Consider the following 51,530-nt stretch of genomic DNA (forward strand, 5'->3'; position numbering starts at 1 on the left):
AATCGATGCAAGTTGCCACGATCACCTCCACTCCGGACTGAAGGGAATGTCGTCGTCAAGATCGCTGCTCGCCCTTCGGCCAGCGCCACCGCCGCCCTGCCCGCCGCCGAAGTCGTTGCGGCCGAAGTCGCTCGATCGCCCGCCGCTACTGCCGCCGCTCGGCCGGCCGCCGCGATCGTCATCACGGCCGCGATCGCCATCCCCCTGCCCGCGCGCGTCAAGCATCTGGAGCTCGCCGCGGAACTTCTGCAGGACGATCTCCGTCGTGTAGCGGTCGTTGCCGGATTGGTCCTGCCACTTCCTCGTCTGCAGCTGGCCCTCGACGTAAACCTTGGCGCCCTTCTTCAGGTATTGTTCCGCGACCTTGGCGAGGTTGTCGTTGAAGATCACGACCTGGTGCCACTCGGTTTTTTCCTTCCGTTCACCGGAATTCTTATCGCGCCAGGATTCAGATGTGGCGATGCGTAGATTGACGACCGGGTCACCGGAATTCAGCCGGCGAATCTCGGGATCGGCGCCCAAATTGCCAATAAGCAGCACGCGATTAAGTGAACCGGCCATTTACGCACCTATCTCTTTGAGGGCTTGGGTTTTTGCTGTGTTGAGCTCAGTCATCGCGGCCTCACATGACGATCGTGATGCGCTCGGCGGCGCGGGTGATGGCGGTGTAGAGGTGGCGGGCCCGATTGTCGGGAAAGGCCGAGCTCTCATCGAACAGGCAGACGGTTTCCCACTGCGAGCCCTGTGCCTTGTGCACGGTCAGCGCGTAACCGTAATCGAACTGCTGGGTGCCGTTCAGTTCTTTCCACGGGATCTCGTTGCCGGCACCCTCGAAGAATTCCTTCCGGACCTTGATCTCAACAGGTTCCGTCGAATCAAAATCGAGGGACGAAACATGCATTCGGATGCAGTGGTCGTTGAGGTGGCCCTTGCGGCGCTTCAGCAGCTCGACGACGCGCCAGAGGCCGCCGTTGAATATCCCCTTGTTACGATCGTTCTTGAGGCAGACCAGTTGGTCCGTGACCTCGGGCATGGCGCCGGCGCGGCCATGCAGCTGGCGCATCCGGGAATTGTAGCTCGATCGCGTCTTGTTCAGGCCGACGAGGACCTGGCCGGCCTTCATGACGTGGTCTTGTGTCAGGTAGGAACGCTTGATGACCTCACTGGCGCCATAGACGCCGTACTCGAGCCGGCCGCCTTCGCGGATCGTGGTGGCCATCCGGATGATCGGGTTCTCGGAGGCCTGCCGGTGGATCTCGGTCAGCATGATGTCGGGATCCGCGTTGGTGAAGAAGCCGCCGCCCTTCACTGGCGGCAGCTGCGCCGGATCGCCCAGGACCAGCACCGGAACACCGAACGACAGCAGATCCTTGCCGATCTCTTCGTCGACCATCGAACACTCGTCGACGACGAAAAGTGCGATATCGGCGAGCTCGTCGACATCCTTGACCACGAACTTCTTGACCCCGGTCTCGTGGTTGAAATCGACGTCGTAGATCGTGGCGTGGATCGTCATCGCGCCGCGGCAGCCATTCTTGCGCATCACCATCGCGGCTTTGCCCGTATAGGCCATGTAGCGGACCTCGCCCCTCAGAGCGTCGGCAAAGTGCCTGGCGAGCGTGGTCTTGCCGGTGCCGGCATAGCCGAAAACGCGGAAGACCTGGCGGCGCGCGAGACCACTGCCGTACCAGGCCGCGACAGCCGTCAGTGCGCCGTCCTGCTGTGGTGACCAGATCGGGGCGTCAGCCATTGGAGCGACCTTCTGGACGCCGGCGCAGCATATAGCCCATGCCGGATTCCGACAGGATCGGTTGTCCAGCAGCGCGCAGAAGCCTGATGTAGCGATATATCGTGCGCTCGCAGACGCCGACGCGGCTAGCCAGCTTGTCGGCGGTCGTGACCTCGTGGTCGCCGAGCGCGGCGAGGACCGCTTCCATATTGGTTTCGCGGTGGTAGGCCATCATCAGAACCTCGGCTCGTCGTCGACGTCATCCAGTATCGAGACGTCTTCGGCGGCATCGCCGTCGTACCGGTCAGGAGGCGCGATATAGCGAGAAGCCGAGACGTAAGGCCGGTTGATGCGCATCACGGTGGCCTCGTCGGTCAGCGTGTAGCTGAAGAGCGAAGCGCCGCCATACCAATGCGTCGTCCAGGACTCGATGCCGCCGACCTCAGCCGGCTTCCCTTCGGCCTGGTTGACCGCGATCGTCGGCACGTCGATGCGCAGCATCTTGGCGCCGAAGCGTTCCTCCTCGCGGGAGCGGCCGGCGTGCTTGCGGTGGCCGAAGATCTCGACGATTGCCCATTCGAAGCCCTCGTCGAGAGGTGTCACAGTTTCAGCTGCGGCTTCCATCAGAACCTCATGTCTTTGCGCCAGGCGTCGGGGTCGACGACTTCCGTCGCCGGCCGGGAGGCCTGTTGCGGTTGCGGATCAGTGGTGCGCTTGACCCATTCCAGGCGCGCGGTGTGGACGACATCCTCCCGCTTCGGATCGCTCGGCATGGTCGATTTATGGAGGATCCAGTCGAGATAGCTGGTGGGGACCTCAGAGAAGCGCTTGCCGGCGTGCTCGCCAAAATCGATCTTCAAAAGGCGCAGCGGATTCGCCGAAATCTCGATCATTGTCTCGACGGGCAACACCCGGAGCAGATCGAGCAGAATATGGGCGGTCGTCCAGCTATCGGGTCCCGCGCGATGGACAGGCTCCATCTGTTTGGCGCCGCCGCCAAGCCCGAGCGCATACCAGATCGCACCGTTCTTGTGGCTCTCGAGATTCGGATAGGTGTCCTTTGCACATTTGAACGTGCAGATACCGGGCATAGCCGGTTTCAGGACAGCACGATCGAATGCGAGGTTGTGGCAGCAGATGAAGTCGGCGCCGGTGTTGATCAGCGCACGGGCATCGTCAGGTGCCATACCGTCGACGACATCGGCGTCCTGCAGGTGGTGAGCCGACATCGCGCCGGGCGATATCGGCATGCCGGGATTGACGATGCGGGCATGCGGGCCGCTCTCGATCGCCCAACCCCTCGGGAACAGCCGGACGTCGGTCCAGCCGATCTCGACCAGCTCCTTCGGATCCTCGAGCGCTGTGGTCTCGCTGTCGGCCACGCGAATGAGGGTGAGCGGCTCAGCCATGAGGCTTGCTCCCGAACTTAGCGCCGTCGGCATGACAGATGCGGTGCGCGTCGAGGGTGCGCTCCAGCCCTTCAATCAGATCGTCTGACAGATCATCGATGTAGCTGTCAGAGAGCCGCGCCAAGAGTCGGTGCAGCCGCTCGCCCGGCGCGACGATAAAGGCGGTCCGCAGATATTCCGGATCGATCGGATTCAGATCTCTGTCAGTCACCGTCATAATCCCTGCCGTCGTCCCAGTAAGTTCCGGCCTCTTTTTCGAGGTCGTCATTTTCCCGCTTGATGCAGTCGTCGCAGACGTCATAAACGCGGCCGGCCATGCCCTCTTCGTAGTCGCGTCTCGGCCGGAGATGGGGCTTATGGAGGCTGCACCAGTCGCAGACGCCGGAGTGATCAGCGTTCTTCATCTCCTCGCGATAGGCGTTGAGGCATTCTTGGCACATGTCGTTCATCTCGGACCCGAAGCTATCGGTTTCGCCCTGAATCCGAGCGACGGCCGGCCGGTCTGGATGTTCGTCGCACGACGTGCCATCGGGGAAATCGTGGCCAGAGCCGGGGAGCGAGGAGATGGGGCCGGTGACGTCAGCCACGCTCGCCTCCGGTCGTCTGGTTGGCGAGGTCGGCGCGCGCCACAACATCCATCAGCACGCCAAGTAGGGCCAACTGCTCGCGACGCGCGGTCTGATCCTTCAGGCTCTGCGCCAGTGCGCCGTTGATCAAGGCGAGTTTCTTCAACGCCAAGACCTCGATCGCGCTAATTTCGATGGCGGCCATCAGCGCCGCCCACCGACGCGCTGCTCGATGTACTTGATGGCGTCGCCGACGGTCAGCCATGTCTCGGCATCGAGGTCCGATATCTCGGTGCCGAACTCCTCCTCGAAGTGCATGACGAGCTCGACGAGGTCGAGGCTGTCGGCGCCGAGGTCTTCGATGAAGCTGGCCTGATCAACGACCTTGGCTTTAAACGTCTCGACCTCGTCGAGTGTGACGAGATGCTCGGCAATGATCTTCTTTACGCGGTCTGCGATGGTAGCCATCAAAACACCACCTCATCTTCGCCCACTGGCATCGGGCCGGCGTCAAAGTGCGCGGCGTCGGCGAGATCTGGAGCTGCGCCTGTCGGGAATCCGGCTTCGTCCGCGGGCAGTACCGGCGAGCTATAGATTTCGTCGACAATGGCTGTGGGTGTCGGAATCTCGACGGGCGCGAAGGCCTCCGGATCGAGCCGGCGAACCATGCTCGCGTCGTAAGTGGCGTAGTCGCCGCTCGCGTGCTTCACCCACACCATCTTGTCACTGACGGCTTTGACGTGGCCGAAGGCCCCTTCCCCCTTACCGTAAGAGGCCGCGACGAAATCACCGGCATCAAAGTGAGGTGCAATCATCGTGATCAAAGAGGCGTCGACCGTTGCTCCCGAGCCGATGTCGAGAAAGACCCAGTCGTCCTCGCGCTGGTCGTGCCGCACCGTCGTCTCGATCGACACGCGGTCACCTTTTCTGAAACGTTCCATCAGGCACTCTCCTCTTTGGCTGGTTGCGCTGCGGCATCATTCGCCGGCTCCGGCGCCACCACCTGTGCGGCAACACCGATTACGGCGGTCGCCAGCGCGCGCAGCGACTCGCTGTCCGTGGTCAGGCGCAAGTCGCCTTCGATGACGCGGCGAGCGATCTCGGTGGCGCCGGCAAAGCTCAGCGGCGTCACGATCGCGCGGCCGCCGGCGTCCACAAGCATGACGTCGCCAACGTTGAACGGCTGGTCGATGGTGGCTGGCCCTGTCTTGCTCGCCACCTTCATGGTGCCGGGCTTCGTCACCGAGACGACTTTCCGGCCGTTCGCGAACTTGGCGACGTCTGTGGCGTGAACCTCGACCGTCATACCCGGATGTCCTTGTGGACGTGGACGATGACGGGCTCCGTCTTCGACTTCAGAAGTCTGCCGTCCTGGTCGACGGCGACCTCGGCCTCAGCCTGCGCCCGAATTGAGCCGCGACCGCGTGGCACCAGACGGCCGACCTTGTCCGGATCAGAAGCAATCGCCGCCGATTGCTTGCCACCATCAAGGATGGCGCCGGCGGCGTCGAACGCCGTGATGGCGACGCGGGTTTGCCGCAGTCGTTCTGTGAGGTCGGCGATTTCCCGTTCCAGCGCGACTTCGTCTCCCCGGAACCGGTCCAGCATGTTGGTGACCGAATTCGCGCTTCGATCCAGAAGCGACCCGGGCAACGCGTCCGGTTCCAGATCCGCTTCCACCAACTCGACGTGCGACGTGGCTTTCCGGAACTTGAACATGGCCCTAGTCCTCCTCGACCGAACCGGGCTCCGGCGCCTCGGCGTCCTCTTCGGCGGCAAAGCCGTCCAGCCAGGCCTGCCTTTCGGCCTCCCTGCCCTCGGCCTTGAAATCCGGTGGCACTGCCTTCCTGCTCATGTTGCGGCGATAGGCGGCGCGCCCCAGTCGGGTCGCCTTCGCGATAGGATCGCCGTCGTCCGGGTCTTGGGAGGAGGTTTGGCCGGACGACGGCTGTTGCCCGGTAGCAGTCGCCTTCGGCGTGGTGGCCTGCTTTCCGTGCGCATCGGAGCCGGCGGGGGACGAACCGGCTTCCGATTTTGGGGCCGCTTTGTCAGCGGCGGGTTTCTTGTTCCCGGCGGTCGTGTCGGCACTGTCGGCGAGCTGATCGAGCTTGCCTTTCAGTCCGGCTGGCTGGTCACCGTTCTTCTTGATGGCTGGGAAGACCTCGTCGACATCGGTTTCCTTGCTTTTTACGCCCTGGTACATCGCAAAGAGATCGGCTAGTTCCTCGATGCCGATCTCCTCGGCGCCGGCGACGCCAATGGCGGCGAACACCCGCTCCGGCGTAACCCCGATGCCGGCGAGCGCCTTCATGGCTTCTTCGCGTCGTTCCACCAAGGTCGTGACGTCGCCGCGGATCACATTTTCCGCGTGTTCGAAGGCCTGCCGCCAGACCGCCTTCGGAACCCCCTTCAGGATCGCTTCCCTCATGCCGATCGAGGCCGCGGCGTTGCCGGCGGTCATGATCATGTCCTGCGAATAAAGTCCGCCGTCGCGCTTGGAGATGTTCTTGCGCGTTCGCGCGGTGCGCTTGAGACCGGTTTCGAGGTCATGGAAGACGCCCTCGGATTCCACGTACTTCTCGATCTTGTCGACATGCACCACCCGGGAGGCGCAGTGGCAGTTCCCCCATTGGCTGGCGATGATCTCGGCCAGACGTATGCTCGGTCCACGGATCGTCTTGCCATCACGCGGTACCGCGTAGACGCATTCCTTGGCGGTCTGCTCGTCGAGCATGACGAGCTCGGTGATGTTGCGCATCACGGTCGCTACTGAGCGCGGGAACGCCTTGGCCGTGGTGACATCCTGGTTGAGCTCCGCCATCGCCAGTTGGACGGCGAGGCTCTGGTTGCCGGCAGCGTAACCCGCTGGGAGCGTGGTGAGCTCGCCGGTGCTTCTGTCTACCGTCTCGACGGACTTGCCTGCTTGGGTGTTCATGCTGTGGTTCTCCTTTGGCGCCGGCATCCTGCAGGCGGTTGGTCCGCCGACGATCAGCGGCGGAATGAAGTCTTCTGGTCCTGGAAGATTTCGACGCCGGGCAGCGGCGCCGTGTTCTTGTTGGCACGGACGTAGGCCCGCACAAATTTGTCGATGTCGTCGATCGACATGTACGGCCGCAGCTTCTCCAGCGGGATCTTCGACGGTTCGGTGATGCGATGCGTCCATTTGGCAGTGGCGGAAACAGTGCCAGCCTCGGTGCGCGTCGGGCCTGATCCGGCGGTCACGGCCTCGTTGACGAGCACCGCCGCCCTGTGTTCGGCGTCCGCGGCTTCCTGCATCAGCACATCGCCGAGCACGCTGTGAGTTGAGGCCGCGGCTTCCTCGAGCTTGCGCTTCGCCTCTTCCTGGGCGAGCCGCGCGACTTCGGCGGCGGCAATCCTCGCCTCCTCGCGCTTCTTCGCGTCATAGCGGCCGACAATGGTTTCGAATGCGGACTGGATGTTCTCCGGCCGGGTAATGACGGTGTCGAAGAACCGGTTCGTCTCCGTGACCTCTTCGCGCAGCGGCTTCGTAGTCGCCAGCTTGGTTTCGCCGAGTCGTTTCGCCAGCTTTCTCGCCTCGATGCCGAGGGCGATGAAGGGATCGCGCTCGTTGTCGTTGGCGATCGCACCATCGGTCAGCGCGTTTTTCGCGGCCGTGGCGCGCTTTGCGAGGTCCTCGACCTCGTCGAGCAGCGGCTTGAACCGGTCGCGCAGGATATCGGCGGTCGTCGCCAGATTGTGCCCGGGTCCCGCTATGGATGGGGCGTCAGAAACTTGCATTGATATCTCTCCTTGGTTTGACGCGCAGCACGCGGGTTTGGGATGACGGCACGAAGTGGCCGGAGCGGTGCGAGGTCCGAGCTGACACTTCCCAGTTGGCGGTCTCGCCGATCTCCGCATTGCCGAGGGCGCGGAGGATCTGAGGGCGCAGCTGCTCGACAACCGCTTTTGCAGAAGCAGCTTCGACGCGGGCGCGGTCGTATTGATGGACGAGCATGTCGAGCTCGCGGTCGCCGGTGAGATCACGCCTGGCCGGCATGCTGTCGCGGTATACGTCGAGCACGACGCGAGCATCGCGCAGCCAGTCCGGCTCCGGCTCCTCGCCGCTGGCGACCATCGTCCAGAACTCGTCGACCTTGGCTACCAGGCGGTTCCAGAGCTTGAGATGGATAGGGACGTCGATGAGATGCAACTGCAGGGTGCCGCGCCAAGTGATCACGATCAGGGCGACGCAGGTCCATGGACAGCCGGTCAATTGAGCCTCTGTTATGGCCTGGACGGCGATCCACGTGGGCGGCACAACCTCCCCGGTGTCCGGATCGAGCCAGAACTCCTTGAAGGCGTCTTCCGAGGCCGTCTTGATTTGGCAGTTCCCGGTACCGAAGCGATCTGGTCGTTCCAGGAAGGCATCAGGTGTCGCGCCGATCCGGCGATCTGGATCACGGTAATAGGCGCGGTCGTTTTCGTAGGTGACGGTCCACTCCGGAAACCGCTTTCGGATCATGGCGACGACAACCGGCTCCATGAGGTTGCCGCGCTCCATCGCCTCCGTTTCTTCGGTGTCCGGTGAGAGCCGGCCGGTTTTCTCAGCCCAAAGCGAATATGGGGTCGTATATGGATGTGCGCCGAGAACCGCGGCGGCCACCGAGGCGGTGACGTCCTGGCCGCGGGCGGCAAGCCAAGCCTGGCGATCGGCTGGTCGGATGATCTCGATCGACATCAGAGCACCGCCTGCGCGCACGTAAGAGCCTGACGCATCCGGTGGCGGAGGCTATCGCAGGGCATGTCCAGATATTCTGCGACCGTCCCGGCGAGATCAGTTAGCGCCGCTATCTTCTTGTCCTGCTCGATCGCCACATCGATCTGGCGCATCTGGCTGCTCGACCACCATCCTTTGCCCGCCTCCCGGGCTTCCTGGAGCATGTCGAAGAACAGGGCCGCCTTCTCGGCTTGGGCGGGTGTCGGAACGTCCGTCACGGCGCGTCCTCCCAGTCCGGGTAATAAGGTTCGTATTCGTGGTGCTCGATGAGCCAGGTCTCCATGCGCTCGCGCTCGGCGTCGGTGAGGCGAGCGGCGCGGCCGGCGAACCAGATCCGAAGGTTCAACCAAGCGAGCGCGCAGGATTGCCAGATTGAGCGGCGAGCGAGGACCCACTTGATGTCATACTGGCGCTGACAAAGCGCTTCGAACTCCGGCGTGCTCGGCCAGGCATCGACGATCTCTACCTCGCAGGCGTCACCACCATCGGCGCCGTACATCGGCGAATAGGTAGGTTCGCTGCCTGGCGCGAACGAATACTCGACGGTCACGGGCAGGCCGTTGTCGCGGGTGAAGTCCTGGAAGTAGGTGGCCGTCATGATCACGCCCACCCTTCAAGGAATTTGACCAGCGCGCCGTAGATTTGCGTGCGCTCCTCGCGTGTTTCGGGTTCATAGCCGCTACCTGTCGGCCAACCCTCGACCTCCATCGCCATCTTGGCGGCATCGAGCAGCTGCTCGACCACTTCGGTGGTGAACGGCCCCGTCATCACGCCATCACCTTCGCGGGCGAACCGCAGAAGTTCGGCGCAGGCCTCGGCCGCCTGAGATGCCGCGGCGATCGCCAGATCGCGGTTCTTCGTTTCGGCTTCGTTTTCCGGAGGGATGTCGATCATGACTTCCGCCTTTCGGCGAGCATGGCGTCGGCGTAGGCATAAGCCCGCTCAGCGCTACCGATGATCGATGGGCGGCAATTGGGCGTCGCTGCGAGGTCACCCGCCAGCGCCTGCCCGGCGAACCAGTCGCGAAGCGTCATGCCAGTTTCTGGATATGGATACCCCTGGGCAGACTGGCCTGAGGCGTCGCATGGAGGCATCAACGGGAAGGCAAAGCCGCCGGTTTCGCGTGTCATGGCTTGACCTTCCACTTGACGTGACAGCTGCCGAGCTTGCGCCAGAAGGCGATGTAGTCATCGGCGTCGACCGGCCGCTCGAACTCGCGGCGGAACATCGCGTATGGCGGCATGCTCAAGGCGTAGATCGTGACGACCGTCATGGCTGCGACCCCGATTTGAGCCAGAACTGGAAAACGACGGTCACCTCATCGCGGCCGAAGCTTCCAACCGTTTTGCTCAGGACGTGGCCGGTCTCCTTTTCGCCATGGTCGTGGACCGGCACTCCGATCTTGTCGAAAGCCTCACGATCGGTCATGCCGACGTAGACAAGGCTCTTGTCGCTGACGCCGATGAAATCGGGGGGGGTCATTGTTCGACCTCCGTCGCCGGCGGTATCGGCTGCCGGTAGCCGAGCCGGACCTCGAAGGTGCGGATCAGCTCCTCGACCTGGCGGTCCTTGTTAAAACGCTGCCGCTTCGCCCAGTTCAAAACCGTGAATGCGTCGTCGGCGAGCTCGATGAGCTGGGCGTCTGTGAGGCGCTCCATCACGCGGCCTCGCTCTCTGGCGGCTTTGCAGCCAGCAATTCGGCATAGCGGTCGTGGATGCTGGCGCGGTCGAGGAACCCCGACCGAAGGCCCAGCAAGTCGGAGATCTCGCGACGGACACCGGCAAGGATGTCGGCTTCGTCGTCGGTCAGCATGCGCAGCGGCCAGCCCTTGACGTAGAGCATGGGTTTCGTGACGCGCTTCTCGGCCGCCATGCGCGCAAGTGCGGCACGCTTGGCGTCAGCAAGGGCAGTCCGCCCCGGCGCATCGAGAAGGTCCGGCGCGATGTCGCCCAGCCAGCGCGCTCCCTGGAAGGCAAACGAGCTCGAGCATTCCAGCCGAACCATCTGGCGATAGAGGTCGTGAGCCTCCGATTGCGCCGATGCCGCGGTCAGGTCGGCGACGTTCGACATAATGCAGAACCGGCACGAGACGCGGGACATGCCGAACACGCGGTAAGCCGGATGAGGCGGCAAGCCGCTGATTTCGATGTAGCGGAAGACTGCATTTTCGGACCAGTCGATGATCGGTCGCCACGTCCAAATCCGCCTGTCGGCGTCTGGGCTTGCAATCGTTGCCTTGGCGCGCGCGGCGCTTTCCTGCCGGCGAACGCCCGTGACGTTGATAATCTTCTGTGCAGGGAACCGGCGCTTTAGCTCGGCGGTGATGACGTGGGTCTTGAGTTCCGAGGTGCAGAACCGCATCGCCGGCGTCGACCAGCACGGCACAAGCGTCACCGTCGAAAGCGTCTCGTAGCGAACCTTGCTGCTTTCCCAGCGCGATTCCCAGCGCTCCATGAGGCCACCAGCCTTGCGACGCACCACGACAAGGTCAATGCCGGTATGGTTGGCCAGCTTGTCGCACATAGGCAGGGGATCATTCCATTCGACGATGCCGAGGTCGGCGTGGATGAGCAGGCGAGGACCGGCATGGCCAATTCTGTTCAGGTAGGCGACTATGGCAACCGCCGCAGCGTGGCTATCCTTGCCGCCGGACACCCCGATTGCCACCGGAGCATTGGCCGCAAGCAGTGCGGCGATTTCTGGTGTCGTAGCGATAAGCCGGACTGTCATGGCAGCAAGCCTTTGATCGCGATAACGATGCCGGCGTGGGCGAGCGCGGTGTACAGCGCCGCGACCAGGAGGATGCGCTGGCGCGTCATGAACGTTTCGATCTGGTGCACCATCAGTTCCGGCCCTCCGCGTCGTCGAAAATGGCGATCTGCGTCTTGATGGCGTCGATACGCCGGCGGGCCGCAGCCATCTCGATGTCGCGGCGCTGGTGATTGTCGATCATGTCGGCGCAGACGATGTCTCGTTCTGCGCGACCGAGATCGCTGAGGAGATCGTCGAGGCTTGGGACAATGGAGGGTGCGCTCATGGTGCAGCCCCCTCACGATGGTCCTTCAGCGCGGCAGCGGCGGCATCGAGCGCTGCGTTGGCGCAAGCTGGACAGAGATCAGCGAAGTCAAGACGATCCTTGCCGCCATAGGCGTCTGCGCTGCGACCGCCGATAGCCTTCATACCGCCCCATGTGCCGGGCCTGCTGAAGTTACGCGATGGCCCGCTTCCAAGTACGATTTTCTCGACCGTCAGGCCGCAGTTGTCGCAGCGGATTTTCGGAATGATGTCGACCTCGGCCATGGTCAGCCCTCCGCCTTAGCGGCCGCGATCCGCGCCAGCTCATAGATTTGGCCCAGCAAGGCGCGCATACGCTCCGGCGAAACTTCGACGTCATTGACAGCGATGTTGAAAAGTTCTTGCCCGGCGATTTGATCGAGTGCCGCGAGCATCTCGGGCGCCGCCGCCGCGAGGCGCGCATCTTCTGGTGTCTTGAAAACGGCGACTGTCTTATTGCGGAAGTCATCGCCCTCGTAGACCGTGCGGCGAACCTCCTCAAAGCTTTCGAGCCTACCGACGAACCAACGACGGGGCGGCGTTTGCTTTGGCGCGCCCATCTCAGCGCACCCACAGATGTAGCACGTACGCCGCGACGGTTAGCGTCGGCGGCGGCACGAAGAACACTATGAGGCATTTCGCGAACTCGGAAATGTTGTCAGCGATGACACGGGTGACGTTTGGTTTTGGCATCAGGGGTCTCCAATGCCACGGATATTATGCGCAAACGGATTTCTGTCAACGAAGAAAATGCGCAAACGGATAATTTTATGCAGGGCCCAGGATGGAGTGCCTCGCGCGCGATAGCGCCAAGTTATGATTCGTAAGATCTCCGACGCAGTGAGTGCGTCAGCACTCACACTTCAGCGAAGCGGGACACAGAACCGGTGGAAGATATGCGGAGCAGAGAATCGTAGAGCTCAACCTGGGACGGTGAATCGTAGAGATCTATGATTTAAGGTTAGAATAAATCTCCAACCGAGCGCGCGAGAGCGCGGGCGGATAGACCGCCCGCTCGGTGCTTGTCAAGACGGTTATCTTCAATCTCGGGCGGTTAGGAATCGTCACCAGAGAGGGCGCGCGGACGCTTCCTGGTCGACGTCCTGGCCAAGATATCGACGGCAGATGCGGTAAGATCGAGCATCTTCGTGCGATCGTCCTCAGCAAGAGTTGCAAGGACCGGCCGAAGGATCTCCGCCAAGCGCAGCGCTGGATCAGGATCGAAAGTCCTATCTAGCCGCTCGAGGATTTCCTTGTTCAAGCTGTTGCGCCCCTTGGCAGCCAGCAATTTCGCCTTGAGTTCAGGCGTTAATCTGAGATGGAAGCTTGGCGGATCTGGCAGTGACATGCCCACGTTATGACCGAAGGAGGCTTGTGCGGAAATAGTTCCAGATCGCCCCAAAAACTAATCGATTTGGTACTATCTATCCCCGTTATTCACAGGGCGATTGTTACAGTTGGACATGTCTTGTTAACGTCTCTCAAAAGATTCTATTAGTAAAGTCGTGTCAATTTGGGACACGCCCAAACAGACCGGTAACAAACCATTAGGCGACACACTAAATAACGAGAATAAAGGGTAGGGACCGGGAGTGAGAACTGCGAAGAAGGCTTACGAGCCGAACAGACGTGCTGTGCTTTCAGGGCTGTTGGTGGCGACAGTGGTCGGCCCAACAGCGGCGAAGCAGGAACAAGATCTACGTGATCAGGTCAGGCGCAGCGCCGAAGCGCTGGCGGCATCGATGTCGGCAGCTTACGGCGGCGACTACTGGATACATATCGATCACGATTCTGGCCTGGCCGCGGTTTCCCGGGTTCTCTCATAGGTATCGGCGACGCCTTCGGCATAGCTGATGATCTGGCGAAATAGGCCTTCGGGCGCGCCGTCAAGCCGGTCGAAGACTTGCTGTATTCTCCTAAGCCACGAGCCTTGCGCGCTTTCGACAGGCGCAGCTCTGCTGACAAACTTGTCATAGGCTTCGTTGATGGCGTCGCGACGAGGACCTTCCGGCTCTGCGCCGGACAGCCACCGGTGTACCGTTGACTGAGACACGTCGAAATACTCGGCGAGCTTCTGCTGCGTCCAATGGGTCGCGTTCAAGATCGCGCGGATTTTCTCATCGATCTTCATTTTGCTGACGTTACGCCGCAGTGCGGATAAACAAAAATCCGCTTGCGCATAAAATTCCACTTGCAAACTATCCGTTTGCGCATAATATCCGCGTCCATGAGCACTATTCGCCATATCCGCACTGCTGTTTTCAAACTTAGCCAGGCCGAGTTCGCCGCGTTGGCAGGCGTGGGGCAGGGTTCGGTATCCCGGTGGGAGAACGGCACGCCTCTCTCTCTGCAGGAAATGCAGTCGATCCGCGAAGCCGCCATAGCTCGCGGCATCACCTGGGACGACAAGTTGTTTTTCGAGATTCCGCCCACAGCCGATTCCACTCCCGCAGAAGCCGGGCATCCCGCGGGCGCTGCCTGATGTCATCGCCGGCCAAAGATCGCCGCCAGTCGCGCCAGCAGGCCTGGCTTCAAAGCTTTGAGCAGGCGCTCGGTCTCGATCTCCGCCTCGATATGGGCGATCCGATTCTGCAGCTCTTTGATGATCGCTTGCAGGTCCATTTTCCTACCCCGATATGGCTGCGGCTCCGTGCTTTCGCCGGAGCCGCTCTCGATTTCCTTTCGCGTGGTTCCCTGGCGCGTGACTGCCGGTCCCTAACCGTCTTGGTGGGTCCGGTCCCGGTCCGGACCCACCTCCTTTCTTTCTTCGGTTCATCTCTCTCTCCGTTCGTTTCCGTCGCTGGAAATGGAGATAGCAATGATCGGTTCTGGAAACTCAGAACAGCCTTCCGAGGTCTCAGAATTCCATTCCGAGGCTCGGCGGCTTGGCGGTGGTCTCATGTCTAGCGTGGCCACCGCTCAATCGCTCACCAAAGAGCTCGGCACCATCCTCGCGCCAGGTGAGAAATGGAAGCGACAGATCAGTGCAGTGCATCGGGCACTGACCTCCGACCAGTTTGAACACGCTCTCAGCGGCCTGACCTGGAGTCGGGTGAAGACGTGGTTTTACGGTGAGGCCAGGCGTGTAAACTATGAAGAGGTTGTGGCACTGCGGGAACTGCGGGCCATCGAGGAGGCTAGACGTGCAAGGCTCAAACTCGCCGCCACGGCGAACATTCTGGCAGCTCATCTTGCCGCGGAGGGTGCGCCGCTCGATTGCCACCAAATGCGTGCTTTGGGGCGACTCGCTGGCGCGCTGGATCTATCCGGAAGCGGAGACGCCAGATGAGCGATCTCCCGGACTGGACAAGGATAGATCCCGCCGAACGTGACCGACTGCTCGTCGGCTATTGCAATGACGGTCTCACCGCCCGGGCGATCGCCAACAAGTTTTTGAACTGCAGCCGGTCCGCCGCGATCGGCCGCCTGCATCGACTGAAGCTCAAGCTCAATAATGGCGAGCCACGACCGGGCGGGCCAGGAAGAAAGCCAACACCGGTCAGTCAAGACGGCAGCAGGCTCCTGAAACCCGCCCCTGCCCGCCGTGTCTCCAAACTCGTCCAACAGACCAGCTCATGGCGCGGCGCCAACAACCCGCCAGCGACAGATTTCAAAGCCCGGGCTGAACAACGAGCGGCATCGCCTGGACTGCCGGCGCATCTCGTCACCGGTGAAGCACGTCATCCTGTCGCTGACCTCACCGTTGTTCCGGTATCCCGCAACTTGAAGCTGGTCGAGCTCACGGAGCGGACCTGCAAGTGGCCTGTCGGCGATCCGCAGGCCTTGGACTTCGGCTTCTGCGGCAACGATGCGTCGTCAGAGGGACCCTACTGCCGGTACCACTCCCGGATCTCCTACCAGCCACCAACAACCCGCCAGCGCGCCGGCCTCCGGTCAGCGGAAAGGATCTCCTGATGACCAAGGTCCACGAACGTCCGAATAGAGCATCGCCTTCCGAGGCGGGTTCCTTCGTCGAGGAGTTCGATCGCCTCGAACAGGACCGCGAGGAGAAGATCCGCGCCTTGGACGCCGAGTTCAAGGTGAAGAAACGGGCAATCCAGAAGGCGATCAACGACGATCAGAAGGAGATCCTCGAAGACGCCAAAAAGCACGGCGTCAACAAGGGCGTCATCCGCGCGATCGTCGATGCGCAGAAGTTGAAGCGTAAAGCGGAAGCCATGATCGAGCGCGCCGACGGAAAGGTCGATGGGCTCGAGGATGACGACCGCGAGTTCGCCGTCGATATCCGCCAGGCCCTAGGAGACAACTTCGCTAGCTTCGGCCTCGGCGCCGCGGCGGTGCAGCGCGAGGAAGGCCACGACGACGACAAGCAGGACGAAACTACTGCGGCTGTCGTCGCGGCTGTCAAGGGCAGCATGACCGACGAGGAATGGAAAGCCGCCGGCGGTTCCGCCGCGGCGCACTGAATTCCGCGAGAGCGGATCGAGAAGGGGCGGCGGAGTGAACGACGCCAAGGATGCTGCTGGCAAAGCCGAGAAACGTCACTGTGCAGCGCCTGACCGGGCCTTCGGGCCCGGTCGCCCCGACCAGATGGAGTGACAGCTTGTAGGTGGCTGCCGACCATCCAAACGACAGGCAACCTTCTGACCAGGCCGGGAAAGCAGCGGTCACCAATTCGCCCGAATGGGCTCGAGGTTTGGAATGACTGCTCCACGCATCCTTGCGATCGACGCCGCTCGACGGCTTGGGTTCGCCTATGGTGCCGCAGGTTCGCGGCCGACCTCCGGCTCTATCGAATGCGCTCAGGAAGGCGCGTCACGCGGCGCCATCTTCTCCGGCGCCGGTCGCTGGATCACGGGCTTCATCTCGGCCAACCCGGTCGATGTGCTCGCCATCGAGGCACCGCTGCCTGGTTCATTCGTCCAGGGCCACACCAACATCAGCACCGCCACGATCCTGCTCGGCATGCCGGCCGTTCTTGAGTTTATGGCCTTCCAACTGAAGGTCTATCGCCACATCCGCATCAACCAGTCCTCGGTGAAGAAGCATTTCGTTGGTCACGGCCAGGGCGACCAGAAGTCGGCCATCATGGTGAAATGCCGGGCGCTGGGCTGGATCGGTAAGGACGACGCCGATCAGTCGTTCGATCGCAGCGACGCCCTGGCGGTGTGGTCCTACGTCGAGGCCGATGTCGCGCCGCGGTTCACGCAACCCGTTGATGACCTCTTCATCGCCTCGGAACGCCGCAAACGCGAGGCCGAGGAACTGAACCGCCGGTACGCGCCAACCCAGATCCCGGAAAGGTTTTAGATGGAATATCACCTCGGGCAGCTCGTCGCCTGTATCGACGATCAATTCAAGTTCACGGCGGAATGCCCCGCCGGCATGATGATGCCGAAGAAAGGCACCGTCTACCGCATCCGGACACTAGATTTCTTCCGCGCCCGCGGCAACTCGACGGCGCGACCGTTCCTGCGGCTCCAAGAGATCGTGAACCCGCCGTTCGCAAGCATCGTAGGTCCCTACGAGCCGGTGTTTGAGGCCAGCGCCTTTCTGCCTCTCGACCCCCGCCGGCTCGAAGTCTTCCGTAGCCAATTCTCGCCGGTCGACCAGGTGCCAGCATGAGCTACCGCGATTGGCATGCCGGGATGAAGGTGGTCTGCGTCGACAATCGGGGATGCCAGATCCTTCTGCAGGTTGGCGCGATCTACACCGTGCGAGCATTGGATGCCGAGTGGGTCTATCTGGCTGAATTGTCGACCATTAGCGAATGCCCAGATAGCTCGGGTTATCTTCCGCGCCGCTTCCGCCCCGCCCAGCCACGCAAGGCCGACATCTCGATCTTCACCGCCATGCTCATCGATCAAAAGGTGCCCGCATGAGCGCCCGCCCTGTGAACGGCCGCATGCGTGGCAACCACTCGCTTAGCCTGGCGCTGGCGATCGGCGTGCTGATCGCTTCTGTTGCATTCATCATCTTCGTCATGTGCGGCGCCGCCCGCTCGCATGAAGCAGTGCCGACCGCAGCGGCACCGCAAGGTTGGGCTTATCCCTTCAGCTGTTGCTCCGGCTACGACTGCCGCGAGGTGCCAGACGACTGGATAGTCGAGGGTAGCGACGGCTACCGCATCGTCATCAGCAACGAGCTGATCCCGATGTCGGACACTAGGATAAAGCAGTCGCCCGACGGCCGATTCCACTGGTGCAGCGTCGCCGGCGCCAATGACGGTAAGACGATCTGCCTCTTCGCACCACCAAGGGGGATGTGATGCGCGTCATCGTCCTTGCCCCGAGCCGTGAGGTTGAAACAGATCTGCGCATGGCGGCGGAGAGCGCCGGTTTCGAATCGGCAGGTGAGCCGATCCCACAGGAGCTCTGCAGCGCGCTCTATCGCGATCCGGATTCCATAGCGGTGATCCGATCGCCGAACAGCGCTTTCGCCGCGGTGACCTGCCGCGATTTCCGCAAGGCCGATGTCCGGAACCTGATCTTCGTGCTCCTCGATGCCGGCGTATGGGATAGCGGCTCCGCTTCCCTGATCCTGAAATGCGGCGCCGATGACGTCCAGCCGGCGCCGATCCATAGCGATGAATTCGTAGCCAGGCTCAAGGCGCTGGCGCGGCGCGGCGCCTACAACGACCATCTCTTCATCAAGATGCCTGGCTGCGTCTATGACGCCGAGACCGGCAACGCTGAGGGAGGCGGCCGGAAGCAGCACCTCACCCAGACAGAGGCCCGCCTGCTGACTGCGCTGGCGCTCGATCCGTCCAAGATCTTCTCGAAGGCCGATCTCATGGATCACATGTACGGCGGCGAGGAGGAACCGGAACAGAAGATCGTCGACGTCCTGGTCTGCAAGCTCCGCCGGAAGCTTATCGAGATGAACGATGGTCTCGATGTTGTCCGCACGGTATGGGGCCGCGGCTACCAGTTCGAACCGAAAGGCTTCACGCCGGATTATCGTGATGCCAGATCGAGGCGGTCGAGATGACCGTTCGCCCATTGCGCGACATCCTGGCTGAATGCATGCGCCGGGAGCGTTACGGCCTGATCCGCCCGCTCTGGGCTGACGCCGACGACGACAGCCGCGAAGAGGTCCGCCGGCGGGCGGACCATCTCATCCGCATCCTGGCCGACTATGGCGTCCAGATGGTGCGCGCCGGCGAGCCAGCGCCAGCGGACACGCCAGCGGGGCCGACGATCGTCGCCAACCAGGTCTATGCGCAACCCGAAACCGTGCGCGAGGTCCGCGTCGATGCAGGCAAGTTCTCGATCGTGACCATCAAGGGCGGCGAGACCACCGTCGAGCAAACCTTCACGCTGAACGATGTGATGCTCAATGCCGGACTGGTGCTATCCGGTGATCCCGCCGCGAAGACCATCAAAGACCTCGGCAAGCAACTCGCCGCAGTCGAGGAAATTTATCGTCTCGGCGCTGCCTCAGCTGGAGGTGGCAAATGAGAAGCCCATGCACGGTCCCTGGATGCGTGAAGTGCAGCGCCGGACTTGGATATTGCGCAGCGCATCTGCGCCGTTTTCATTTGCACGGCGATCCGCTCGGCGGCGGCCCTTCGCCGGGGTTTGCCCGCAAGTTCTACGAAGACGTAGTCCTGTCATACGACGGCGACGAATGCCTGATCTGGCCGTTTCATCGCACGGCGCAGGGCTATGGCGTCATGAATGTCGACCGGAGGCCACAGATCGTCTCGCGGTTGGTTTGCACCGAGGTAAAAGGACCTCCGCCAACACCGAAACACCAAGCGGCGCACTCTTGCGGCAAGGGGAAATCGGGCTGTGTCACCAAGGGTCACCTCGATTGGAAGACCCGCGTCGACAATGAAGCGGACAAGTTAGAGCATGGGACTCGAATTCGCGGAGAGATGCACCCGAAAGCGAAGCTGACCGATGCTGATGTAGCAGAGATTATCTCGCTCAAAGGTACGGCAAGCCAATCCGAATTAGGCCGCCGCTTCGAAGTCTCTCGACAGACCATCGGCGAAATCCACAGAGGCGAAAAGCGCCTCAACGCCGCCGGCATGGGTGGCGGCAAATGACCGGCCCGCTTTCAACCGCCAGCCGCCAGCTCGAGGAGCTCGTCGACGTCACCGCGGACTGGTCCGTCGATCTTATTCGCCGCGCCGGTGCCGACTTGGCGGACGCGCTCGACCATGCCGCACGGCGGGATATCGAAGGCGAGCGCGATTGGCGAAACCTCACCACTAACGGGAGATTCCAATCATGAAAAACCGCATCACCGACCTCAACGATCACCTGTTCGCGCAGATCGAGCGGCTATCCGCTGAAGGCCTCTCTGGCGATCAACTGGAAGCAGAGGTCCAGCGCACCGATGCGATGGTCAAGGTAGCCGACATGATCGTCGACAACGCCCGCCTCGGCATCCAGGCGGCAACGCTGGTAGCCAACCACGGCGACCGCTTCCGCAAGGATCTCCCCATGCTCTCGGCACCCAAGGAGATCGAGGGCAAATGAAAGGCCGGCAGATCCGCTACAGCGACGAGGAGCTTTCGTTCGTCGAATGGAGGCAGGCGATGAGCCGGCGCGCGCTTCATGCGGAGTTTGTCGCCAAGTTCGGCCGCCCGGAAGTCACGCTGGATCAGATCAAGGCGCTGTGCAGCCGCAAGGGCTGGTCGACCGGCCGCACTGGTTGCTTCGAGAAGGGCACGACGCCGTTCAACAAGGGAAAGCCTCATCCCGCGCGTGGCAGGGCTGCGGAGACACAATTCAAGAAGGGCAGCATAGCTGGAGCGGCGGCCGCCAAATACAAGCCGATCGGAACTGAGCGGATCAATAAGGACGGCTATCTCGAGCGCAAGATTCACGACGGCATGCCACTCCAGTCGCGGTGGCGACTTGTGCATCTCATCCGCTGGGAAGAGCTGAACGGTCCGCTCCCGCGAGGCTCGGCTCTCAAATGCCTGGACGGCAATCGCCGGAACACGGAGCCATCGAACTGGCGGGCGGTACCGCGAGCGCTGCTTGCGCGCCTCGGCGGACGCTACGGGCGCGGCTATGATGCGGCACCATCTGAACTCAAGCCGACGATACTGGCGATCGCCGAATTGGAGCATGCCGCCCGGGAACGCTATCGGGGGCAAGCATCATGAGGCGGGGCCGCATCAGCTACAGCCCGACCGAGATGAAGTGGCTGGAAGCCAACCGCATGATGGTCATCAGCGACTATCATCGCGCCTTCCAGGCCGAGTTCGGCCGGCCAGATGTATTGCAAGTCCACCTCCACGGCCTTCGCAAACGGTTGGGTTGGAAGGTCGGGCGTGATCCTGGCCGCCTTGCTGGACGGCACAACCGGTACTCCACCACAGAGATCGCCTGGCTTCGCGATAACAGCACGATGGAGATAAACGCCTGGTGCGCTGCTTTCCGCAGGCAATTTGGCCGCGATGACGCAACGCCTGCAAAACTGCACAGCCTGCGCAAGCGCATGGGCTGGAAAACTGGCCGTACCGGGCGATTCGACAAAGGCTCGGTGCCGTGGAGCAAGGGTAAGAAGCTGCCGTTCAATCCGAGCAACGCGGCGACACAGTTCAAGAAGGGTCAGTTGCCGCAAAACTATCGCGGTCCGGGACATGAATCGATCGACGACGATGGCTACGTCTGGATCGTCACCGATCAGCCCAATCCGTGGACGGGCGCCTCGACATGGCGAGTCCACAAGCATCGATGGCTTTGGGAACAGGCCAACGGTCCAGTACCGGAAGGCATGGTGCTGAAATGCCTTGGCGAAAAGTCAAACAGTGACCCGTCAAACTGGGAGCTGGTTCCGATCGGGCTGCTGCCTCGCCTGAACGGTAAGTCCAATCGCGGGTACGACCGCGCCCCCGCCGAATTGAAGCCCACGATCATGGCCGTGGCAAAGCTCGAGCACGCCGTCGCGGCGCGCCGCAAACCCAAATCAGAAAGGATACCGACATGACCTTGCAGACGCGCACGGCGGCACTCGCCGATCTGGAGCTCGATGACGACATCAACGCTCGCCGCCACCGCAATGACGAGGGGATCGAGGAGCTTAAGGCATCGATCCGCGCGCACGGGCTCGCGCAATCCCTGCGCGTCAGACCTGCCGAAAAGGCGGGACGGTTCCGCATCGTCGCGGGCAGTCGTCGCTACCGGGTGCTCTGCGAACTGGCGGCGCATGGCGATACCGCCGCTGGCGTCCTGGTTACGGAGGAATTCCCGGTTCCGGTTATCATCGGGTACGAGGACGACGACCAGACGGCACGCGAAATCAGCCAGGCCGAAAACCTGATCCGTCTCCCGCAGCATGAGGCCGACACCTACGAAACCTTCCGCGAGCTTGCCGATCGCGGTCTCGGCGAGGATCGGATCGCCAGTCGGTTCGGCATCGATCCGAAGCGGGTGAAGCGGATGCTGGCGCTGGGCCGGCTAGCACCGATGATCCTGGATGCATGGCGCGACGGTACTCTTGACGAGCGCGGCCGGGGCTTCGAGGTGGTCCGCGCCTTCACGCTGGCGCCCTCCATCGAGGATCAGGAGCGCGTTTTCAAGAAGCTGGTGAAGGACCGTAATCTCCATAGCGGCGCCGTGCTGGCTTCGTTCGGTGGCAACGATCATGACGCCGCGAAACACATCAAGATCGCCGGACTGGATGCCTACCGCGCCGCCGGCGGGCAGGTGACGCAGGACCTCTTCGGGGACAACCACATCATCGCCGACAAGGCGTTGGCGAAACGACTCGCCGACGAGAAGATCGCGGCGACCATCGCCGCGCTGAAGGCGGAGGGTTGGTCGTGGGTCAGCATGGGCGCCGATCTCGGCTACTACTGGGAGCACAGCTGGAAGCGCGAGAAGCCCAGCGACGGCAAGGCGACGGCCGACGAGAAGAAGCAGATCACGAAGCTGAAGAAGCTGGCCGCCAAGGACAATGTTGTCGCAGCCGGCCACCTCAACGATCTGTGGAAGACGATCGCGGAACGCCAGTGGACGCCGGAGCAGCTTGGCAAGGCCGGTGCCGTCGTGAAGATCGGGCACCACGGCGACCTCGAGATCTGTCGCGGCGTCGTGAAACCGCAGGCAGAGAAGAAGACATCTTCGCCCTCCGGCGCGCCGAAGGAGAAAGGTCCGCCGACGATCTCGAATGCGCTTCATCAGCGTCTGAGCGGCCAGGCCACGCTCGCGATGCGGCAGGCGCTTCAGCAAGAGCCTCGCATCGGTCTGGTCGCCTTGCTTGCGGGCTTCATGACGCACCGGCGCATGCACGTCGATAGCCCAGTGCGAGTCTACCATGAAGGGTTCGGCAAGACCTATGGCGAGGACAAGGAGACCTTCGCCTCGGTCTTTGCTCGCCTCATGGATATGACGGATGAAGAGTTGTTCCAGGTTGCAGCAGGGTGTGCAGCCGAAGCCGTGCACATGGAACGGCCCTACATCGGCAAGCCACCATTCGACGCGAACGCGGCACCGCTCGCTGCCGCTATCAAACCGAAGTACCTGACCGGCGCACTCCTAGAAACGTTCGATGCCGCCGACTATTTCGGCGGTGCATCAAAGCCATTCGTCATCACCGCGATTCGCGAGGCCCTCAACGACGATGAGGCCCGCAAGGCGGAGAAGATGAAGAAGGCGGAGCTAACCGCCTTTGCGCTGGCCAACGTTCCGCAGACTGGCTGGCTGCCGCCCGAACTCAGAGCGCCGACCTATTCGGGACCAGGCGAGATCCCGGCGCTGACGGAGGCGCCACCAACGGAGCCTGATGACGACGATCTCGTCGACGAGGAAGAAGACGAGATGGAGGACGCCTAATTTCATGGCGATCCGCATTCGAACTGTCGACGGTACCCGGGTTGCCCTGTGTGCCGTCGAAACCGATCCTCTCCCAGGTGACGTCTATCTGGACGATACCGATCACTACGCCCTTGCCGCGAAGTTCCGGCACGACTGGAAGGCTCGACCTGACGTCTGGCCCGAATATCCAGTCGAGTGGGCCGCTATGGCAACGCAGAAGCTCCGCGATGCCGAGGAGGAGCTGACCCGCTGGCTTGAAGGAGCATCAGCGTGGAGGGTGGAGCGGTGAGACAGCCCACCCTGTTCGACGGCTCAAAACGGCTAGTCTATGACGAGGCTGTAGACCTCACGCTGCAGTCCATGCAGGCCTACGGCCCGGCGCATGACCATTGGGGCATCGCCTGGTCTGGCGGCAAGGACAGCAGTGCCACGCTCACGCTGATCGTGCACCTTCTCGACACCGGTCGACTATCGCGACCAAAGAGCCTCACGGTCTTTTACGCCGATACCCGGCAGGAACTGCCGCCCCTCGCAATCGCGGCATCAAGCATCATGCTGCAGCTCCATCAGCGAGGCATCCGCTGTGAGGTCGTCACGGCCCCGCTCGATAAGCGATTCCTTGTCTACATGCTCGGCCGTGGCGTGCCACCGCCGAACAATCGAACCTTCCGTTGGTGCACCAGGCAAATCAAAGTCGACCCGATGGCCGATGCGATCGCGGCGCGTCTCGATGAGCTAAACGGCAATGTGCTGATGATCACCGGCGTCCGCGAAGGCGAGAGCGCCATCCGCGACGAACGGATCCGAATGTCCTGCGGCAAGGATGGCGCAGAATGCGGTCAGGGCTGGTATCAGGAAGTTCTACCTCAATCGAAGGGTGTCCGCGGCCGTATCGCGACACTGGCGCCGCTGCTGCACTGGCGGGTCTGTAACGTCTGGGATTGGCTTCGGATTTACGCCCCCATGCCGGCATATGGAGCGTGGGAAACGTCAGCGATTGCCGATGCCTACGGCGGCGACGAGGCCGAGGAGGTCAACGCTAGGACAGGCTGCGTAGGTTGTCCGCTTGCCAGCAAGGAAATGGCGTTGGAAACCATTCTCGCGATGCCTGCGTGGTCATACCTCGCGCCGCTGCGGGACTTGAAGCCAATCTATCGGGAACTCAGGGAAGACGATAGCAAGCGCCTGAAAAAGACCGGGCTTGATGACGATGGATCGCTGTCGTCCGGAAAGAACAAGCAGCGCAAAGGCCCACTGACCTTCGAGGCCCGGCTCGACGCTCTGGACCGCATCCTTGCGATACAAGCGGCATGCAACGCCGCCGCTCGATCGCTCAATCGGCCAACCATCGACATTCTCAATCGCGAAGAGGAGGAACGCATCCGCGAACTGATAGCAGCCCAGACATGGCCCAACGGCTGGGATGGCGATGAGCCGACCGCCGACACCCCGATGGACATGATCTTCAGGGACGGCTCCGTTCAGCCGCTGCTGGTGTAGCCATGAATGGCGTAAACGCGCGTTCCGTCCCGGTGTATGGCGGCTTCCAGGGCGAGTTCCGCAAGGTTCACCGATCGGAATGGGAGCCGGTCCAGGTCAACGGTGTCGCCCAGCTCTACGATACCGCCGACGCCGCTGAGGTTGCCGCCTGGCGCGCGCTGCTCGCCCACCTGCAAGGTGACATCGTCGGCAGCGGCGATCGCGCCTCGATCGAGCGGACGAAAGCGGAGGAACGCTTCGGCAAGATCTTCCCTGGTCATGGCAAGAAGCCGGTTGTGGTGGAGCGCAGATGACCAAGGAACCCGACTTCAAGACCGAAGCCGATCTGTGTGCCGCATTCGTCGCGGCGCTGCCGAAGGGCTGGACCGCCTATGCTGAAACCGCGGGCTACGACATCCTGCTTGTCCGCGCCGAGGACGGCCTGCAGATCGGCGTCGAGGCGAAGCTGAAGCTGAACGCCGAGGTCGTCGTGCAGGCCTCCAAGGAGTGGGGTCACGACGCCACCGCCGAAGGGCCCGACTTCCGAGCTGCCTTGGTCCCCGCCGGTCAGCACGTCCGCGGCATGGCCGACATCTGCGCGAAACTTGGCGTCACTGTGATCAGCATGACGCATCCCGACCGCATCGAGCAGCGCTACGGCTGGCGGCCGCCGGCGTTTAGGCCCGATCTGCCGAACAAGAAGCTGTCGGTCTACTGGAATGGCGAGGAGCGCGAATGGTACGATTGCGCGCCCGCGACGCGCTGCACCCTTCCTGATTACGTCCCCGACGTCGGTGCCGGCCGCTCCGCGCCGGTCAGCCTGACGAACTGGAAGATCCGCGCCATCAAGCTTCTCATCATCATGGAGCGCCGCGGTTTCGTCACGAAGGCGGACTTCAAGCATGTCGGCATCGATCCGAGCCGGTGGACGCGTCACTGGCTCGATCGCGGCGTCGATCGAGGCCAATTCATACGCGGTCGCCATACCCCGGACCTGAAGGCGCAACATCCAACGAACTGGGCCCAGATCGAGGCCGATTTCGCGAAATGGGCGCCGGCGGAGGTCGCCGCCTAGCATGTCAGGATTTGATTTTGGTTCCCTGATGCCGGAAGTCGCCAAGATGTTGCTTGGCGCTCCGAACCCGCACCACAGCAAGGGCAACGACCACCGCTACGGCACCAACGGGTCGCTGTCGATCGACCTCGAAAAGAACACCGCTTTCGATCACGAGAACGACGAAGGCGGCGGCGTCCTCTGGCTGGTCGCCAAGCTCACCGGCTGCGGCGATGACGGCGCCGTGGACTGGTTGAAGAGCAACGGCTTCGATATCCCGGATATGCGCGTCGCAGCGGCGGGCTCCAACCAGAATGCCGGGCCTGGTCGGAAAGAGATCGTCGCCGCGTACGACTATGCGGATATCGACGGCAACCTCGTCTTCCAGGTCGTCCGGATGCAATACCGGATGCCGGACGGCGCCTGGCGCCTCAACAAGCACGGCAAGATCGACAAGACCTTCGCGCAGCGCCGCCGCTTCGAAGAGGAGAAGGACGTCTGGATCAACGGGCTCCTCGACGGCGAGTACATGCGCAAGGGTCCAGGCCAGAACTGGACACGGTACGATTCGAAGACGTTCGACAAATGGGGGATGAAGGAGCGCCGCGAGTTCGACGGCATCGAGCAGCTGCCGCTTTACCGCTGGCCGGAGGTCGCGGAAGCCATCGCCATGGGCCAAGCGATTTACCTCGTCGAGGGCGAAAAGAAGGCTGATGCCCTCTGGAAGGCCGGCATCGCGGCGACGTGCAACGCCGGCGGCGCGAAGAAATGGACGCCCTACCACGCCGAGCTGCTGCGCGGCGCCCACATCATTCAGATTCCGGATAATGACGACGCCGGCCGCATGCACATGCAGATCGTCGGGTCAAGGATGAAGGACGTCGCTGCCTCAGTCATGATGCTCGACATCCGGACGTTTTGGCCAGAGGTCCCCGAAAAGGGTGACATCTGGGACTGGGTGCAGGCCGGTGGTGACGCCTCCGATCTCTTCGACCTTGTCGACCGGTATGCCCGACCATGGAGCAAGGACCCACCGAAGTCTCGGTTCGGAGCGGTAACGTGGGACCGCCTCGACGAAGCCGGCCAGGAGCACGAATACCTGATCGAGGACATCCTGACCCGACACGAGGTCGCTGTCATCTACGGCGAATCCGGCTCCGGCAAAAGCTTTGAAGCCATCGACCTGGCGATGGCAGTCGACCGTGGCGTCCCCTTCAACGGCAAGGAAGTCCGGAAGGGCGGCGTCATCTATCAGGCTGGAGAAGGTGGCATCGGCGTCAAACAGCGTCTCCGTGCCTACCGGCAGACCTACATGGAGCCCGGGGAACGTGTCGACTTCGTGCTGCTGCCATCCCGCGTCGATCTCTTCGCCAAACCCGGGGAACAGGACGTCGAGACCTCGCGCGGCACCGATGCTCTCATAGCCGAAATCAAAGCCTGGGCGGAAACCTTCACTGTTCCGCTCGAGCTCGTCGTCATCGATACGCTGGCCACGGCGACGCCGGGAGCCAACGAGAACGCCTCGACGGACATGTCCGTTGTTCTAACCAACCTGGAGCGGATCCGCGACGAATGTCGCTGCACCGTTCTCATGGTCCACCACAAGCCGCGCAACGGCAACAATCCGCGTGGCCACTCCAGCCTGTTCGCCAACGTCGACAACGCGATCGAGCTCGAGATCACGCAACGCCTCGACGTCGCCTATCGGGCCGACGGCACCCAGCTGGTCCGCCAGATCCACAGAGCCACTATCCAGAAGAACAAGGATGGCGAGCGTGGCCACGGCTGGGACTTCATTCTAAAGCAGGTCGTGCTCGGCACCCGCCCGAACGGGAAGCCGCTGACCTCGGTGGTCTGCGCGCCACCAGGTGGGCAGGGGCCAGAGGTGACCGATGATAAGCGGCTGAGCGACCAGCAGGCTATCGCCATGCAGGCCTTGATCAATGCCCTGGAACGGCACGGTGAGGCCACGCCGGACATGCTCAAGTTGCCGAGGAGCATCAAGACCGTCGTCCGCATGGGTCACTGGCGTCAGGAATACGCGGCACTCTCGATGACCGACGACGAGGACCCGAAGAAGAAGCAGGAGCGCATTAAGAAGGCCCTTCAGCGCGCCGGCGAACGGTTCTTCGGGGCGAAGTGGATCGGTCGTGCCGAACCATACGTCTGGCTTACTGGCAGGCCGGTACCCGGGTTTAAGCGAGACACTGAGATCGACTTCAGCCAGCTCTCCAGGCCGGAGCCCATCAGCGACGGCATGGCTGAGGTCATGGATGGAGATATCCAGTTTTGACCCGCTATACCATTAACCAGATCAGGACTCTCGACCAGGCGCTGGCGTCGTCTGGTGACGGTGTCATCTACCTTGTCGCATGGTGCGACGCCGGACCGGTTAAGATCGGCAAAACCATGCGGCTGGCGAAGAGGCTGTCCGAGCTACAGTGCGGCAATCCCTCCGAGTTATTCGTCTACGATACGATCTTCGTGCCCTATGGGCGAATTCAGATAACTGAAAGCAGGGTCCATTCCTGCTTGCGGGAGCGACGCCTGCAGGGTGAGTGGTTCGATATCGCCCCGGACCACGCGGCAAGTGAATGCCGGGCCATTCTAGCGCGACCGGCAACGCCGGGACCAAAGCCAAAAACGAGCCATAGGGCACTGAAGGAGCGATATCTGGAAGTTCTCTCACGGTCCCGGGGGACATCGTGATGATGTCCCGCTACGCTGCCTGCACCCAAGAGGCGATTACAATACGCAACTCCTTGCAGAGCAACGCATTGAGGACGATCTGGCGCGCGTGGTGCGCGTACTTCCTACATAACCCCCGCGTCCCTCCAACGGCGGGAATGGTCCCTCCAGTAGCGAAATCGGTCCCGCTGATGTCCCGCTATTTGGCGGTGTCGACATGACCGGAACCCGCATCGAAGCCATCAGTTTTGGGGCCTACTACTGCGCCGCATATCGGCGTGATGGCGCCCCAGACGTACTGCTCGATGGTGCCGACGGGAAGCCAGAGCGATTCCCATCCGCGACGGCCGCCATCAAGGCTGCCGAGCTCGCCTTGCACTTCAAGCCCACGACGACCCCGGCCGACGAGGACCTCCTCGGTGCACGTCGGTTCCATGAGGTCCGTGCCGCTGCTGAAGCCGCGCTGCAGATCGATACGCTCGGTGGTGTCGTAGTCGAGGGCCGCATCATCCCGGTTGAGGTGCGCCGGCGATGAAGCACCGCTGTGATATCTGGCGCGTCGCCGAACAATGTGGTGTCCGCCTCGTCGATCCCGACGCTCACGCCTGGCGCCAACGGCGGCAGCGAGAATGCTTCGCCAAGAAGACACTCAAGAAAATCGGGCAACGGCATGGCGAAGCCCACCTCGCTCTAACATTGCGCCTCATCGTTGAAACCTATGGCAACGCCGCCGAACTCTACAGCGAGACCATCCAGGCGGTCTCGGCGCTGGTGGCGAACCCGTCGATCGAGGCCAGAGGCGGAAAGCTGTTCGACGAGTTCGATCGTATCAGCCTTGCCGAGATCCGGCATCAAGCGAAGGTCCTCGCCGTTGGACTGCCTCTGGCGCACGTCATGCGGGTGTTGCTGGCGATGAGATTGGCCGATGGTATAATTGGGAGAGACGGTAGGAGAGCGGTGTGACAATAGACAAATCGGTGAACTACGAACTTAGACAGTATGCCCTCTGGGTCGAGGCGTGCGTGAATGAGCATGGTGGGTCTGCTGCGCTGGCCTCGTGGGAGCAAATCGAGAAGGTGGTCAATGCCCACGGCGCGCTTGTGGCCGCGTTAGAGACTGCCAGAGCAAGCGTTGCCGGCGAATGGGGAGAAGACCATCCCGAGGTCAAAGATATAGACGCCGCTCTTGCGCTTGCGCGCGGAGAGAAGTCATGAAAGCAAAATTGACCGCTGAGACCACGGTTTACATCAGCTGCCTGCACTGCGATGTCGGCAAAAAGAGGGTTGATCATCTCTTCGACGACACAATGCCAAGGGAAGCTGGCCCATGGCAGTGCGACGATTGTGGCGGGAAATACAAGGTCTCAGTCCTCTCGTCGACCGACGTCGAGGTTGAGCCGTTCGACGATGGCAAGAAGTTCGTAAAGTCCTACGATCTGCTGGTGATCCTACCGCAGGAAAAGCCCATCTATTTCATTGTGGAGGGCGGCTACCACAGCCCACATGAGTTCGAAGATAAGGGCAAGGCCTACTTCTACGGCGAGCACACCTGCCCGACGAACTGGCTTCAGAGCGTCGAGGCGATCGTTTCCGAGGGCGACGATGATCCGCACGGGATCGCAGAATTTGTCCGTACCGTTGATGTGTCTGGCGTCGAACATCCCGGTGGCGATGGCGAGCCGGACTGGAGAGCAGTTTTCCCGGAAGCGTTTGGCGACGGCCAGACGATTGACGGCGATCTGGCCGCGAAGGCGATCCCTCACGAATGACCGCATGGACCGCCAAAGCCGTGGAATACCGCGTCCTCGAGGCTGCGGAGACGCTCATGCTGACGCCGAACGTAGGAGGCGCCGGCGGTTCGGCGTGGCCCGAATACATCCCGCATTACCCCAGAGCCATGAAGATCAGGATCCGGCCCTCCCCTGGCGCGTTGAGCCGGATGACGGAAACATGGGGCTGGATCAATGCCCATCCTATCGAGGAGAACCGTCGTCTCCTATATGCTTGGGCATGGCAGAAGACGAAACGCGGTCGATTCCTCAACGATTTCGCCTCCCGGGAAGGCATCAAAACCCGGACGCTGCGCGATAAGATTACAAAGATTTGTCAATCCATTGCCGACGCGCTGTTGCAGCAACAAATTCCCTGCTTCGAGCAAGCCGTTGACGACGTTGCCGAAATCGAGCCAGAAACCGCATCACAAACGGTATCTTCCGAGACTTCTGCCCAAGCCAAAAGCGACGCCATCGTCGGGTTCATGGAGCCCGGCGCGAAGCCTCGATACCCGACGCAAGCCGAGATCGCGGCGCTCCGGAAGCGGCTCGAAAAGCAGAACCGGAAGCGAAAAAAGGCGAGTGCCGAGGCCGGCTTTTAGGTCAGCGCGCCGACAGTATTGCCAAAAGGGTGGTGTACTCCGCGGCAACCGCAATTGTGTGACCTCCCTCGAATTCGATAACCGAACCTGGTCCTTCGTACTGGCGACGGACGGTCCGGACCTGGTCGAAGTTCATCAGCCATCGTTGATCTTTGTCGATCTGCACTTCGATCCACATCTGCTTACCCCCTTTGCGGCTTATCGGAAGATCGCGTTTCCATGAGTCGGCAGATGGTCGTCAACAAGAATCGCCTTGGTGAAGCGGGACCGACGGAGGGACCGAGCGGGACATGTCCTATCCAAGAGCCTTGTTCTCTCGTGTCCCCGAGGGACATCGGAGACACGTTACAATTCGTGATTTCCCACAAACCACTGAAATCCCGCATCTTCTCGCGGTCCCCTTCCCTCGCGTAGACGCCAAGTACTGATGAGCAGAGCCTTACGGCGAGCGCCTCAGGCGCGCAGCCGCCATCGTAGTGCTCTATGATCTCAATGCTGGCTCTATCTGAAGAACCGTAGAAGAAACGAGCGCGAGCTGACGCTCGCTCATGTCCATCAGGGGGACATCGACTTCATCAAAGGTCAGCACCAAACAATGGCGAAGCAGATCGGACCTCAAATCCGACAGGTCGATCTCCGCACCGCCATGCCGGCAGCCAAGAAGGCCGATCCCGAACTGCTGACCCCTCAGCATCGGGCATGGCGTGACCAGGTACTGCAACGCGCCGGCTATAGATGTGAGGCCATCGATGGTGGTCGACGCTGTCATGTCGGCGCCCCTGCCCGCCTCTTCGCCGACCATATCCGTGAACGCAAGGACGGTGGTGCACCCCTCGACCCAGCCAATGGCCAATGCCTATGCGGAAGGCACCACACCCTGAAGACTGCAGCTGCTCGCTCGGAACGGATGGCGCGTCGATACTGACCGACCCGGGGGGGGGCATCAATCTCTGGGGCCTTTCGGGGGTCGAACCGCCTGGGGCTCAGGTTCACGAAATTTTTTCTCACCACCGGAATTTCGGTGGTTGCGCATCGAAACCCCAAATTAATCGGCCGCTTTTGATCAGGACAGCATGACAGAACCGAAACGCGGACGAGGTCGGCCGGCCTTCAAGCCGACGCCGGCGATGCGTCGCACTGTGGAACGGATGGTGTCCTGCGGCGACGTCAAGGACACGATTGCCAGGGCGATCGGATGTTCGATCCCGACGCTCGAGCTCTACTTCGACGAGGAGCTGAAGAACGGGTGGGCGAAGAAGCGCCAGGAGCTGCTGAACTGGATGTTCAACGGCGCCAAGAAGGGCAACGCCACTCTGATCAAGCGGCTCGAGGAGATGACCAGGATCTCCGGCGCCGCGGCTGACTTCGACGCGCGGCAAGAAAAAGCCGGCGCCGGCGCGTCGCCGCAACAACCGGCTACCCGGGTCGCGAAGCCGGGCAAGAAGGAAGTCCAGCGCGAGGAGGCCTTCACCGCCGGCGTCAATTCGGAATGGGGCGAGGATCTCGCGCCGCTACCCGGCACGAAGCCGAACTGATGCAGTGGTCAACAGCGCGCCCGGACTGGGAGGCGCGCATCGTAGCCGGGCTAAGTCTTCTTCCCGACAATCTGCCAATCTTCAAACCGCGCGCGGAGAAGGCGCTGCGCATCTTCAAACGCCTGAAACTGGTCGACATGCCGGGCAAGCCGACGCTTGGCGAAGTCAGTCCGGAGTGGATTTTCGATCTCGTCTATGTCGTTTTCGGCTGCTACGAACCCGCTCTCCGGGAGCAGCTGATTCAAGAGATTCTGATCCTGATCTCGAAGAAGAACGGCAAGTCCACGATCGCCGCCGGTATCATGGTCACGGCACTGATCATGAACGAGCGCGCGATGGGCGAGTATCTGATCCTTGCGCCGACCAAGGACATCGCCGACAACAGTTTCGAGCCAGCGTATGGCATGATCACTGCGGACAACGCCCTCTTCAAGGTGTTCAAGCCCTCAGATGTCACGCGCGAAATAGAAAATAGGCTCGATAAGTCCAAGCTGGCGGTCAAATCCGCCGACGCCGATGTCGTCGGTGGTCAGAAGGCGATCATAACCTTTATCGACGAGCTCTGGCTCTTCGGCAAGAAGTCGTCGGCCGCAAATATCCTTTCGGAGGCGACCGGATCGCAGGCATCCCGTTCGGAGGGTTTTGTCATCTATGCGACGACGCAGAGTGACGAGCCACCCACCGGCGTTTTCTTGCAGAAGCTTCAATATTTTCGCGGCGTGCGAGACGGGACGATCGACGATCCGGCATCCCTGGCACTGATCTACGAATATCCGCCGTCGATATTGAAAAAAAACAGTCAGCCATGGCGGGATCAATCGACCTGGTACATCCCGAATCCGAGCCTTGGCACTTCGGTTCGGGAAAACTGGCTAGCCAGGAAGGTCAAGGCTGCTGAGATCGAAGGCCTCAACGTTCTCAGTCTGTTCGTCTCCAAGCATTTCAACATCGAAGCTGGGCTCGGCCTGAAGGACGCAAACTGGGCCGGTGCCCAGTTCTGGCCTGCAGCAATGAACAAGCGGCTGACCCTCCAGGAAGTCATCCGGCGGTCGGAAGTCATCGTCATCGGCATCGATGGCGGCGGCCTCGACGATCTCCTCGGCCTTGCTGTGATGGGAAGATGCAAGGTCACGCGCAAAAATCTGCTTTGGTCGCATGCCTGGGCCCATGAGATCGTGAAGAAGCGGCGCACCGAGATCGCGACGCGCCTCGACCAGTTCGCCGACCTGAAGCAGCTGACCTTCGTCAAGCTGCCAGGTGAAGACGTCTATCAGCTCGCGGACATCGTGATGGAGGTCGAGGCCTCCGGTTTACTGGCCGCGGAAAACGCGATCGGCGTCGATTCCTTTGGCGTCGCCGCCATTACCAAGGCGCTCACGAGCGAAGAACGCGGCATCGCGAAGGAGCGGATCGTCGGCATCTCGCAGGGATGGAAGCTGAATGGCGCCATCAAGGACATGGAGCGAGATCTCGCCGGCGGCCAGCTCGTCCATTCCGGTCTCGAGCTCATGGATTTCGCGGTTGGCAACGCCAAGATTGTGCCTCGCGGTAACGCGATCTCGATCGACAAGCAGGTCAGCGGTTCCGCGAAGATTGATCCCTTGATGGCCGGCCTTCATGCACAGGTCTTGATGGGGCTGAACCCGGTTGCGTCAGGCGCATCGGGCTGGGACGTCGATGACCTGGACGCTCTCGAGGCGAAAATCGAAGCTGAAGTTGCCCGAGCCGAAGCGAACGCGCTGGCGGAAGCCAAAGCAGACGCAGTTTCCCACGTTTACTGACCGCTTGGAGCAGCAGATGCGCTTTGTCTCGGCCGCCGCGCGCGGTGTTGGCCGCGGTGCCGCCGTGGCGATCGCCGCGGTTCCGACACTGCTGCGAGATCTCGTCGGGATCTCTGGTGCTGCATCGATCGTCTATGGGATCTGGCAGATTTACGTGCCAGCGGCTTACATCGCCGGCGGCATCATACTGACTGGTGCCGCCTTGCTGCTGGCTCGCCGCGCATCGATGCCGGCACGAGGTGACACCTGATGCGCGGCCTATTCGGCGCCCTCGCCGGCGCGGAGCGCAAGGACCAGGGCGGAAGTCGCTACGGTCTCGTCGACGAGATGTGGGCAGATTTCTTCGGAGGCTTTCGGTCGTCGAAGTCCGGCGTCTCCGTGAACTGGAAGACTTCGCTTTCGAACACCACCGTCCTGGCGTGCTGCAGGGTTCGCGCCGACGGTCACGCCACGGTGCCATGGAAGCTCTATCAGCGCACCGAAATGACTAAGAACGGGCGCACCGTGGTGGGGCGCCGCGAGGCCCGCGACCATCCGCTTTACGATCTGCTGGCGACGGCACCAAACGAGTGGATGACGAGCCTCGAATTTCGGGAGACACAGAGTTTCCACGTCGATCTCGTTGGTCGCTCATATGCCTTCAAGAATATCGTGCGCGGCGAAATCGCTGAGATCATCCTGCTCGATCCTGGCCGCGTCACCAAGCGGGTGAATGCGGACTACTCGCGTGTCTACACGCTGCAGGGTCTCGACGGCACCACACAAACAGTGACCGAAGACCAAATCTGGGAAGTGAAGGGCCCATCCTGGGACACGATCGACGGCCTCGATATCGTCCGTCTCGCCGCAGAAGCGATCGGCCTGGCGCTGGCAACCGAAGAAAGCCACGCCGCCTTCCATCGCAACGGTGTCCGCCCCAGCGGCATGCTCTCGGTCGAAGGGACAATGAACGAGGCCGGGCTGATCCGGCTTGCGGCATGGGTTCGTCGGAATTTTGGTGGCGCCAACAACACCGGCCGGCTGATGGTCGTGGATCGGAACGCCACGTTCTCTCCGATGCAGATGACTGGCGTCGACAGCCAGCACATCGAGACGAGGAAGTTCCAGGTCGAGCGGATTTGCGAGGTCCTGCGGGTGATGCCGATCATGATCGGCTTCTCCGGCGACAAGAACGCCACCTTTGCTTCGGCGGAACAGATGTTTCTCGCCCATCTCGTTCACTGCGTCCGGCCGATCCATCGCCGCTTCGGCGGATCCGCCGACTTGCATCTGCTCTCGAAGAAAGAACGGCAGCAGGGCTTCTACACGGGTTTCGTGGACTCGGATTTCCTCAGCCCCAGCGTCGAGGCAAAGGCGAAATACAACCAGATAGCGCTCGGCGGGCCGAACAACCCGGGCTGGGTGACGCAAAACGACGTCCGCGGCTGGGATGAGATGGACGCCGTCGACGGCGCCGACACTCTCTTTGTCCCGTCAGGCATGGCCGCCCTGGACGAAACCGGAAAACTTGTACCGATCACTGCGCCGGCGAAACCGGCTCCCGGTGCTGGAGGGAAATAAGTCTCATGGACGTCATGGAACGCCTGGAATCGGGTCTGATCGAAGTCAAGTTCGCGTCCGGAGACAAGGACGGCACCTTTGAGGGGTATGGTTCCATTTTCGGGAACAAGGATTCTCACGACGACATCGTCGAGAAGGGTGCTTTCGAGGGGACGCTGCGCGAATGGCGCGCGAAGGGAAAGCTGCCGAAGATGCTTTTGCAGCATGGCGGCTTTTTCGGCCCGGTCGACGACATGCTTCCGATCGGCAAGTGGATCGACATGGAAGAGAACGCCAAGGGCCTGAAGGTCAAAGGCGAGCTGTTCGCGCTGAACACTGATCGCGGCGCCCTGATCTATGAGGGCATGAAAAGTGGCGAACTGGACGGACTGTCGATCGGCTACAAGGCAGTCAGGTCCAAGATGGGGACCAAGCCCGGCGTTGAGCCGCGCCGCTGGCTCCAGGAAGTGAAATTGTACGAGGTCAGCGTCGTGACCTTCGGATCGAACGACAGGGCATTGGTCGGCGCGGTGAAATCCGCCGAGATCGATACCTTGAAAACCCTTTCGGACTTCGAGGACTTCTTGCGCGAGGCAGGCGGACCGCGATGGACGAAGAACACGGCCCGCGATTTTGTCGGCCGTCTGACCAAGATCGCACGGCGCGAGGCTGGGGGCGATCTGGATGTAGCTGGTTTGCTGGAAGGACTTCGGTCCACGCGCAAGCTGATTTCCCCCAACCAAGCATAAGGAGGGCACAATGCCCGAACTGAAAGACGTGCTGGAAGATGTCCAGCGCGAGGTGAAGAAGTTTGGCGACGACGTCGGCACGCTGAAGACCTCAATGGAAAAGGACCTCAAGGAGGTTCGTGATCTCGCCGAAAAGGCCGGCAAGGCGGCGGGCGACGGCACCCAACTCAAGAAGGATCTCGAAGCCCTCACCACCGGTGTCGCGGCGAAGCACGAGGCCCTCGAAAAGCAGGTTAAGGATATCTTGGAGAAGGCGGAAAAAGAAGCCGCCGCAATCGTCGATATTCAGAAGAAGCTCGGCCGTCCCGGCGCCGGTGGCACCGCCGACGACCAGGCGAAGCTGCTCAAGAACGCCACCGAGTTCAAGCGCGTCGCCATGGCGCGGCGCGGCGAACTGAAGGCGACTACGATCCTCAATCCCGAGGACGTCAATGTCGACGAGTACAAGGCTTACCAAGACGCCTTCAAAATGTCGCTCCGGCGCGAGGTGAATTACCTCTCTCCGGACGAGCAGAAGGCCATGATGGTCGGCTCCGATCCGGACGGCGGCTATCTGGTCCCGACGCAGGTCTCAGCGCGTATCATCACCAAGGTCTACGAGACCTCGCCGATCGACGAGCTCGCCTACCATGAGAACGTCTCGACGGATGCGCTGGAAATCGCGGTCGACACCGACGAGGCCGGCGCCGGCTGGGTCGGTGAGACCGAGGCTAGGCCGGAAACTAGCACGCCGCAGGTCGGGGTGCAGCGCATCCCGGTGCACGAGATCTATGCGAAGCCGAAAGCGACGCAGCAACTTCTCGAGGACGCCGGAATCGACGTCGAGGCATGGCTCGCCGGAAAGGTGTCGGAGAAGTTCGCCCGCATGCGCGCCCTGGCGTTCATCTCGGGCAACGGCATCAAGAAGCCGCGGGGCATCCTGACCTATCCGGCCGGTTCCGCAGGCGTTCGCGGCACCATCCTTCAGGTTGCATCGGGCCATGCCACGACCCTGACCTCCGATGGTCTGATAACGCTGTCCTTCTCCATCAAGGACAAATATCTGGCGAACGCGAACTGGCTGATGAAGCGCCAGTCGGTCGGCGCCGTCATGCTCTTCAAGGATCTGAACGGCCAGTACATGTGGCGCCCTGGCCTCGAAGCCGGTAAGCCCTCGATGCTGCTCGGCTACAACATCCGTCGCGCCGACGACATGCCGACCGTCGGCGCCGGCACCTTGCCGGTTGCGTTCGGCGACTTCCGCGCCGGATATACCGTCGTCGATCGCCTCGGTATTCGCACCCTGCGCGATCCGTATTCCTCCAAGCCGTTCGTCGAGTTCTACACGCGCCAGCGTGTTGGTGGTGACGTCGTCGATTTCGAGGCCTACGCCCTCCAGGTCGTCGGTACCTGATCCCCAGATGAACCCTGGGGCGCGGTAATCGCCGCGCCCCTTTCTCAAAGCCTGCCGGGACTGCGCGAGGCGCGCCGGTAATCTCACGGAGGTTCCCATGCGGGACATCATTTCTCACATCGATCCGAAGCGCGGCATCTCGCCGGCCGCTGCGGTGGCCGACAACACTGCGATCGTTTCCCAGATCAACAATCGACTGGGTGCGGACTCTGTGGCGTTCCTGCTCCTCATGGGCGCGATCGCCGACGCCGACGCCACCTTTACGTTCCTGATGGAACATGGCGATGCCGCCAACCTGTCCGATGCCGTCGCGGTTCCGGACGACATGCTCAACGGCACCGAGCTGCTGGCCACCCCGCTGTTCTCAAGCGACGATAAGGTCTTCAAGATTGGGTACACCGGCGGCAAGCAGTATCAGCGCGTCACCCTGACTCCTGCAGCCAACACCGGCAACGTTTTCGCAGCCGGCGTCTGGATCAACGGCAAGCTCAATCTCGGCCCCGCCGCCAATCCTCCTGCATAAAGCGCAAACGCCTACCTTTGAGGGGGTTTGATAAGCCGGCCGGCGCCTTGCGCCGGTCTTCCTCCCACATTCTCAACATAAGGATTGACCGCCATGAAAAACGGCAAGGTCATCAAGGCATTCCCGTTCGCGTTCGACGGGATCAACGTTTCACATCTCGCCATCGGCACTGGTTTTCCGCCGGAGGGCGCAAAGGTCGCCGACAGCACATTCGACGGCCTGGTCGCCGCCGGCTACCTCGAGGAAGGCAAGTCGCCCGATTTGCCCCAGGAGGAGCAGCTGAACCGCGACATTATCGAGGCGCTCGACCGGAAGCTCTCCGCTGCATCCGACCAGGATCTGAAGGACATCATCGCGCGGTCGGGAACGCCATACAGCGGCAACATGGTGCATGCCCGGCTGATCTTCGCGGCCAAGCAGCAGATGCTTCGCGAAATGCAGGGTGCGGAACCGGTCCGCTCGATCGATCCGAATTCCGGGGTCACCGAGCAGCCGCTGTCGGCACCCGGTCAGGCGACGCCTCCCTCTGCGGCGGCCGCCGTCGATCAGCAGAAAGCACAGCAGGAGGCCGCGGATAAAGGAGCCGCTGCCGCCGGCGAGAACAAGGCGACCAACCAGTTCGGCGATCCCCTGCCGGCCGGCGGCGCTAAGTCGAAAGCTGAAGACGTCGACCTCGATGGCCTGAAGAAGGATGAGCTCGAGAAGCTTGCCGCCGATCGCGGTGTCGACATCAGCGCTGCAAAAACGAAGGCCGAGATTATCGAGGCAATCAACGCCGGCAAGTCGGCCTGATCGAACCTTCCGGAGCGGCCGCATGCGTTCGACTTTCACCGTAGTTACGCCTGCGGCCGATCCTTCATTGCTAACGATCGAGCAGCTGCGCGCCGCCGCAGGTCTCGTGCCCGGCGACGCCAGCCGTGATGCCGAGCTGACCGAACTCGGCGCCAGGGTCTCCGCCGATATCGCGACGGCGTGTCAGATCCGCGGTGATGGCGTCCATGTTCCAACCTTGCGCAGCGAAGAGGTTCGCGAGGTGTTCAGGCAGCGCGGCTGCGACGACCTGCTGTTTCTCGCTCGACGTTTTATCTCAGATCTGACGCTGGTCACAGAGGCCGGCACGGCGCTTGTTGCCGACGACACCGATCTGGACGCGGAGGCCGGGCTGCTGCAGAGGATCTCCGGTACCCGAACCTTGACCTGGCCGCGCGGTGACGCGGTGGTCGAGTACACCGCTGGATTCGAGACCGTGCCGCCCGATCTAGTCGGCGCCGCGATGGATCTTGCCAGGCTGCGGTTGTCCGCCGCCGCGCGCGACCCGCTGGTAAAGGGCGAGAGCGTCGAGATTCCCGATGTCCGAACGGTACGACAGGATTACTGGGTTGGCGCCGTTCCAGGATCCACGGCTGGGCCGGTTCCCGCGGATATCCTCGCGAAGCTCTCTCAGTACATCAACGTCGCAGTGGCATGATGACGACCCCCGCCGACCTGATTGCCGATCTTGATGCCGCCCTCGCCGACGCCGGCACTGCAGTCACCATCCGGCGCTACACCGCCCCGACGGGCACCCCGCGGCCGAAGACCGACATCGACAATGTGCCGGCCGCGGTCCGCGCTGTTCGGGCGGAAGAGCTGGTCGAAGGAATCGATCAGACGGCGTCGACGATCGTCGTCAGTCCGACTGCCCTTGCCGCGCTGCTGCCGCTGAAGAAGGGGGATAAAGCAGTCGTCGACGGCCGGGAACGCAATATCGAGCTGCCGAAGCCGATCTCGGTCCAAGGCGTTCTTGTCCGCATCGAACTGCTGGTTTCGGGCTGATGCCATTTTCTCACGGAGACCACCATGCACAGACGTTCTTTCCTCGCCGGCCTTGGCCTTTCGCCGCTTGCTGCCGTGGCCGCTTTTGCCGCGCCAGCGGAACAGGCCTTGGAACCCCTCCCGGCTGTCACCAATGGTGTTTGCGACGTAGAAGTCTGGCATGACTGCTGGGTCCCGCGAGGTGATGAGCAGCATGTCCGAAGGCTAGTACGCGAAGGTGTTCAACAGGCCATAGGGCAGTATCGCGAAGCCGAAGAGCGCGGCGGATTTGGCAGGGCCATGGCCGATCACTTGAGCCGACGCGGCTGAAGATGATGGCCGGCTTCCAGTTCTTTGAGCGTGACCTGAAGTTGGCGACCGCCGGCATGGAGCCGGATGCGATCGACAAGGCGCTGGCGGCTTTTGCGAAGCAGGAGCTCAAGCGCGTTATCGGAGAAGGGATCGCGAGCCCGACCTATGAGCGCTATGTCAACGGCGTCCATAACGCGCCGGAAGAAGCGGTGAAGGCACCCGGGCCGATTGTCTATGAATTCGTAAACTGGCCGTTGATCGTCACCACTGTCCTGGCCGAACTGCAGAAGCGGTCGCCGCGGCGCTCCGGTCGGTTCGCGAGTTCGTTCATTGTCATTGCTGGCGGCGCCATCGTTTCGGACTTCTCGGCGATCCCAGCTGCCGCGGAAGTCATCATAACCAATTTCCAGCCATACATCCGCAAGGTCGAGGGCGGTCTTTCCGGTGTGAAGCGCCGGCGCGTGTTCGATGGCACGAAAAGTTCTATGGCCTATCGCTATCGCGACAGCTTCAGCTTCGAGACTAGATTCCTCAACATCGGCGGCGGAGTGCATCCGGCGATGCCGTACATCCTGAAAGGCGGCGCACCGCTCAGGGCGGCGGTGCAGAGCAATCGCTCCAGCGCGTTCCGGGCCGGGAGAGCAACGCTGGCACGCCGCAAGGACCGTGAGGCCGGCATGCCGATCACCTATCCCTCGATCATCATCAACGCACTCTGATGGCCAGTCCTGAAGCTTTCGACGTCGTCGTCCAGCAGATCGCCGATCAATGGGGCGGTTTGACCGATGTCGTCTTCGAGAACGATCCCTACGAGCTGCCGGACACGCCGACAGAGTTCGTCTACGTCGAGGTGTTCGGGGATTTCTTCGATCAGGTGTCAATCGGGGCGGAGTTGCGGGACGAAAACCTCTGGCGCGAAGCCGGCCAGATCTACCTGCATGTCATGACGCCGAACAGCACCGGCAGCCGCCGAGCGCGCGTGCTGGCGAAGCAGCTGGTCGGCATGTTCAGGGGCCAGGATATCGACAGCGTCACGTTTCGCGATGCCTCGATCGGCGCCGGTGACCCCGGCCGGACCTTCGCCAACTACTACGCCATGACCGCAACCGTAAATTTCGAAAGGGACGAATGATGGCTCTCGTGCTGAAAGCATTCCCGACGCGCCTGCGCCGCTTCAAGGAAGGCGATCGCGTCTCGCCGCAGGATGATCTGTCGCCGCAGGGCTTCGATCGCCTGGTCGAGACAGGTTATATTGAAAAGCTGCCGTACGCCGCGAAGCTGAAAAAGCAGGATCCGTCAAAGGCGGACTAGCCTCTCCTCTCAACCAATCAACCCCGTCCGCCCATTGAGGCGGCCCACCGATGGAGCCTCCGATGGATTCCAACCGCACCCGCATGACCGTCGTCGAGGAAGTGACCCTCGGCATCACGCCCGTCACGCCGCGCATGCGTACGGCGCGCTTCACAGGCGAGACGCTGGCATTTCGCCCGACCTTCGTCACCTCGGAAGAGATCCGCGATGATCGGATGAACTCTGATCCGATCAAAATCGGCGAGACGAACAGCGGTCCGGTCAATGGCGAGCTCTCGTTCCCGGTTGATGAATCGCCTCTGTCGCTCTGGCTGAAGTCGCTGATGTGCTCGACCTGGCTGAACACACCGTTCCGCGACAATGATGGTGTCGTCGATTCCGTCATCACCGGGCTGGCCGACACAACTGACGTCGCCACGGTTACCGCCGGCGCCGCATTCGTAGCCGGTCAGCTGGTGCGCTTCACCGGCTTCACCCCATCGGCGAACAATGGCGTCTTCAAATGCACGACCGGCAGCGCGACGGTTCCGGCATTCCTCGGCGCAGGCTTTGTCGCCGAAGCCGCGCCGCCTGCTACAGCACGCATGAAGGTGGTAGGCTTCATGGGCGCCGCGGCTGACATCACGGCGCTCGCCGACGGCCTCGGCTCGACGCTGCTTGACTTCACCACGCTCGGCCTGCGCGTCGGCCAGTGGGTCAAGATCGGTGGCACCGCCGATGTCACCAGCTTCGCCTTCCTGGTCACCGCCGGCGCGATCGCCCGCCGCAACGCATGGGCCCGCATCACCGCTATCGCGGCGGCCAAACTGACGCTCGACAATCTGCCGGCCGGCTGGACAGCTGATGTGGGTACCGGCAAGACGATCCAGGTGTTCTTCGGTGACCAGATCAAGAACGGCGTCGACACCAAGAGCTGCACGATCGAGCGCGGCTTCATGGGCCAGGCGGTACCGACCTATATTGCACAGCGCGGCATGCTCGCCGGCGAAGGCCAGTTCAACTTCACGACCGAGGACAAGGCGAAATACACATTCACCTTCTCCGGGATGAGCGGGCAGGCCTCGACGACGTCGCTGGACAGCGCGCCGGATGCGGCGACGACGAATGCCGTCATGGCGGCAGCCGTCAATGTCGGCAGGATCGCGGAAAACGGCGTCTGTCTCGGTTCGCCGAACTGGATGCAGTCGCTGCAGATCAGCGTCAACAACAATTTGCGCATGATCAACGCGCTCGACTGCGACGAGACGATCGGCCCGGTCGCCATCGGCAAGGGCAGCTTCGACGTCACAGTCAACGCGCCAACCTATTTCGGGTCGGACGCGCTGCTGACCAAGCTCTTCGCTGGGACACCGAGCAACATCAACACGCGCATCGCCAAGAACAACCAGGCAATCATATTTGCGATCCCGCGTATCACTTTCACCGACGGTTCCCCGTCGGCGACGGCCAAGAACACCGACACGACGCTGCCGTTGGTCGGTCAGGCCTCGAAGGATGAGCTGACCTCTGCCCATCTCATCATCGATCGCCTGGAATATTTCGTCTGATTGAGAGTTCCCGGCCGACACCGGGACTGGTTCTGCGCAGAAGGCGGGCGGCTTGTCGGAGCCGCCCGATCCCTCAAACTCCCCGACAGGAGAGAAACATGACCATCAAGCTGGCCAGCCTGAGCGCTGACCTATCGAAGGAACGCGAAGGCGACTGGATTCCTGTCAAGGAATGGCTAGGTCTTGACCCGGAAAAGCCCTACGAGACTACGCCGTTGCCCGGGCTCGAATTTCTGGTGCGGTCGACGAACTATCCAGACTACGTGACGGCGCGTCAGGACGTGCTGGAAAAGCTTAAGCAGGAATACCCTAACGACAAGGTGCCGTCTGACGTTCAGGCGCGCTTTGAAGGCCAGCTGTCGGTCGAGCACCTTCTCCTTGGTTGGAAGGGCCTCGACGTCGAATATTCGCCCGACCTGGTCGGTACCATCCTCGTTGCCGAAGAGCATCGCGTGATGCGTCAGATGATCTTCTGGTGCGCCGGCCGTGTCGGCAAGAAAAAGGTCGAGTTCGTCCAGGCCGCAACAAAAAACTAGCGGCGGCCTTCCGCTACGACCTCGAGCGGAATGGCCAGGACAAATGGCTGGCGAAGATCGCGGCCGAATTCCCGCTGGAACTGCCGAGAGAGAAGGTCCCTACACGCCCGGAAGAGGCTCGTGCGGAATACTGGCACGATTTCTACTGGCGGGCTTGGGAAGCGCTTCGGTTCGACCGGCAATATGGCGCGATGGGCGGAGAGTCCCCGATCGCGTTCATCGCCTATGACGCTTACGCCAGGCGCTACGGCCTCGAGGGTGAAGCCTTCGACCGCTTCCACACCTTCATGACTGCCATCGACACCGAGTGGCTAATCCACGTTGCCAAAAAGGAAGGGGAGGCTGAGAACAAATGACCATACAGCTTTCCCGACTGGTCACCTCGGCCGAGATCGACGCCTCGAAATACAAGGCCGGCGCCGACCAGAAGGTCGCCTCCGATCAGGCCATGGTGGCGTCGGCTCGCGCCGTCGGGGAGGCCGTCGCGGCGAGCGACACGAAGATCGGCACGTCTGGCAACGTCGTGTCGATTCTGACGCGTCGCTATGTCGAGGGCCAGAAGGAAGCGCAGGCATTCGAGCGCGACCTTCGCGGCCTAAACCGTCAGCTCGAAACCGGCAAGCTGTCAGTTGAACAGGCTGCGACGATCCTGGTCGGCATGAACCAGAAGCTCGGCATGAACGCCAACGCCTCGGAACTTGCAGCCAAGGGGCAGACCCAGCTCGCGGCCGCCGTCGGCGCCGCGAATGCCCAGATCGAGGGTCAAGCTTCTGCGCTGGTACATGCAGCTGCGGCACAGCGCGCGATGATCGCGCAGGCCCGCGCCGATCAGCAGGCTGAAAACAGCCGTCAAATCGGCGCGGCGAACCAAGGTCAGTTCAACGCGGTCCTTGGCGTCCAGACAGCGCCGTCGGCCGGCGCCCGCGCGTCGGCATCGGTGTTCGAAGCCGAGTTTGCCCGGCTGGAGGAGACTGCGCGTCTACGGGCACAGCAAGCAGGTTCCGTGTTCGCCGATCAATTCAACGCGTCGGTAATGACGAATTCCGGGAAGTCCGCAAGAGCGTCAGCCTCTGTTTTTGAGGAATCCGGCCGTGAGGCGGATCTGATGGCTGCGAAGGTCGCGGCTCTGCGTGCTGAGCTCAATCCTCTGGCCGCTGCGCAGGACCGCGTCAATGCCGAGATCGCTGAGTACGCCGCTTTGGCGGCAAGAGGCGCCATCAGCGCGGACGAACTTGCTCAGGCGCAGGCCATGGCCCGTGGCCGCTCGGCGGCGAACCAGAACGCTTACAAAGGCGTCAACCAGTTCAACACCGGAAACATCGCCGCGCAATTCCAGGACATCGCCGTAACCTCGGCGATTGGTATGAGCCCGCTCCAGATCGCCCTCCAGCAGGGCACTCAGCTTTCGGCCGTGCTCGGCCCGATGGGGGCGGCCGGCGCGGCCAAGTCGCTGGGTTCTGCGTTGCTGTCGATCGTCAATCCGACCTCGCTCATCGTTCTCGGCCTCGTCGGCGCAACGGCGGCGGCAGTCCAGTGGTTCACGAAAGGGCGTGAAGGCGCCAAGACCATGGATGACGCCCTCAAGCTGCATTCCGAGAACTTGAAGCTGTTGAAAGATGAATACGGTGATCTCGGCGAGGCCGTCAAAAGTGTCGGCTCGATCGGTGGTCAGGCCTTCACCTCCGCGCAAGTCCGCGGAAACCAGACCATGCTGGACGCGATGCTGCGCGACAAGGCTGGGCCGTTCCTCGAACAGCTGAGCGGCACAAGCTGGACGCAAAGCCTGTTCGGCAATGGCGGCGGTATCGCCGGGCTTCGCGATCTGCCCGGCGGCCAGGCCCAGTTTGCGGCGCCTATCAACGCGCTGATCAAAAGCGCACGCGAAGGCAAGACCGACCTCGCCAGCTTCGACGATGAGGTCGAGCGTCTGTTTCAGAAGCTTCTGCCTGCCGCGAGCGATCCGACCGCCCTGCGCAACACAGCCGATGCCATCCTCCTGCTCGGCGACAATGCCTTCAGCGTCACTGGCAAGTTCGCGCCGTTCGCTGATGCCATCAACAGGCTCAAAGTCGAGGCCGCCGACGGCGCGCCTGATGTCTACCAGTTCAACCAGGAAATCGAGCGGATAGGCCAGACCAATGGCCTGCAAAAGCTCGCTGACGAAGCCATCATCGCCGGCAAGGAAATCGTCGATCTCGCCCGGCAGGCGGAGGAACTGGAAAAGATACTGGCGCGGATCGACCGCGAGAACACGCGCCCTGGCCTCGCCGACTTGCGCTCGTTTGGCAGGTACGTCGCCGTCCGCGATGCAACACTTCGCCGTGAGAACGACCAGTTCGCAGCCGAGCAGCAGATGGCGCGGGCGCGCACCAATGCCGAAAGACTCGCTGCGATCGAGGCGCAGGTCAGGGCTCGCGCGGTGGAAGACGGCGACAAGGGCGGCGGCCTGCAAGCCCGGGTCAACCGTGCGCTGGAGGCCGAGCGCAACCGGCAGGCGATCGAGGCGCGCGACGCCCAGGTGGCGCGCGGTCTTGCGATTGACAAGACGCTGGCCAGCCAGCAGCTCGATCTCACTCTGATCGGCAAGACCGCCGGCGAGGCGGCAAAACTGCGGATGGAATTCGAGCAGATCGCTGCGATCCGCGAGGAGGCCGCCGAGAAGGGTATTGCGGCGGATGAAACCGAGATCGCTGCGATAAAGGCCAAGGCCGAGGCTTATGGCAAGTTCGCCGACGAGATCGCCCGCGCCAATCTTGCGCGCGAGCTCAATTTCGAGCGCGACCAGCAGTTTCGTTCGGCGCAGGACCAGGCGATCGCGTCACGGCAGCAGGGTGCCGGTCTGGCGGTCGACCTCAATTCGCCGGCGGCGCAGCAGATGCGTGACCTCGCCAGGTTCGCCGACGCGAAAGGTCTTGCTGTCGGATTCCTGACCGATTTTAAATCCGAGCTGCTGAGTAATGGTGGCGACGTCGGCAAGGCGCTTGGGGAATCAATCCTCAATGCGCTTACGACGTCGATGGACAAGCAGTTGAGCGACATCTTCGACCGGCTGGGGACGTGGATCGCTGCAGTACTGACTGGGCAGAGGCCAGGCGCGGGCCTTGGGGGCGGCGCTGGCTTTGTCGCTGACACGACGCTCTCCGCGTTCCTCGGGGCTTCGAACGATAACTACGCGCCGGGAGCTGTGACGCGCTCACCGCTGGCTGCTATCGGCCCGGGATCCGGCAGCATGGCCGCCTATGCGAGCGCCATCCGCTCGATCGAGAGCGCCGGCAGCGGCGGCTATTCGGCGCTTGGTCCGTGGACGAGAGGCGACCGGGCCTATGGCGCCTATCAGGTGATGGGTAACAATATTCCGTCCTGGTCGCAGGATGCGCTAGGCAAGTCTCTCACACCAAGCCAATTCCTTGCCGATCCTGCCGCTCAGGATGCGATCTTCAAGACCCAGTTTGGCAAATACCTGTCGAAATACGGAAATCCCCAGGATGCCGCCTCGGCCTGGTTCACCGGCGGCCCTCTCAAGACAGGCGCAGGTGCCCGAGATATGCTCGGCACTTCCGGCTCGGCCTATGTCGACAAGTTCAATGCTGCCGTGAACAGGGCAACGGAAGGTCTTGGCGGTCTCGACACCACAGTCACCAACACGGTCCAGAGCCTTGCCGGAGGCCTCGGCGGCAAAGGTGGTCTGGCATCCATTCTCGAGGGTCTGAAGCCGGGGAATTTTCAGGCCAACACGTCGCTATCGGAGATCCTCGGCTATGCCGGATCCGCGCCGGCACCGAGCGGCGGGGGTGGCGGCATCTTTTCAGCCCTGCTGAGCTTCATTCCGAAGCTGTTCGGATTTGCCAACGGCACCGACTTCGCGCCTGGCGGCCTTGCCAGGATCAACGAGATGGGTGGCGAGATCGTCGATCTGCCGCGAGGATCCCGGGTTATCCCGCATGACGTCTCTATGCGAATGGCTGCCAACGCGAACCGGCCGTCTCAGCCCAGCAAGGTTGATTTCAACATCAACCTCGACGGCGCCAACGGCGATGAGCATGTGCGGATGCTGGCGCGTCAGGGCGCACAGGAAGCGATCGGCCAGTACCACGAAGCGCAGTCCCGCGGCGGTTTTGGCGAACTACAGCGGCAATATGCTTCGCAGAAGGGTTAGAGCATGGGTCGCTATACCGGGTTGCCCACGCTCGACATCGACTTCATTAAGGCATCAGAGATGTCGTTCGATACGAAGGGCGGCGGCCTCGAGGGCGGTCGCAACGGTCTCGGCGAGTCCGTCACGATCGAGACCACCGGCGGCGGTGTCTTCGTCGCAAGCTACGAGAACTGCTTCGCGCAGCGGCCGGAGGAGCACGAATACATCAACTGGGTAGCGGCCCGCATGAACGGCTCCTTCCGATTCATGAACGTGCCGGTCCGCTCCGACTGGATGGGTCCGTTCCCGCTGATCAACGGGGTGCCGAAGCCGATCATTGGCGGCATCCCGCACTCCGATGGATCGCTGTTTTCCGACGATTCCGGCTACAGCCAGGCGACGGTGTTCGGAACCGTAGGGGCCAATGCAGCCCTCAACGCCGGCCAGATGACGATCAACGTCTTCGGGGCCAGTCGCCGGCTCCGGTGGTCCGACTGGTTTTCGATATCGCACACGGTCAAGGGCTGGCGAGTCTATCGATACTGGGAGGCGTCCGATCCTGTAGACGTCACCGCCGACGTCGATGGCGTCAGCTATAGCGGATCGCAATATGTGATCTCGCTCGATCGGCCGCTACGGGAAGCCGTCATCGCGGGAACCCGCATCGAATTCGCCCGCCCGCGCTGTGTCGCCAAGTTCCCCGTCGGATTCACGCTGGCGTGGAGGGCTCGGGGGTTTATGCAGTCGAGCGTCAGCTTTCAGTTCGTCGAGGCGTTCTGATGGCTTGGCAGGACCTGATCGGCTCTTATTCGGTCGACTACGTGCCGCAAGCCTTGCTCGACGCGATGGCGGAAAGCCATATCCTCGGCATCTTCTTCCGTCTTGAAACCGATCCAGGGCTGCACATCTGGGCAGGTGTGAACGACATCCCCGCCGGGTTCGATTCCATCGATCCGGATGGAACCGTCTATCTCGGCGGCGGCCGACTGCTCAACGTCCCGTCGCTCGAGGTGCTGGTGAACGGCCAGTCGAGCTCTGTCGAGTTCGGCATTTCCGGCATCGACCCGTCCACCGCACAGAACGTGCTCGACGAAATGCCGGATGTGCGTGGCAAGGATGTTAAGATCGGCTTCACCACGCTCGATGAGCACTACCAGCCAATGTCCAACATCGTGGCGCTGTGGACCGGGACCGCCTCCCATCCATCGGAAGCATCTCATCCGGTCACGGGCGGCGAAGACAAGAAGATAGATCTCAGCCTGGCCGTCGTCTCGGGCACCAACACCCGATCGAGGCCATCTCAGGTGCTGTGGACGCCGTCTCATCATAAGGCTTTCTATCCAGACGACGAGTTCTGTTCAAACGTCGCGCGGCTCGGCCGCGGTGTTTCCCCCGCTTGGCCGGTATACGACTAGAAGGCAAATCCATGACACTGGAAGAATACATCCGGCTACCGCATCGGTGGCGATGGGGAGGCATGGGCGGCGACGACTGCACGACGTTTTGTGCTGGGTGGGTGGTCGAGGCCACCGGAAAGGATCCGGCGGCCGACCTGCGCGGGACTTACTTTGATGCAGCTGGCGCCGAAGCCGTTTTGCGGGCCGCCGGCGGCGTCGAGAGCCTGGCCGGGGCAAAGCTCATGGCGCTCGGCTTCCGACGTGTCACCGAACCGCAGGACGGCGACATAGGCATCATCCGTGCGCTGACTGGCTTTGACGCCGACGGTCTCGCGGTCAAGGACATTCCCGGCATCAAGTTCGGCCCGCTCTGGGCTGTCATGTCGGCGCGCGGTCCGATGGTCAAAAAACTCGATTGGACTGGTGTGGCATGGCGCATCGCATAACCCCGCTCGAGTCGGCTATTCGCGAAGCGCTGAAGGGCAAGCCGGTCACTTACAACCCGGGCATCGGCGCGTTCGAAACAACGACGACACAGGAATTCCTCGCCTCGGGATGGAACGGCGAATATCAGTGGCCGGTCCACAAGGATCCGATCTTCACGCCGATCTTTACCGCCATTCTCGGCTCCGGCGGAATCACCATCGGCACGACGACGATCACCTATGCGGCCATTGCTTCGGCCATCGTCACCACGGCTCTGACGGTCGGCCTTTCCTACCTGATGACGCCGAAGCCTCCTAAACCAGAGGACGGCCGCCAACCTATGACACAGCCGATCCCCTATTGCTTCTGGGGTGTCGGAACAGCCAGGTTGGCCGGCGCGCATATGCTTTGGGAGGTGTCGGGCGACAAGATGTGGTCAGTTCAGGCATTCGTTGCCCACCGGATCAACGCCTATGTCGCCTACTATTTGAACGACGACAGGATCGTGCTGAATGAGTCAACCGGCGTGGAAACCGTTCCGCACACCAGCCGCTATCGTAATCGCGTCCGGATTTACACTCGCCTTGGCCTTGTGCCAGAGACGCCCTACGCCGAGCTAGTAGCCAAACTTGGCGCAGAAGGAGTGTGGACCGAAAACCATCGTGGTGATGGCCAGGCATCGGCTGCCATGGAATGCGACGCACCTGCGGCCGAGGACTTCGCGAAGAAATTTCCGTATGGCAAGCCGTCGCTTTCGGTGGTTGCCGAACTGGCGCTGTGCTGGGATTTCCGCGATCCGGAACAAGACCCGGAAGATCAGTCGACGTGGGTCTTCACGGAAAACCCGGCCATCCAATTGGCCTGGCACGAGTGCTTCAACCCGTTCGGCACGAAAAGGGACTGGCGCAAGGCGATCCTGCCGGTGCTCGATATGTGGCAGGAGGAGGCTGACGTCTGCGACGAGCCCGTGCCGCGGGCCGCCGGTGGGACGGAAAAGCGCTATCAGTGCGGCGGCTTCGACACCACCGAGCATGATCCTAAAGGCGCTACCAACGCCATATTGGCGGCGTGCGATGGCTGGATGTGCGAGCGCGGCGACGGCGCGCTGCTATTCGTGGCCGGCAAATTCAGGGAAAAGTACGTCGCCACGCTGACCGATGCCGATGTCGTCGGATACACCATCCAGCACGACGTTCTACCGGAAGAGGAATGCAATCGGCTTGTCCCGAAATTCACCTATCCGGCGACTGACTACACGTCGACCGATACTGATTATTTCGAGGATGTGCCGGCCCAACTCCAAGCCGGGCGTGTGCTGCCGCAGGACGGCAACTATCTATGGGTCCAGCAATGGCGCCAGGCACGTCGCCTTGCCAAGCGCGAGTTCGCCCGACTGCGCCAGAAAAAGCGCGGCTCTCTCGACGTCCGCTTCACTGGCATCAATGCCGTCTACTCTCCTTGGGTGCGATTGCAGACGCCAGTGAGCATCCCGTCGATGGACGGGAAACTGATCAACAACCGCAGATCCGTGCTTTCGGTCCAGCGCGGCGGTTTTCAGATGACATTCGTCGTCATGCCGCCTGACATCGAGGCATGGGATCCAGAGGTCGACGAGGGCGATGCGCCGCCGGTGCCGATTAAGCCGACAACGGAGGGTATCCCGCAGGCCATCATCGACACGGTCGCCGCCATCTCGAGTGGTACATCCGTTTACCTTCGT

At 62.0% G+C, this 51,530-nt stretch carries 80 protein-coding genes (2 of these 80 running past the window's edge); 48 read left to right on the forward strand and 32 right to left on the reverse strand.

Annotated features, from left to right (window positions below; genetic code table 11):
- From NMG70_RS13125 to NMG70_RS13260, 29 genes are all read right to left on the reverse strand, one after another.
- Positions 1-25: the 5' end (the start) of a hypothetical protein gene (locus tag NMG70_RS13125; RefSeq protein ID WP_254024909.1), read on the reverse strand. 977 nt of this gene lie to the left of the window's left edge; the window shows 25 of its 1,002 coding nt (coding positions 1-25); the start codon lies at positions 23-25; its stop codon lies off the left edge, out of view.
- The gene (ssb, locus tag NMG70_RS13130; RefSeq protein WP_254024910.1) at positions 22-561 is read right to left on the reverse strand and encodes a single-stranded DNA-binding protein; all 540 of its coding nucleotides are present in this window, start codon (positions 559-561) and stop codon (positions 22-24) included. The genes NMG70_RS13125 and ssb overlap by 4 nt, the downstream gene beginning before the upstream one ends.
- Before the next feature lie 61 nt (positions 562-622).
- Positions 623-1,750, reverse strand: a complete 1,128-nt coding sequence (locus tag NMG70_RS13135; RefSeq protein ID WP_254024911.1) for an ATP-dependent DNA helicase — start codon at positions 1,748-1,750, stop codon at positions 623-625.
- Positions 1,743-1,964: a helix-turn-helix domain-containing protein gene (locus tag NMG70_RS13140; RefSeq protein ID WP_254024912.1), complete on the reverse strand. Its 222-nt coding sequence runs from the start codon at positions 1,962-1,964 to the stop codon at positions 1,743-1,745. The genes NMG70_RS13135 and NMG70_RS13140 overlap by 8 nt, the downstream gene beginning before the upstream one ends.
- On the reverse strand, positions 1,964-2,353 hold the full coding sequence (locus tag NMG70_RS13145; RefSeq protein WP_254024913.1) for a hypothetical protein: 390 nt from the start codon (positions 2,351-2,353) through the stop codon (positions 1,964-1,966). The genes NMG70_RS13140 and NMG70_RS13145 overlap by 1 nt, the downstream gene beginning before the upstream one ends.
- A complete protein-coding gene (locus NMG70_RS13150) occupies positions 2,353-3,138 on the reverse strand; it encodes a hypothetical protein (protein WP_254024914.1) in 786 nt (261 codons plus the stop codon). Before NMG70_RS13150 ends, NMG70_RS13145 begins: the two co-directional genes overlap by 1 nt.
- Positions 3,131-3,355, reverse strand: coding sequence for a hypothetical protein (locus NMG70_RS13155; RefSeq protein WP_254024915.1), 225 nt, complete (start codon positions 3,353-3,355; stop codon positions 3,131-3,133). The genes NMG70_RS13150 and NMG70_RS13155 overlap by 8 nt, the downstream gene beginning before the upstream one ends.
- Positions 3,342-3,725, reverse strand: a complete 384-nt coding sequence (locus NMG70_RS13160) for a hypothetical protein (protein WP_254024916.1) — start codon at positions 3,723-3,725, stop codon at positions 3,342-3,344. Before NMG70_RS13160 ends, NMG70_RS13155 begins: the two co-directional genes overlap by 14 nt.
- A complete protein-coding gene (locus NMG70_RS13165; RefSeq protein WP_254024917.1) occupies positions 3,718-3,909 on the reverse strand; it encodes a hypothetical protein in 192 nt (63 codons plus the stop codon). Before NMG70_RS13165 ends, NMG70_RS13160 begins: the two co-directional genes overlap by 8 nt.
- Positions 3,909-4,172, reverse strand: coding sequence for an acyl carrier protein (locus NMG70_RS13170; protein WP_254024918.1), 264 nt, complete (start codon positions 4,170-4,172; stop codon positions 3,909-3,911). Before NMG70_RS13170 ends, NMG70_RS13165 begins: the two co-directional genes overlap by 1 nt.
- Positions 4,172-4,645 carry a hypothetical protein gene (locus NMG70_RS13175; protein WP_254024919.1) on the reverse strand — a complete coding sequence of 158 codons (474 nt, stop codon included), beginning with the start codon at positions 4,643-4,645 and terminating at the stop codon, positions 4,172-4,174. The genes NMG70_RS13170 and NMG70_RS13175 overlap by 1 nt, the downstream gene beginning before the upstream one ends.
- On the reverse strand, positions 4,645-5,010 hold the full coding sequence (locus tag NMG70_RS13180; RefSeq protein WP_254024920.1) for a hypothetical protein: 366 nt from the start codon (positions 5,008-5,010) through the stop codon (positions 4,645-4,647). The genes NMG70_RS13175 and NMG70_RS13180 overlap by 1 nt, the downstream gene beginning before the upstream one ends.
- Positions 5,007-5,423, reverse strand: a complete 417-nt coding sequence (locus NMG70_RS13185; RefSeq protein WP_254024921.1) for a hypothetical protein — start codon at positions 5,421-5,423, stop codon at positions 5,007-5,009. Before NMG70_RS13185 ends, NMG70_RS13180 begins: the two co-directional genes overlap by 4 nt.
- Before the next feature lie 4 nt (positions 5,424-5,427).
- Positions 5,428-6,639: a hypothetical protein gene (locus NMG70_RS13190; RefSeq protein ID WP_254024922.1), complete on the reverse strand. Its 1,212-nt coding sequence runs from the start codon at positions 6,637-6,639 to the stop codon at positions 5,428-5,430.
- A gap of 53 nt (positions 6,640-6,692) precedes the next feature.
- The gene (locus tag NMG70_RS13195; RefSeq protein WP_254024923.1) at positions 6,693-7,463 is read right to left on the reverse strand and encodes a hypothetical protein; all 771 of its coding nucleotides are present in this window, start codon (positions 7,461-7,463) and stop codon (positions 6,693-6,695) included.
- Entirely contained in the window at positions 7,450-8,403 is a 954-nt protein-coding gene (locus NMG70_RS13200) for a YqaJ viral recombinase family nuclease (RefSeq protein ID WP_254024924.1), read from the reverse strand. Before NMG70_RS13200 ends, NMG70_RS13195 begins: the two co-directional genes overlap by 14 nt.
- On the reverse strand, positions 8,403-8,660 hold the full coding sequence (locus tag NMG70_RS13205) for a hypothetical protein (RefSeq protein WP_254024925.1): 258 nt from the start codon (positions 8,658-8,660) through the stop codon (positions 8,403-8,405). Before NMG70_RS13205 ends, NMG70_RS13200 begins: the two co-directional genes overlap by 1 nt.
- Positions 8,657-9,040 (reverse strand): hypothetical protein, encoded by a 384-nt coding sequence (locus tag NMG70_RS13210; protein ID WP_254024926.1) that lies wholly within the window; start codon positions 9,038-9,040, stop codon positions 8,657-8,659. Before NMG70_RS13210 ends, NMG70_RS13205 begins: the two co-directional genes overlap by 4 nt.
- 2 nt (positions 9,041-9,042) lie before the next feature.
- Positions 9,043-9,336: a hypothetical protein gene (locus NMG70_RS13215; protein ID WP_254024927.1), complete on the reverse strand. Its 294-nt coding sequence runs from the start codon at positions 9,334-9,336 to the stop codon at positions 9,043-9,045.
- Complete coding sequence (locus tag NMG70_RS13220; protein WP_254024928.1) at positions 9,333-9,572, reverse strand: hypothetical protein; 240 nt, start codon at positions 9,570-9,572, stop codon at positions 9,333-9,335. The genes NMG70_RS13215 and NMG70_RS13220 overlap by 4 nt, the downstream gene beginning before the upstream one ends.
- Positions 9,569-9,715: a hypothetical protein gene (locus NMG70_RS13225; RefSeq protein ID WP_254024929.1), complete on the reverse strand. Its 147-nt coding sequence runs from the start codon at positions 9,713-9,715 to the stop codon at positions 9,569-9,571. Before NMG70_RS13225 ends, NMG70_RS13220 begins: the two co-directional genes overlap by 4 nt.
- Entirely contained in the window at positions 9,712-9,924 is a 213-nt protein-coding gene (locus tag NMG70_RS13230; protein WP_254024930.1) for a hypothetical protein, read from the reverse strand. Before NMG70_RS13230 ends, NMG70_RS13225 begins: the two co-directional genes overlap by 4 nt.
- The gene (locus NMG70_RS13235; RefSeq protein WP_254024931.1) at positions 9,921-10,100 is read right to left on the reverse strand and encodes a hypothetical protein; all 180 of its coding nucleotides are present in this window, start codon (positions 10,098-10,100) and stop codon (positions 9,921-9,923) included. The genes NMG70_RS13230 and NMG70_RS13235 overlap by 4 nt, the downstream gene beginning before the upstream one ends.
- Positions 10,100-11,173, reverse strand: coding sequence for a phosphoadenosine phosphosulfate reductase domain-containing protein (locus NMG70_RS13240; protein WP_254024932.1), 1,074 nt, complete (start codon positions 11,171-11,173; stop codon positions 10,100-10,102). The genes NMG70_RS13235 and NMG70_RS13240 overlap by 1 nt, the downstream gene beginning before the upstream one ends.
- A 112-nt stretch (positions 11,174-11,285) precedes the next feature.
- A complete protein-coding gene (locus NMG70_RS13245; RefSeq protein WP_254024933.1) occupies positions 11,286-11,480 on the reverse strand; it encodes a hypothetical protein in 195 nt (64 codons plus the stop codon).
- Positions 11,477-11,743: a hypothetical protein gene (locus NMG70_RS13250; protein ID WP_254024934.1), complete on the reverse strand. Its 267-nt coding sequence runs from the start codon at positions 11,741-11,743 to the stop codon at positions 11,477-11,479. The genes NMG70_RS13245 and NMG70_RS13250 overlap by 4 nt, the downstream gene beginning before the upstream one ends.
- Positions 11,744-11,745: 2 nt before the next feature.
- Positions 11,746-12,057, reverse strand: a complete 312-nt coding sequence (locus NMG70_RS13255; RefSeq protein ID WP_254024935.1) for an XkdD/Y8K6 family phage-associated protein — start codon at positions 12,055-12,057, stop codon at positions 11,746-11,748.
- 1 nt (position 12,058) lies between these two features.
- Positions 12,059-12,190: a hypothetical protein gene (locus NMG70_RS32660; protein ID WP_301555155.1), complete on the reverse strand. Its 132-nt coding sequence runs from the start codon at positions 12,188-12,190 to the stop codon at positions 12,059-12,061.
- 1,090 nt (positions 12,191-13,280) lie between these two features.
- Positions 13,281-13,688 carry a helix-turn-helix domain-containing protein gene (locus tag NMG70_RS13260; RefSeq protein WP_254024936.1) on the reverse strand — a complete coding sequence of 136 codons (408 nt, stop codon included), beginning with the start codon at positions 13,686-13,688 and terminating at the stop codon, positions 13,281-13,283.
- A gap of 36 nt (positions 13,689-13,724) precedes the next feature.
- Here NMG70_RS13260 and NMG70_RS13265 point away from each other — a divergent pair, with 36 nt between their 5' ends.
- Complete coding sequence (locus tag NMG70_RS13265; RefSeq protein ID WP_254024937.1) at positions 13,725-13,979, forward strand: helix-turn-helix domain-containing protein; 255 nt, start codon at positions 13,725-13,727, stop codon at positions 13,977-13,979.
- Between the two features lie 2 nt (positions 13,980-13,981).
- Here NMG70_RS13265 and NMG70_RS13270 read toward each other — a convergent pair whose 3' ends face one another.
- Entirely contained in the window at positions 13,982-14,119 is a 138-nt protein-coding gene (locus tag NMG70_RS13270; protein WP_254024938.1) for a hypothetical protein, read from the reverse strand.
- Positions 14,120-14,315: 196 nt separating this feature from the next.
- Between NMG70_RS13270 and NMG70_RS13275 the strand changes: the two genes are divergently transcribed.
- From NMG70_RS13275 to NMG70_RS13395, 26 genes are all read left to right on the forward strand, one after another.
- The gene (locus NMG70_RS13275; protein ID WP_254024939.1) at positions 14,316-14,786 is read left to right on the forward strand and encodes a hypothetical protein; all 471 of its coding nucleotides are present in this window, start codon (positions 14,316-14,318) and stop codon (positions 14,784-14,786) included.
- A complete protein-coding gene (locus NMG70_RS13280) occupies positions 14,783-15,412 on the forward strand; it encodes a GcrA family cell cycle regulator (protein ID WP_254024940.1) in 630 nt (209 codons plus the stop codon). Before NMG70_RS13275 ends, NMG70_RS13280 begins: the two co-directional genes overlap by 4 nt.
- Positions 15,412-15,924, forward strand: coding sequence for a hypothetical protein (locus NMG70_RS13285; protein WP_254024941.1), 513 nt, complete (start codon positions 15,412-15,414; stop codon positions 15,922-15,924). Before NMG70_RS13280 ends, NMG70_RS13285 begins: the two co-directional genes overlap by 1 nt.
- A gap of 235 nt (positions 15,925-16,159) precedes the next feature.
- Complete coding sequence (locus tag NMG70_RS13290) at positions 16,160-16,768, forward strand: RuvC family protein (protein ID WP_254024942.1); 609 nt, start codon at positions 16,160-16,162, stop codon at positions 16,766-16,768.
- On the forward strand, positions 16,769-17,083 hold the full coding sequence (locus NMG70_RS13295) for a hypothetical protein (RefSeq protein ID WP_254024943.1): 315 nt from the start codon (positions 16,769-16,771) through the stop codon (positions 17,081-17,083). It begins immediately after the preceding gene.
- Positions 17,080-17,340 carry a hypothetical protein gene (locus NMG70_RS13300; RefSeq protein ID WP_254024944.1) on the forward strand — a complete coding sequence of 87 codons (261 nt, stop codon included), beginning with the start codon at positions 17,080-17,082 and terminating at the stop codon, positions 17,338-17,340. Before NMG70_RS13295 ends, NMG70_RS13300 begins: the two co-directional genes overlap by 4 nt.
- On the forward strand, positions 17,337-17,726 hold the full coding sequence (locus NMG70_RS13305) for a hypothetical protein (protein ID WP_254024945.1): 390 nt from the start codon (positions 17,337-17,339) through the stop codon (positions 17,724-17,726). Before NMG70_RS13300 ends, NMG70_RS13305 begins: the two co-directional genes overlap by 4 nt.
- On the forward strand, positions 17,726-18,448 hold the full coding sequence (locus NMG70_RS13310) for a winged helix family transcriptional regulator (protein ID WP_254024946.1): 723 nt from the start codon (positions 17,726-17,728) through the stop codon (positions 18,446-18,448). The genes NMG70_RS13305 and NMG70_RS13310 overlap by 1 nt, the downstream gene beginning before the upstream one ends.
- Entirely contained in the window at positions 18,445-18,918 is a 474-nt protein-coding gene (locus tag NMG70_RS13315) for a hypothetical protein (RefSeq protein ID WP_254024947.1), read from the forward strand. Before NMG70_RS13310 ends, NMG70_RS13315 begins: the two co-directional genes overlap by 4 nt.
- 26 nt (positions 18,919-18,944) lie before the next feature.
- Entirely contained in the window at positions 18,945-19,511 is a 567-nt protein-coding gene (locus tag NMG70_RS13320; protein WP_254024948.1) for a hypothetical protein, read from the forward strand.
- Positions 19,508-19,699, forward strand: coding sequence for a hypothetical protein (locus NMG70_RS13325; RefSeq protein WP_254024949.1), 192 nt, complete (start codon positions 19,508-19,510; stop codon positions 19,697-19,699). Before NMG70_RS13320 ends, NMG70_RS13325 begins: the two co-directional genes overlap by 4 nt.
- Positions 19,696-19,947: a hypothetical protein gene (locus tag NMG70_RS13330; protein ID WP_254024950.1), complete on the forward strand. Its 252-nt coding sequence runs from the start codon at positions 19,696-19,698 to the stop codon at positions 19,945-19,947. The genes NMG70_RS13325 and NMG70_RS13330 overlap by 4 nt, the downstream gene beginning before the upstream one ends.
- Positions 19,944-20,582, forward strand: coding sequence for an HNH endonuclease (locus NMG70_RS13335; RefSeq protein ID WP_254024951.1), 639 nt, complete (start codon positions 19,944-19,946; stop codon positions 20,580-20,582). Before NMG70_RS13330 ends, NMG70_RS13335 begins: the two co-directional genes overlap by 4 nt.
- 56 nt (positions 20,583-20,638) lie before the next feature.
- The gene (locus NMG70_RS13340) at positions 20,639-21,409 is read left to right on the forward strand and encodes an HNH endonuclease (protein WP_254024952.1); all 771 of its coding nucleotides are present in this window, start codon (positions 20,639-20,641) and stop codon (positions 21,407-21,409) included.
- The gene (locus tag NMG70_RS13345) at positions 21,406-23,256 is read left to right on the forward strand and encodes a ParB/RepB/Spo0J family partition protein (protein ID WP_254024953.1); all 1,851 of its coding nucleotides are present in this window, start codon (positions 21,406-21,408) and stop codon (positions 23,254-23,256) included. The genes NMG70_RS13340 and NMG70_RS13345 overlap by 4 nt, the downstream gene beginning before the upstream one ends.
- Positions 23,257-23,260: 4 nt before the next feature.
- Complete coding sequence (locus NMG70_RS13350) at positions 23,261-23,527, forward strand: hypothetical protein (protein ID WP_254024954.1); 267 nt, start codon at positions 23,261-23,263, stop codon at positions 23,525-23,527.
- Positions 23,509-24,738, forward strand: coding sequence for a phosphoadenosine phosphosulfate reductase domain-containing protein (locus NMG70_RS13355; RefSeq protein ID WP_254024955.1), 1,230 nt, complete (start codon positions 23,509-23,511; stop codon positions 24,736-24,738). Before NMG70_RS13350 ends, NMG70_RS13355 begins: the two co-directional genes overlap by 19 nt.
- Positions 24,739-24,740: 2 nt before the next feature.
- On the forward strand, positions 24,741-25,031 hold the full coding sequence (locus NMG70_RS13360; protein ID WP_254024956.1) for a hypothetical protein: 291 nt from the start codon (positions 24,741-24,743) through the stop codon (positions 25,029-25,031).
- Positions 25,028-25,792, forward strand: coding sequence for a hypothetical protein (locus NMG70_RS13365; protein WP_254024957.1), 765 nt, complete (start codon positions 25,028-25,030; stop codon positions 25,790-25,792). The genes NMG70_RS13360 and NMG70_RS13365 overlap by 4 nt, the downstream gene beginning before the upstream one ends.
- Position 25,793: 1 nt before the next feature.
- Positions 25,794-28,064 carry an AAA family ATPase gene (locus tag NMG70_RS13370; RefSeq protein WP_254024958.1) on the forward strand — a complete coding sequence of 757 codons (2,271 nt, stop codon included), beginning with the start codon at positions 25,794-25,796 and terminating at the stop codon, positions 28,062-28,064.
- Entirely contained in the window at positions 28,061-28,480 is a 420-nt protein-coding gene (locus tag NMG70_RS32940; protein WP_367185529.1) for a GIY-YIG nuclease family protein, read from the forward strand. Before NMG70_RS13370 ends, NMG70_RS32940 begins: the two co-directional genes overlap by 4 nt.
- Before the next feature lie 196 nt (positions 28,481-28,676).
- Entirely contained in the window at positions 28,677-28,994 is a 318-nt protein-coding gene (locus NMG70_RS13375) for a hypothetical protein (RefSeq protein WP_254024959.1), read from the forward strand.
- Positions 28,991-29,422: a hypothetical protein gene (locus NMG70_RS13380; RefSeq protein WP_254024960.1), complete on the forward strand. Its 432-nt coding sequence runs from the start codon at positions 28,991-28,993 to the stop codon at positions 29,420-29,422. The genes NMG70_RS13375 and NMG70_RS13380 overlap by 4 nt, the downstream gene beginning before the upstream one ends.
- Entirely contained in the window at positions 29,419-29,673 is a 255-nt protein-coding gene (locus tag NMG70_RS13385; protein ID WP_254024961.1) for a hypothetical protein, read from the forward strand. The genes NMG70_RS13380 and NMG70_RS13385 overlap by 4 nt, the downstream gene beginning before the upstream one ends.
- The gene (locus tag NMG70_RS13390) at positions 29,670-30,227 is read left to right on the forward strand and encodes a hypothetical protein (RefSeq protein WP_254024962.1); all 558 of its coding nucleotides are present in this window, start codon (positions 29,670-29,672) and stop codon (positions 30,225-30,227) included. Before NMG70_RS13385 ends, NMG70_RS13390 begins: the two co-directional genes overlap by 4 nt.
- Entirely contained in the window at positions 30,224-30,832 is a 609-nt protein-coding gene (locus tag NMG70_RS13395) for a hypothetical protein (protein ID WP_254024963.1), read from the forward strand. Before NMG70_RS13390 ends, NMG70_RS13395 begins: the two co-directional genes overlap by 4 nt.
- Position 30,833: 1 nt before the next feature.
- Here NMG70_RS13395 and NMG70_RS13400 read toward each other — a convergent pair whose 3' ends face one another.
- On the reverse strand, positions 30,834-31,010 hold the full coding sequence (locus NMG70_RS13400; RefSeq protein WP_254024964.1) for a hypothetical protein: 177 nt from the start codon (positions 31,008-31,010) through the stop codon (positions 30,834-30,836).
- A gap of 303 nt (positions 31,011-31,313) precedes the next feature.
- Positions 31,314-31,685, reverse strand: a complete 372-nt coding sequence (locus NMG70_RS32945) for a hypothetical protein (RefSeq protein WP_367185530.1) — start codon at positions 31,683-31,685, stop codon at positions 31,314-31,316.
- Positions 31,686-31,905: 220 nt separating this feature from the next.
- On the opposite strand from NMG70_RS32945, the gene NMG70_RS13410 reads away from it, so the two are divergent.
- The 21 genes from NMG70_RS13410 to NMG70_RS13510 form a co-directional block, all read left to right on the forward strand.
- Positions 31,906-32,367 (forward strand): hypothetical protein, encoded by a 462-nt coding sequence (locus NMG70_RS13410; protein WP_254024966.1) that lies wholly within the window; start codon positions 31,906-31,908, stop codon positions 32,365-32,367.
- Complete coding sequence (locus NMG70_RS13415; protein ID WP_254024967.1) at positions 32,367-34,148, forward strand: terminase large subunit domain-containing protein; 1,782 nt, start codon at positions 32,367-32,369, stop codon at positions 34,146-34,148. Before NMG70_RS13410 ends, NMG70_RS13415 begins: the two co-directional genes overlap by 1 nt.
- A gap of 16 nt (positions 34,149-34,164) precedes the next feature.
- Positions 34,165-34,398, forward strand: a complete 234-nt coding sequence (locus tag NMG70_RS13420) for a hypothetical protein (protein ID WP_254024968.1) — start codon at positions 34,165-34,167, stop codon at positions 34,396-34,398.
- Positions 34,398-35,708 carry a phage portal protein gene (locus NMG70_RS13425; protein ID WP_254024969.1) on the forward strand — a complete coding sequence of 437 codons (1,311 nt, stop codon included), beginning with the start codon at positions 34,398-34,400 and terminating at the stop codon, positions 35,706-35,708. Before NMG70_RS13420 ends, NMG70_RS13425 begins: the two co-directional genes overlap by 1 nt.
- 5 nt (positions 35,709-35,713) lie before the next feature.
- Complete coding sequence (locus NMG70_RS13430) at positions 35,714-36,436, forward strand: HK97 family phage prohead protease (protein WP_254024970.1); 723 nt, start codon at positions 35,714-35,716, stop codon at positions 36,434-36,436.
- Between the two features lie 10 nt (positions 36,437-36,446).
- Positions 36,447-37,829, forward strand: a complete 1,383-nt coding sequence (locus NMG70_RS13435; protein WP_254024971.1) for a phage major capsid protein — start codon at positions 36,447-36,449, stop codon at positions 37,827-37,829.
- A gap of 97 nt (positions 37,830-37,926) precedes the next feature.
- A complete protein-coding gene (locus NMG70_RS13440) occupies positions 37,927-38,352 on the forward strand; it encodes a hypothetical protein (RefSeq protein ID WP_254024972.1) in 426 nt (141 codons plus the stop codon).
- A 93-nt stretch (positions 38,353-38,445) separates the two neighbouring features.
- On the forward strand, positions 38,446-39,144 hold the full coding sequence (locus NMG70_RS13445; RefSeq protein ID WP_254024973.1) for a hypothetical protein: 699 nt from the start codon (positions 38,446-38,448) through the stop codon (positions 39,142-39,144).
- A 22-nt stretch (positions 39,145-39,166) separates the two neighbouring features.
- On the forward strand, positions 39,167-39,820 hold the full coding sequence (locus NMG70_RS13450) for a hypothetical protein (RefSeq protein WP_254024974.1): 654 nt from the start codon (positions 39,167-39,169) through the stop codon (positions 39,818-39,820).
- Positions 39,817-40,167 (forward strand): hypothetical protein, encoded by a 351-nt coding sequence (locus NMG70_RS13455; RefSeq protein WP_254024975.1) that lies wholly within the window; start codon positions 39,817-39,819, stop codon positions 40,165-40,167. Before NMG70_RS13450 ends, NMG70_RS13455 begins: the two co-directional genes overlap by 4 nt.
- A gap of 311 nt (positions 40,168-40,478) precedes the next feature.
- On the forward strand, positions 40,479-41,177 hold the full coding sequence (locus tag NMG70_RS13460) for a hypothetical protein (protein ID WP_254024976.1): 699 nt from the start codon (positions 40,479-40,481) through the stop codon (positions 41,175-41,177).
- Complete coding sequence (locus tag NMG70_RS13465; protein WP_254024977.1) at positions 41,177-41,590, forward strand: hypothetical protein; 414 nt, start codon at positions 41,177-41,179, stop codon at positions 41,588-41,590. The genes NMG70_RS13460 and NMG70_RS13465 overlap by 1 nt, the downstream gene beginning before the upstream one ends.
- Positions 41,587-41,769 carry a hypothetical protein gene (locus NMG70_RS13470; protein ID WP_254024978.1) on the forward strand — a complete coding sequence of 61 codons (183 nt, stop codon included), beginning with the start codon at positions 41,587-41,589 and terminating at the stop codon, positions 41,767-41,769. Before NMG70_RS13465 ends, NMG70_RS13470 begins: the two co-directional genes overlap by 4 nt.
- Positions 41,770-41,831: 62 nt before the next feature.
- Positions 41,832-43,316, forward strand: coding sequence for a phage tail tube protein (locus NMG70_RS13475; protein ID WP_254024979.1), 1,485 nt, complete (start codon positions 41,832-41,834; stop codon positions 43,314-43,316).
- Between the two features lie 98 nt (positions 43,317-43,414).
- A complete protein-coding gene (locus NMG70_RS13480) occupies positions 43,415-43,852 on the forward strand; it encodes a hypothetical protein (RefSeq protein WP_254024980.1) in 438 nt (145 codons plus the stop codon).
- Entirely contained in the window at positions 43,792-44,208 is a 417-nt protein-coding gene (locus NMG70_RS33265) for a phage tail assembly chaperone (RefSeq protein WP_436798384.1), read from the forward strand. The genes NMG70_RS13480 and NMG70_RS33265 overlap by 61 nt, the downstream gene beginning before the upstream one ends.
- Entirely contained in the window at positions 44,205-48,008 is a 3,804-nt protein-coding gene (locus NMG70_RS13490; RefSeq protein WP_254024982.1) for a phage tail length tape measure family protein, read from the forward strand. Before NMG70_RS33265 ends, NMG70_RS13490 begins: the two co-directional genes overlap by 4 nt.
- Before the next feature lie 3 nt (positions 48,009-48,011).
- Complete coding sequence (locus tag NMG70_RS13495) at positions 48,012-48,767, forward strand: hypothetical protein (protein ID WP_254024983.1); 756 nt, start codon at positions 48,012-48,014, stop codon at positions 48,765-48,767.
- The gene (locus NMG70_RS13500; protein WP_254024984.1) at positions 48,767-49,402 is read left to right on the forward strand and encodes a hypothetical protein; all 636 of its coding nucleotides are present in this window, start codon (positions 48,767-48,769) and stop codon (positions 49,400-49,402) included. Before NMG70_RS13495 ends, NMG70_RS13500 begins: the two co-directional genes overlap by 1 nt.
- A gap of 62 nt (positions 49,403-49,464) precedes the next feature.
- Complete coding sequence (locus NMG70_RS13505) at positions 49,465-49,830, forward strand: DUF6950 family protein (RefSeq protein ID WP_367185531.1); 366 nt, start codon at positions 49,465-49,467, stop codon at positions 49,828-49,830.
- Positions 49,815-51,530: the 5' portion of a phage tail protein gene (locus tag NMG70_RS13510; protein ID WP_254024986.1), read on the forward strand. Its footprint extends 558 nt past the window's final position; 1,716 of the gene's 2,274 nt are visible here — the first part of the coding sequence; its start codon is at positions 49,815-49,817; the stop codon falls past the right edge of the window. The genes NMG70_RS13505 and NMG70_RS13510 overlap by 16 nt, the downstream gene beginning before the upstream one ends.

It is taken from the genome of Mesorhizobium ventifaucium, assembly GCF_935822925.1.
Taxonomy (GTDB): Bacteria; Pseudomonadota; Alphaproteobacteria; order Rhizobiales; family Rhizobiaceae; genus Mesorhizobium; species Mesorhizobium ventifaucium.

Coding starts and splice junctions, on each gene's coding strand:
- NMG70_RS13210 (WP_254024926.1), bottom strand. CDS start 9,040: ATGACGGCCACCTACTTCCAGGACTTCACCCGCGACAACGGCCTGCCC.
- NMG70_RS13195 (WP_254024923.1), bottom strand. CDS start 7,463: ATGCAAGTTTCTGACGCCCCATCCATAGCGGGACCCGGGCACAATCTG.
- NMG70_RS13270 (WP_254024938.1), bottom strand. CDS start 14,119: ATGGACCTGCAAGCGATCATCAAAGAGCTGCAGAATCGGATCGCCCAT.
- NMG70_RS13390 (WP_254024962.1), top strand. CDS start 29,670: ATGAAAGCAAAATTGACCGCTGAGACCACGGTTTACATCAGCTGCCTG.
- NMG70_RS13430 (WP_254024970.1), top strand. CDS start 35,714: ATGGACGTCATGGAACGCCTGGAATCGGGTCTGATCGAAGTCAAGTTC.
- NMG70_RS13505 (WP_367185531.1), top strand. CDS start 49,465: ATGGGCGGCGACGACTGCACGACGTTTTGTGCTGGGTGGGTGGTCGAG.
- NMG70_RS13455 (WP_254024975.1), top strand. CDS start 39,817: ATGATGACGACCCCCGCCGACCTGATTGCCGATCTTGATGCCGCCCTC.
- NMG70_RS13480 (WP_254024980.1), top strand. CDS start 43,415: ATGACCATCAAGCTGGCCAGCCTGAGCGCTGACCTATCGAAGGAACGC.
- NMG70_RS13370 (WP_254024958.1), top strand. CDS start 25,794: ATGTCAGGATTTGATTTTGGTTCCCTGATGCCGGAAGTCGCCAAGATG.
- NMG70_RS13375 (WP_254024959.1), top strand. CDS start 28,677: ATGACCGGAACCCGCATCGAAGCCATCAGTTTTGGGGCCTACTACTGC.
- ssb (WP_254024910.1), bottom strand. CDS start 561: ATGGCCGGTTCACTTAATCGCGTGCTGCTTATTGGCAATTTGGGCGCC.
- NMG70_RS13280 (WP_254024940.1), top strand. CDS start 14,783: ATGAGCGATCTCCCGGACTGGACAAGGATAGATCCCGCCGAACGTGAC.
- NMG70_RS13190 (WP_254024922.1), bottom strand. CDS start 6,639: ATGAACACCCAAGCAGGCAAGTCCGTCGAGACGGTAGACAGAAGCACC.
- NMG70_RS13165 (WP_254024917.1), bottom strand. CDS start 3,909: ATGGCCGCCATCGAAATTAGCGCGATCGAGGTCTTGGCGTTGAAGAAA.
- NMG70_RS13325 (WP_254024949.1), top strand. CDS start 19,508: ATGACCGGCCCGCTTTCAACCGCCAGCCGCCAGCTCGAGGAGCTCGTC.
- NMG70_RS13380 (WP_254024960.1), top strand. CDS start 28,991: ATGAAGCACCGCTGTGATATCTGGCGCGTCGCCGAACAATGTGGTGTC.
- NMG70_RS13140 (WP_254024912.1), bottom strand. CDS start 1,964: ATGATGGCCTACCACCGCGAAACCAATATGGAAGCGGTCCTCGCCGCG.
- NMG70_RS13315 (WP_254024947.1), top strand. CDS start 18,445: ATGACCGTTCGCCCATTGCGCGACATCCTGGCTGAATGCATGCGCCGG.
- NMG70_RS13500 (WP_254024984.1), top strand. CDS start 48,767: ATGGCTTGGCAGGACCTGATCGGCTCTTATTCGGTCGACTACGTGCCG.
- NMG70_RS13340 (WP_254024952.1), top strand. CDS start 20,639: ATGATGGTCATCAGCGACTATCATCGCGCCTTCCAGGCCGAGTTCGGC.
- NMG70_RS13450 (WP_254024974.1), top strand. CDS start 39,167: ATGCGTTCGACTTTCACCGTAGTTACGCCTGCGGCCGATCCTTCATTG.
- NMG70_RS13350 (WP_254024954.1), top strand. CDS start 23,261: ATGGCGATCCGCATTCGAACTGTCGACGGTACCCGGGTTGCCCTGTGT.
- NMG70_RS13410 (WP_254024966.1), top strand. CDS start 31,906: ATGACAGAACCGAAACGCGGACGAGGTCGGCCGGCCTTCAAGCCGACG.
- NMG70_RS13290 (WP_254024942.1), top strand. CDS start 16,160: ATGACTGCTCCACGCATCCTTGCGATCGACGCCGCTCGACGGCTTGGG.
- NMG70_RS13150 (WP_254024914.1), bottom strand. CDS start 3,138: ATGGCTGAGCCGCTCACCCTCATTCGCGTGGCCGACAGCGAGACCACA.
- NMG70_RS13155 (WP_254024915.1), bottom strand. CDS start 3,355: ATGACGGTGACTGACAGAGATCTGAATCCGATCGATCCGGAATATCTG.
- NMG70_RS13445 (WP_254024973.1), top strand. CDS start 38,446: ATGAAAAACGGCAAGGTCATCAAGGCATTCCCGTTCGCGTTCGACGGG.
- NMG70_RS13135 (WP_254024911.1), bottom strand. CDS start 1,750: ATGGCTGACGCCCCGATCTGGTCACCACAGCAGGACGGCGCACTGACG.
- NMG70_RS13305 (WP_254024945.1), top strand. CDS start 17,337: ATGAGCGCCCGCCCTGTGAACGGCCGCATGCGTGGCAACCACTCGCTT.
- NMG70_RS13435 (WP_254024971.1), top strand. CDS start 36,447: ATGCCCGAACTGAAAGACGTGCTGGAAGATGTCCAGCGCGAGGTGAAG.
- NMG70_RS13360 (WP_254024956.1), top strand. CDS start 24,741: ATGAATGGCGTAAACGCGCGTTCCGTCCCGGTGTATGGCGGCTTCCAG.
- NMG70_RS13225 (WP_254024929.1), bottom strand. CDS start 9,715: ATGACGGTCGTCACGATCTACGCCTTGAGCATGCCGCCATACGCGATG.
- NMG70_RS13285 (WP_254024941.1), top strand. CDS start 15,412: ATGACCAAGGTCCACGAACGTCCGAATAGAGCATCGCCTTCCGAGGCG.
- NMG70_RS13475 (WP_254024979.1), top strand. CDS start 41,832: ATGGATTCCAACCGCACCCGCATGACCGTCGTCGAGGAAGTGACCCTC.
- NMG70_RS13400 (WP_254024964.1), bottom strand. CDS start 31,010: ATGTGGATCGAAGTGCAGATCGACAAAGATCAACGATGGCTGATGAAC.
- NMG70_RS13250 (WP_254024934.1), bottom strand. CDS start 11,743: ATGGCCGAGGTCGACATCATTCCGAAAATCCGCTGCGACAACTGCGGC.
- NMG70_RS13145 (WP_254024913.1), bottom strand. CDS start 2,353: ATGGAAGCCGCAGCTGAAACTGTGACACCTCTCGACGAGGGCTTCGAA.
- NMG70_RS13240 (WP_254024932.1), bottom strand. CDS start 11,173: ATGACAGTCCGGCTTATCGCTACGACACCAGAAATCGCCGCACTGCTT.
- NMG70_RS13470 (WP_254024978.1), top strand. CDS start 41,587: ATGATGGCTCTCGTGCTGAAAGCATTCCCGACGCGCCTGCGCCGCTTC.
- NMG70_RS13460 (WP_254024976.1), top strand. CDS start 40,479: ATGATGGCCGGCTTCCAGTTCTTTGAGCGTGACCTGAAGTTGGCGACC.
- NMG70_RS13265 (WP_254024937.1), top strand. CDS start 13,725: ATGAGCACTATTCGCCATATCCGCACTGCTGTTTTCAAACTTAGCCAG.
- NMG70_RS13335 (WP_254024951.1), top strand. CDS start 19,944: ATGAAAGGCCGGCAGATCCGCTACAGCGACGAGGAGCTTTCGTTCGTC.
- NMG70_RS13345 (WP_254024953.1), top strand. CDS start 21,406: ATGACCTTGCAGACGCGCACGGCGGCACTCGCCGATCTGGAGCTCGAT.
- NMG70_RS13495 (WP_254024983.1), top strand. CDS start 48,012: ATGGGTCGCTATACCGGGTTGCCCACGCTCGACATCGACTTCATTAAG.
- NMG70_RS13395 (WP_254024963.1), top strand. CDS start 30,224: ATGACCGCATGGACCGCCAAAGCCGTGGAATACCGCGTCCTCGAGGCT.
- NMG70_RS13220 (WP_254024928.1), bottom strand. CDS start 9,572: ATGACACGCGAAACCGGCGGCTTTGCCTTCCCGTTGATGCCTCCATGC.
- NMG70_RS13465 (WP_254024977.1), top strand. CDS start 41,177: ATGGCCAGTCCTGAAGCTTTCGACGTCGTCGTCCAGCAGATCGCCGAT.
- NMG70_RS13420 (WP_254024968.1), top strand. CDS start 34,165: ATGCGCTTTGTCTCGGCCGCCGCGCGCGGTGTTGGCCGCGGTGCCGCC.
- NMG70_RS13255 (WP_254024935.1), bottom strand. CDS start 12,057: ATGGGCGCGCCAAAGCAAACGCCGCCCCGTCGTTGGTTCGTCGGTAGG.
- NMG70_RS13215 (WP_254024927.1), bottom strand. CDS start 9,336: ATGATCGACATCCCTCCGGAAAACGAAGCCGAAACGAAGAACCGCGAT.
- NMG70_RS13310 (WP_254024946.1), top strand. CDS start 17,726: ATGCGCGTCATCGTCCTTGCCCCGAGCCGTGAGGTTGAAACAGATCTG.
- NMG70_RS32660 (WP_301555155.1), bottom strand. CDS start 12,190: ATGCCAAAACCAAACGTCACCCGTGTCATCGCTGACAACATTTCCGAG.
- NMG70_RS13440 (WP_254024972.1), top strand. CDS start 37,927: ATGCGGGACATCATTTCTCACATCGATCCGAAGCGCGGCATCTCGCCG.
- NMG70_RS13185 (WP_254024921.1), bottom strand. CDS start 5,423: ATGTTCAAGTTCCGGAAAGCCACGTCGCACGTCGAGTTGGTGGAAGCG.
- NMG70_RS13330 (WP_254024950.1), top strand. CDS start 19,696: ATGAAAAACCGCATCACCGACCTCAACGATCACCTGTTCGCGCAGATC.
- NMG70_RS13230 (WP_254024930.1), bottom strand. CDS start 9,924: ATGACCCCCCCCGATTTCATCGGCGTCAGCGACAAGAGCCTTGTCTAC.
- NMG70_RS13490 (WP_254024982.1), top strand. CDS start 44,205: ATGACCATACAGCTTTCCCGACTGGTCACCTCGGCCGAGATCGACGCC.
- NMG70_RS13200 (WP_254024924.1), bottom strand. CDS start 8,403: ATGTCGATCGAGATCATCCGACCAGCCGATCGCCAGGCTTGGCTTGCC.
- NMG70_RS13170 (WP_254024918.1), bottom strand. CDS start 4,172: ATGGCTACCATCGCAGACCGCGTAAAGAAGATCATTGCCGAGCATCTC.
- NMG70_RS13300 (WP_254024944.1), top strand. CDS start 17,080: ATGAGCTACCGCGATTGGCATGCCGGGATGAAGGTGGTCTGCGTCGAC.
- NMG70_RS13245 (WP_254024933.1), bottom strand. CDS start 11,480: ATGAGCGCACCCTCCATTGTCCCAAGCCTCGACGATCTCCTCAGCGAT.
- NMG70_RS13180 (WP_254024920.1), bottom strand. CDS start 5,010: ATGACGGTCGAGGTTCACGCCACAGACGTCGCCAAGTTCGCGAACGGC.
- NMG70_RS13175 (WP_254024919.1), bottom strand. CDS start 4,645: ATGGAACGTTTCAGAAAAGGTGACCGCGTGTCGATCGAGACGACGGTG.
- NMG70_RS13415 (WP_254024967.1), top strand. CDS start 32,367: ATGCAGTGGTCAACAGCGCGCCCGGACTGGGAGGCGCGCATCGTAGCC.
- NMG70_RS13275 (WP_254024939.1), top strand. CDS start 14,316: ATGATCGGTTCTGGAAACTCAGAACAGCCTTCCGAGGTCTCAGAATTC.
- NMG70_RS13365 (WP_254024957.1), top strand. CDS start 25,028: ATGACCAAGGAACCCGACTTCAAGACCGAAGCCGATCTGTGTGCCGCA.
- NMG70_RS13235 (WP_254024931.1), bottom strand. CDS start 10,100: ATGGAGCGCCTCACAGACGCCCAGCTCATCGAGCTCGCCGACGACGCA.
- NMG70_RS13425 (WP_254024969.1), top strand. CDS start 34,398: ATGCGCGGCCTATTCGGCGCCCTCGCCGGCGCGGAGCGCAAGGACCAG.
- NMG70_RS13295 (WP_254024943.1), top strand. CDS start 16,769: ATGGAATATCACCTCGGGCAGCTCGTCGCCTGTATCGACGATCAATTC.